Source organism: Shinella sp. GW821-FHT11G07 (assembly GCF_058808115.1).
Map to the genome: position 1 here is coordinate 1 of NZ_JBXARJ010000018.1, position 57,671 is coordinate 57,671.

Below are 57,671 nucleotides of genomic sequence, written 5' to 3' on the forward strand. Positions count from 1 at the left end.
GGTGGAGCAGCCCGGTAGCTCGTCAGGCTCATAACCTGAAGGCCGCAGGTTCAAATCCTGCCCCCGCAACCAAATCAAACACCCATATCAAAACCCCGGTACGCTAACGCGCCCGGGGCTTTTTGCGTTCGGGTGGGTGGAAAAGAGCCAGGGGTATCTTCAGGCGATGCTCGGGGACTGCTCCGCGTGCTCGCGCAGGCGATTGATCAGCCAGCGTCCGGCCGGACCGGGTGGCGTGTCACGTCGATGCAGGGCGTAAGCCGTCACCAGTCTGCCGCCCTGCCATATCGAGGGCTCCACATCCAGTTCAACGAGCTTTCCCGCGGTGATGTCCGCCTCGACCATCCAGGCCGGCATGCCGCCCCAACCGAGGCCTGCCTGGAGAAAGGCGTGTTTTGCGCCCAGATCGGCAAGCCGCCACGTCTTCTGTGCAATGACACCAAATTGTCGCCCCTGTGACAGGCTGGATCTGTCGGTAAGCACGAGCTGGACATAGCGGGAAAGCTGCTCGCGTCGAACCGGTGACTTCAGTTGCGCGAGCGGATGTGACGGGGCCACGACCATGACCAGGTTGAAGCGGTAGAGCCGCTCCGGCTTCAGTTCCTGCGAAAACAGCGGCGCGACGCCGGATATTGCGAGAGAGCAGCGTTTTTCGAGAACCGGTTCGATGACCGCGCCAAGGCCCTCGACATAGACACGAAGCTGCGTATCGGGAAAGGTCAGCTCGAAATCCATGACGGCGGATGTGAAGATCTGGATCGGGAACGTGACATCGATGGCGATGGCGAGTTCGGGTTCGATGCCGCTAGCGAGATCCCTGGCGCGAGCCTTGAACTGGCCGGCTTGCTGCAGCACGGCCCGCGCTTCCTGGGCGAGTGCGGCTCCTGCTGCGGTCGGCAAGGGATAGCGGCCGGCGCGTTCGAACAGTGTCACGTTCAGTTGTATTTCCAGACCCGCTATCGTTTGGCTCACGACGGACTGCGCGCGCCCGATCTTGCGCCCGGCAGCGGAAAAACTGCCCTCGTCCACCGCCGCCACGAGCGTGCGCAACTGATCGAGTGTGATTGATTCAATCATATTTTCGTCTCGAAAATCATTCGTTGCAGGGGTAGAGGGCGATTCATATATCGTAATAACCGATGAGTCGTATCGAGTAATATAGGCTATTTCGATGGGTAAAAGTGTTCCATGCAGTGGATGCAAACTCGGAGAACACGATGTCGAATGCCGCTGCCGTCTCTGTCCCTTCGCCGCGCGAAGTGGCTGAATTGTATCTTGCAAGGGTTGGTGCTTTCTGGGGCGCACCCGACGAACCGGAAAAGCGTGAGGCAATTGCCGATCTCTTTGCCGATGACGTGGATTGGCACGTCGCGGGCGATCCTGCTTTGGTGCCTTGGGCGGGCAGGCGTCGGACCCGTGAATCCGTGCGTGCCTTCTTCCCTGTCCTGGCCCAGGGCGTCGAGCCGCGCCGGTATGAGGTGAAGCGGATTCTGGCCGACGATACGATGGTGGTCATCGTCGGCGAGCTGATGTCTGCGATCCGGTCAACCGGCAAGCTTGTCGAGTCGCCCTTCGCCATCGAACTGACAGTTCTTGAGGGCAGGATCACGCGCTATCAACTGCATGAAGACAGCTACGCGGTGGCCCTCGGCACCAGCGCAGGGTAGAGAATAGGCAGCGCCGGGTTCCCTGCGCCGGCTTGCTGCCGAAAGTCATCATCGCAGCATCTCTGACCGGGGTGGGTACGTGATGGCACGAAACAGCCAAGCATGGGCCTCGAGGCCGGATAGGACCGCAAGCCAAGGCGGCTGCGGGCTTACCCAGCCAAAGATATCCACGTCCAAAACCCCGGCACGCATATGCGGTTGGGGTTTTTGCGTTCCAGGGGGAGGGAAGCATCGTCAGCTTCGCCTTCCGGCAGCCTCTTGCGCGATGGCCGTGTCACTGGCTATGAAAGTACCATGTCGCTCGAATCCGTCCGCACCTTCTTCTCCGAACACGCCCCCGATATCGCGGTGCTCGTCACCGAGCAGAGCTCGGCGACCGTGACGCTGGCTGCCGAGGCACATGGAGTGGCACCGGAGCAGATCGCCAAGACGATCTGCCTGCGGGTTGGCGAGGAAATCGTCCTGCTGGTCGCCGCCGGCACGGCACGGCTCTCAAATCGAAAATTCAAGGATCGTTTTGCCGCAAAGCCCCGTATGCTCGATGCGGAGCAGGTGCTGGCCGTAACCTCCCATCCGGTCGGCGGCGTGTGCCCGTTCGGCCTGCCTTCACCTGTACCGGTCTATTGCGATGTATCGCTTCGGCCTTTCGACGAGGTCGTCCCGGCCGCCGGTGCCACGAATGCGGCGGTGCGCATTGCGCCGGAGCGTCTGGTGGGGCTCGTTCAGGGTGCGTGGGTCGACGTCTGCGAGTAACGCAGACCCTCTGCGGATCCGGCAAATCGTGCGGCCGCTCGGGAGAATCGTGAAAGAGTTTCGCTAAAATTCGGGGAAATGCCCGGCTGGCAAAATTCCGCTCAAACACGCATTATGACGAAACTGTGATCAACCGCGGCCGGCTTCCGGCGGACAGCGGCGCGCGGACGCGGGAAGCCGCGGGCAGGCGGTTCGCAGTGCGAAGCGTCGGCTAGGTTCCGGGTTGCTGGAGGAGCATTTGGCCCGGAGGTTTTGCACGGCGCAGCCGCTGGCGCGCCAGGGGGAGAAAACATGTTTGAACGGCTTTTCAAGCTGAGTGAGCACGGTACGACCGTGCGCACAGAGGTGATCGCGGGTCTCACGACCTTCCTCACCATGTCCTATATCATCTTCGTAAACCCTGACATCCTGTCGACGACGGGCATGGACCGGGATGCCGTCTTCGTCGCGACCTGTCTTGCGGCGGCCCTCGGCTCGCTGGTCATGGCGCTCGTCGCCAACTGGCCGATCGGGATGGCGCCCGGCATGGGCCTCAACGCCTTCTTCGCCTTCACCGTCGTCGCAGCCCTCGGCTTCACCTGGCAGCAGGCGCTGGGCGCGGTCTTCATTTCCGGCCTCATCTTCGTCATCCTGACGGTGACCGGGGTGCGCAGCTGGCTGATCGAAGGCATTCCGCATTCGCTGCGCAGTGCCATCGCTTCCGGTATCGGCCTCTTCCTCGGCATCATCGCGCTGAAGAATGCCGGCATCGTCGTCGACAACCCGGCAACGCTTGTCGGCCTCGGCAGCCTCAAGGAAACCGGCCCGCTGCTGGCCATCCTCGGCTTCTTCATCATCGCCGTGCTCGATGCGCTGCGGGTCAAGGGTGCGATCCTGATCGGTATTCTCGCCGTGACGATCCTCTCCTGGATCACCGGCGTCAGCCAGTTCCAGGGCGTCGTCTCCGCACCGCCGTCGATCATGCCGACCTTCCTGCAGCTCGACATCATGGGTGCGCTGCATGGCGGCCTGCTGCATGTCATCCTGGTCTTCGTGCTCGTCGAAGTGTTTGATGCCACCGGCACGCTGATCGGCGTCGCCAAGCGCGCCAATCTCATCCAGGAAGGCAAGAAGAGCCGTCTCGGCCGCGCGCTTCTCGCCGACAGCACGGCGATCGTCGCCGGCTCGCTGATCGGTACGAGCAGCACCACGGCTTACGTCGAAAGCGCATCCGGCGTACAGGCCGGCGGCCGCACGGGCCTCACCGCCTTCACCGTCGCCATCCTGTTCCTCGCCGCCCTCTTCATCTCGCCGCTTGCCGGCTCCGTGCCGACCTATGCAACGGCACCGGCGCTGCTCTACGTGGCCGGCCTGATGATGCGGGAACTGACGGAAGTCGAATGGGAAGACCTGACGGAAGCGGCCCCGGCGGCGCTCACTGCGCTCGCCATGCCCTTCACCTATTCGATCGCCAATGGTCTTGCCTTCGGCTTCATCAGCTATGTCGTGCTGAAGCTGTTCACCGGCAAGTGGAAGCAGATCCATCCGGCGACGGCAATCGTCGCGGTTCTCTTCATCATCCGCTTCGCTTTCTTCGCGGAATAACCGGGCAATCACTCAAAAGAACGGGCCGCGTGATGAGCGCGGCCCGTTTTCGTTTCAGGACCTGGCAATGCCGTCGAGCCAGGCCTGCCATGTTGGTTCGGCCGCCGCCGCGGTGTCGCCGGCCTTCGGTCCGTAGAAGAAGCGGCAGACGCTGAGCCGGACCGTTTCTCCCATGCGGTAGATGCCGAACAGGCCGACGCCCGGCACGTCGCCGGAAATGTGCATCAGCACATAGCGCTGCTCCGCCTCCTGCCGCACGCGGGTGACCTCACCATAAAATGTTTCGCCGGCTTCGACGGTCCAGTTTTCGCCGGCATCGGCCGTTTCGTGGCCAAGACCGTCGAGCAGCTTGCGCCAGACCACCAGGTCCTCGCCCTGCGCATTGGCGCTGATCTGGAAGGACGCGGCATTTTCACCCGCATGATGGGAGAGGTAGAGCCGCAGCACCTCGATGAAGCCGGGCCAGCCCGATTCGAAGCCTTCCATCTGGTCGTCCCAGTCATCCGTGGCGCTGAACAGCGAATGCACCATGCGCACGAGGCACTCGTCGCCCGAGCGGGCGACAATGCTGATTTCGGTGGCGATCGGCGGGGCGTTCTCGGCCCAGCCCACCTCGACATAGCCGAAGCGGTGCGGTGGCTCCCAGCCGGTGACCGTACCGCTGGACGTAACACCCGGCATGAAATAGAAGGTCAGTTGGCCGCCGATCTTTTCCTCGATCTCGGCGCGGGTGAACCAGGCCGCGTTGCCGGGCCCGGTCGCCATGGCCTGCCAGACCTGATCTGGCGTACCGGGCGCGAGAAATTCCATTTCCACCCAGCGCTTGCCGCTGGCGTCAAATTTCGTCGGCATCGTGTTTCCTTTCGGTTTCTGGAGGGGCGGGATAGGCGGCAACCACCAGCCTGTGCGGCCGGCCGCCTGGGGTCGTGTCGTCATGGTAGCGAGCTGCAAGGGTTGTGACCGCGTGGGTCAGATCGGCGGTGAAGGCCGCACGGGCGGCGGGCGATGCAAAGCGGATGGTCGTGTCGATGGAGAGGGTGGCCAGCCGCTTGTCCGTCGCCCGCGCACCGTGCCAGAGCGCGCCCACTTCGCGCACGATGCGGGCGGCGAGCGCAAGGAGATAGCTGGCAGAGAGCCGGTCGCCATGGATGGCAGGATCGGCGTCGAGCGGGCCAAGCGCTGCGGGCGAGACCACATAGGCGCGCGCCGTCGCCACCATCAGGCGCTCGGTGATGCCGCCCCATTGCCGCTCCTCGGCCTGTTGCACCAGCTTCTGCTCTTCCAGCGCCTTCAGGTGATAGTTGACCTTCTGGCGCGTCAGGCCGACCCGGCCGGCAAGGGCGGCCGCGGAGGCGGGAACCGAAAGCTCGGCAAGCAGGCGCGCCTTGATCGGATCAAGGGCGAGCATCGCGGCGGCCGGTGTGTCGATGATGTCGAGGTCGAGCATGCCGCAGGATTCCATTGACAAGAAAATTTGTCAAGGAAGGCAAGAAAGTGCCGGCCCGTGGAGGCGGGCCGGCGGATCCGCATCCCCGGTGGATGGATCAGCGGATCAGGAAGGTTTCGTCGTAAAAATGCTCTTCGAGGTTCACGCCCTCGCCGGCGCGGTCGACCACGGCAAAGTCGGACACCGTCTCGAGCGGCGTGAGGATGCCGTGCCAGATGTTGCGGCCGATATTGACGCCCTGTCCCGGTGCGGTGCGGAAGGCGATCGGCTCGGCCGGGCCGTTTTCCGTTTCCTCGGCGACGACGACGAGGAAGGGGCTTTCGCCGAGCGGAATGAAGGCCTGGCTGCCGAGCGGGTGACGCTCGACCATCTTCAGTTCCAGCGGCAGCGGATAGGGTTCGCCGCGCAGCAGGCTGATCATCGGACGGGCCTTCTCACCGGTCGTCTCGATATTGGCAAGGTCATGGTAGCGCGTGCATTTGCCCGCATTGATCGGGAAATTGTGCGCGCCGTCCTGCTCGATGACCTGGCCGAAAGGCGCGAAGGCCTCGCGGGTCAACGGTTTGATCTCGATGGTCTTCATGTCTTTCCTCCCTCGGCCAGATGGCCAAAAACGCGCAGACGGCTGATGCCGCCGTCCGGATGAATGTTCAGGCGGACATGGGTTAGGGCACCCGCCCGCTTCACGAGATGGCCGTCGAACGTGTGGATACGGTCGGCGGCCAGTTTCTGCTCGGGCAGGATTTCCTGCCAGAACATCGACGCGGCGGTGACAAGGGTGGGGAGGTCCCCCGTCGTGCCCGTCAGGTCGGCGGCCTGCATGGAGCAGGCATCCGGGTAATTGCCCTTGAAATGGGCGGTGTCGACGACGATGCTTGTCACCGTCGCTCGTGCGGCAAGCTTGACCACGATCCATTCGTGGCCCGGCTCGCGGCGGCGGCTGGTCTCCCAGCCGTCACCCATATTGACGCCACGACCGGGCGCGAGCAAGCGCTGATGACCGTAGTGTCCGTTGGAAAGCGCGATCACCTGCCCGCCGCAAAGCGCAGACGCGAGATCGATCGGTCCTTCGGCCGGGTCGAGCGCCGGCGTCCCATAGACGCGCAGCCGCGCCACCCCGCCATCGGGATAGATTCTCAGCCGCACATGGCTGTAGAGCCCCGCCGAGGCGCAGTCGAAGAAATGCTGGGCGCTCGGTCCGAGCGGGCTTGGTGCCAGCAGTTCCACCCACGTCGTTTCGTCGTCCGGGCCTCCCGGTGCATGACAGCCCTCGATGGCGCAGGCCGTCGGGTAGTTGCCCGTGAAAAAGGCCGTGTCGACGTCGAAGCCGCGGATACGGCCGGGTTTTGCCAGCGCGATGACGGCATGGTCGTGGCCCGGCCCGCGCCGCCGGCGTGTTTCCCAGCCGTCCATCCACTTGCCGTTTTCGTCGTAGCGGCCGGGATGGTAGACGGCGGGTTCGTCGGCCAGCATGCGCGACAGCGGCCCGAAGAACTCGTCCGTCGCGAAGAGGCCGCTTGCCCCGAGACCTGCCGAGGCAAGATTGATCGTTCCGCGCGCGAAGGCGGGCAGGGCGGCGCTCGACATGGCCCGTCGCTCAGGCCGGCAGCAGCGCTTTGAGCCGCAGCAGCCCGATCCGCTCGACCTGCTTGCAGGCGGTGGCGAATTCCGTGTCGCGGTCATTGGCGATGCGTTTTTCGAAGGCGGCGAGGATGCTGGCTTTCGTGTTGTCGCGCACGGCGATGATGAACGGGAAACCGAATTTTTTCACGTAGTCGGTGTTGAGTTCGGTGAAGCGCGCGCGCTCCTCGTCGGTCAGCGCGTCGAGGCCGGCAGAGGCCTGCTCGTCGGTCGAGCTTGCCGTCAGGCGCTTGGCCTGCGCCAGCTTGCCGGCAAGGTCCGGATGGGCGACGAGCACGCCGAGGCGCTGTTCTTCGCTCGCCGCACGGAACTGGAAGGTGAGCGCTGCGGCAAGGCCGATGGCGGTGTCGTTCGCCGGCGAAAGTTCGCCCGCCCAGGCGCGCCGCGCAACCCAGGGGGAATGCTCGAAAATATCGCCAAAGCGCGTTACGAACGCCTCTTCGGCCATCTGCGAGGGGCGTTCGGCCTGCGGCCGCGGCGGATGGGTTTTCGCCCAGTGCTCGGCGATATCGACGCGCCGCGGGATCCAGACCTTTTCGTGACCCTGGATGTAGTCGATGAAGCGGGCAAGCGCCATGACGCGGCCGGGGCGGCCGATCAGGCGGCAATGCAGGCCGATGCTCATCATCTTCGGGTTGCCCGCCTTGCCTTCCGCATAGAGCGCGTCGAAGGAATCCTTCAGGTAGCTGAAGAACTGGTCGCCGCTGTTGAAACCCTGCGGGGTGGCGAAACGCATGTCGTTGGCGTCGAGCGTGTAGGGGATGATGAGCTGCTGCTTGCCATCATGCTCGTACCAATAGGGCAGGTCGTCGGCATAGGTGTCGGAGACGTAGTCGAAGCCGCCCTCTTCGGCGACAAGATCGACCGTGTTCACCGAACAGCGGCCGGTATACCAGCCGCGCGGCCGTTCGCCGGTGACGAGCGTGTGCAGGCGGACCGCCTCGGCGATCGCCGCGCGCTCCTCCTCGGCCGGCATGTCCTTGTGCTCGACCCATTTCAGGCCGTGCGAGGCGATCTCCCAGCCGGCGTCGAGCATGGCGGCGACCTGGGCGGGCGAGCGTTGCAGAGCGGTGGCGACGCCGTAGACCGTGACGGGCACGTTCTTTTCCGTCAGCAGCCGGTGCAGGCGCCAGAAGCCGGCGCGGGCGCCATATTCGTAGATCGATTCCATGTTCCAGTGGCGCTGGCCCGGCCATTGCGCCGCACCGACGATTTCGGAGAGGAACGCTTCGGAGGCGGCATCGCCATGCAGCACGCAGTTTTCGCCGCCTTCCTCGTAGTTCAGCACGAATTGCACGGCGACGCGCGCTTCGCCCGGCCACTGGGCCGCAGGCGGGGTCTCTCCGTATCCGTGCATGTCACGGCAATATCGCATGGGAACGCTCCTCCAAACGTAGTTGATGGCAAATGTCTAACCCAAGAATCGTGTGCGCCATTCCCCCGTAAATTTTGAAAGTCTCGAACGATCATCCTGCTTTTCAGTGGGTTGGGCTTGACGGATAGTGGCAGGAGGAGTGCTGTGTTCGGGAGGAAAAACCATGCAATCTCATTCGCAAGGATCTGGTCGGCTGACGACCCACGTACTGGATACCGCGCTCGGCAAACCCGCCGAGGGCCTGCGTATTGAGCTTTTCCGTGTCGAGGGCGATGCGTTCCATCTCCTGAAGGCCACCGAGACGAACGATGACGGCCGCTGCGATGCGCCGCTTCTGTCGGGCGAGACGATGAAGGCCGGCATCTACGAGCTGCGCTTCCACGCCGGCGACTATCTCGGCCGCACGGCGGATGGCCCGCTGTTCCTCGATATCATTCCCATCCGCTTCGGGCTTGCCGATGAAGGCGCGCATTACCATGTGCCGCTGCTCGTCTCGCCGTTCAGCTATTCCACCTACCGCGGGAGTTAATCCATGGCCGTCGAAATCCGCTCCGAGCTGCGCTTCATCCTGAACGGCAAGGACGTGGCCCTTCGCGATGTCGCACCGGACCACACGCTGCTCGACTGGCTGCGCCTCTCCCGCCTGCTGACGGGGACCAAGGAAGGTTGCGCCGAGGGCGACTGCGGCGCCTGCACCGTTCTGGTCGGCCGCCTGACACCCGAGGGCGGTCTCGTCTACGAGGGCGTCAACGCCTGCATCCGCTTCATGGGCTCGCTCGACGGCTGTCATGTGGTGACGGTCGAGCATGTCGCCGCCCGCGACGGCCACCTGCACCCGGTGCAGCAGGCGATGGTGGATTTTCACGGCTCGCAATGCGGCTTCTGCACGCCGGGCTTCGTCATGTCGCTCTATGCGCTGTGGATGCAGACACCCCATCCGAGCGACCAGCAGATCGAGACGGCGCTCCAGGGCAATCTCTGTCGCTGCACCGGCTACGAGCCGATCCTGCGCGCGGCGCGGGCCATCTCCAGCTATGGCGGGACGGAGAAGGATCCGCTTTTGACTGAACGCGCAACGATGATCGCGCGCCTCAAGGCGCTGCGTGACGGTGCGCGCGTCGAGATCGCCGACGGCAAACACCGGCTGGTCGTACCGGCCAGCCTCGACGATTTTGCTGGCGTGCTGGAGGCAACGCCGACCGCGACCGTAGTCGCCGGCTCCACCGATGTCGGCCTCTGGGTCACCAAGCACATGCGGGATATCTCGCCGGTGGTCTTCATCGCCGGGCTCGACGAACTGAAGTCGATCACGGTCAAGGACGGCACGGTCTCGATTGGCGCCGGCGTCACCTATTCCGAGGCGATCGACACGCTGTCCCAGCATATTCCGGCGCTCGGCCCCCTGATCAACCGCATCGGCGGCCAGCAGGTGCGCAATATGGGCACGATCGGCGGCAACATCGCCAACGGCTCGCCGATCGGCGACACGCCGCCGGCGCTGATTGCGCTCGCCAGCACGCTCACCTTGCGCAAGGGGTCGGTTCGGCGCACCATTCGCCTGGAAGACTACTTCATCGCCTATGGCAAGCAGGATCGCCAGCCCGGCGAATTCGTCGAATCCGTGCATGTACCGGCACCCGCCGCGGCGGAAAAGTTCGCCGTCTACAAGGTGACCAAGCGGCGCGACGAGGACATCACGGCGACGCTCGGCGCCTTCCGCCTGGCACTTGCCGCCGATGGCACGGTGGCCGAAATCTGTATCGCCTATGGCGGCATGGCGGCGACGCCGAAGCGGGCCTTCGCCGTTGAAAAGGCACTTGTCGGCCAGCCCTGGACCGAGGCCACGGTGGAAGCGGCAATGGAAAAGTACGCGGAAGACTATGCGCCGCTGACCGACATGCGTGCCACCGCCGAATACCGCGCGCTGGTGGCGAAAAACCTGCTTCTGCGGTTCTTTATGGAAACGACATCCAGCGATGCACCCGCACAGGTGTCCAGATACGAGGCTGCGTGAGCCATGAACAAGCACACTCCTGATCTCAAGGCAGAAAAGATCGAAGGCGGCGTCCATGCGAGCATCCGCCACGATTCCGCGCACAAACATGTCGCCGGTTCGGCTGTCTATATCGACGACATCACCGAACCCGCCGGCACGCTGCATGCCGGCTTCGGATTGTCGACCGTCGCGCACGGCATTCTGAAGTCCGTCGATCTTTCCGCGGTGCGCGCTGCACCCGGCGTCGTCGACGTGCTGACGCATGAAGACGTGCCCGGCGTCAACGACATCTCGCCCTCCTACATGAACGACGACCCGGTGCTCGCCAATGGCAAGGTCGAGTTCCACGGCCAGCCGATCTTCTGCGTGATCGCGGAAACCCGCGAACAGGCCCGCCGCGCCGCGCGGCTCGCCAAGATCGAATACGAGGAACTGCCGGCCGACATCGACATCTGGGACCTCGACGTCAAGACACACCGGCAGGTCGTCACGCCGCTGACGCTGAAGCGCGGTGACGCGGCGGCAGCGCTTGAAAGCGCGCCGCGCCGCGTGACGGGCCGCATGCGGCTTGGCGGCCAGGACCATTTCTATCTCGAAGGTCAGGTCTCGCTTGCCGTTCCCGGCGAGGACGACGAAGTGCTCGTCTACTGCTCGACACAGGGCCCGAGCGAGACGCAGCACATGATCGCGCATGCGCTCGGCGTGCCGAGCAATGCGGTGACGGTGGAAGTGCGCCGCATGGGCGGCGGCTTCGGCGGCAAGGAAACCCAGGCGAACCAGTGCGCGGCGCTTGCCGCCATCGCGGCCAAGAAGCTCAACCGCGCCGTCAAGGTGCGGCTCGACCGCGACGAGGACATGGTCGCGACCGGCAAACGGCACGATTTCGCCATCGACTACGATGTCGGCTTCGACGACGAGGGCCGCATCCTCGGCATCGACTATACGTTTGCATTGCGGGCTGGCTTTTCCGCCGACCTGTCCGGTCCGGTCGGCGACCGGGCGCTGTTCCACTGCGACAACGCCTATTTCTTCCCGCATGTGCATGCCAAGTCGGCGCCGCTCTACACCAACACCGTGTCCAACACGGCGTTCCGCGGTTTCGGTGGCCCGCAGGGCATGGTTGGCGCGGAACGCGTCATCGACGAGGTGGCCTTCGCCGTCGGCAAGGACCCGCTCGAAATCCGCAAGCTGAATTTCTACGACGCAATGGGCGTCGAAGGAGACCGCAACCTCACCCCCTACCACCAGAAGGTCGAGGACTGCATCATCCAGCGCATCGTCGCGGAGCTGGAAGAAAGCGCGGATTACGCCGGGCGCCGCAAGGCGATCGCCGAATTCAACGCGAAGAGCCGCATCGTCAAGCGCGGGCTTGCGCTGACGCCGGTGAAATTCGGCATCTCCTTCACCAAGACGGAATCCAACCAGGCCGGTGCGCTGGTGCATGTCTACACGGACGGCTCCGTGCACATGAACCATGGCGGCACCGAAATGGGCCAGGGCCTGCACCTGAAGGTGGCGCAGGTGGTGGCGGAAGAGTTCCAGATCGATCTCGACCGGGTGAAGATCACCGCCACGACGACCGCCAAGGTGCCGAACACCTCGCCGACCGCCGCCTCCTCGGGCGCCGACCTCAACGGCATGGCGGCGCAGGATGCCGCGCGCCAGATCAAGGACCGGCTTATCGATTTCGCGGCGGAAAGCCATCAGGTGCCGCGCGATCAGGTGGTGTTCCTGCCGAACCGGGTGCGCATCGGTAACGCGGAAATCTCCTTCAACGAACTGGTCAAGAAGGCCTATATGGCCCGCGTCCAGCTCTCGGCGGCCGGCTTCTACAAGACGCCGAAGATCCACTGGGATCGCTCGAAGGGCCGCGGCCATGCCTTCTACTACTATGCCTATGGCGCGGCCTGCTCGGAGGTGTCCGTCGACACGCTGACCGGCGAATATATCGTCGAGCGCACCGACATCCTGCACGACACCGGCCGTTCGTTGAACAAGATCATCGATATCGGCCAGATCGAGGGCGGCTTCATCCAGGGCATGGGCTGGCTGACGACGGAGGAACTGTGGTGGGACGGCAAGGGGCGGCTTCGCACCCATGCGCCCTCCACCTACAAGATCCCGCTCGCTTCGGATCGCCCAAAAATCTTCAACGTCGCGCTGACCGACTGGTCGGAGGCCTATGAGCCGACGATCCACCGCTCCAAGGCGGTCGGCGAGCCGCCGCTGCCGCTCGGCCTTGCCGTGCTGCATGCGCTGTCGGATGCGGTAGCGAGCGTGGCGGACCACAAGATCTGCCCACGCCTCGATGCGCCAGCTACGCCCGAATGCGTGCTGATGGCGATCGAGCGGCTGAAAGCTGCCCGAGCAAATCCAGGAAAAGTGTGATGCGGTTTTCCGTCCGGAATTGCGATCAAGAAAAGCAGGGGTGATGTCATGCCGGCCGCTCGCGAAGACATCCGGGATTTCCTGCGCCGCGAGCCGGGAGCGATCCTGGTCGAAGTGACGGGTGCCGCGGGCTCCACGCCGCGCGACACCGATGCCTGGATGCTGGTGTCGGAGCGGGCGATCTTCGCGACGATCGGTGGCGGGCAGCTGGAATATATGGCGATCGACCAGGCGCGCCGGGCGTTGCGCTCCGGGTCGGCCGCCGAGCCGATGAACGTGCCGCTCGGACCGGAAATCGGCCAATGCTGCGGCGGCCGGGTCGGGCTGTCCTTCACCGCCCTCAATCCGGCCCTCGCGAAAGACCTGATCGACCGCAGCGACCGGGAAATGGCGTCGCGGCCGCATGTCTATGTCTTCGGCGCGGGCCATGTCGGCGATGCGCTGGCCATGGCGCTGTCGCTTGCGCCACTGCGCGTCGTGCTGGTGGATACGCGCGAGGATGAACTCGTCGCCTGCACGGTGCCGCGCATCGAAACCTGCCTGACGGCGATGCCGGAGGCCGTGGTGCGCGATGCACCGGCCGGCAGCAGCTTCGTCATCCTCACCCACGACCATGCGCTCGATTTCCTCATCACCGCCGAGGCATTGCGGCGGGAGGATGCGGCCTATGTCGGCATGATCGGCTCCAAGACCAAGCGCACGACCTTCCGCAACTGGCTGGCGCGCGAAATCGACCGGCCAGAACTGTTTTCCAATCTCGTCTGCCCGATCGGCGGCACGGCGGTGAAGGACAAGCGGCCGGCGGTCATCGCAACACTTGCAGCGGCCGAGATCATGACGGCGGCGCTGAGCTGGGTTGCCGCCAAGACGGAGCGCCGGGTGGCGGTCAGTCGCTAGACGCTTCGGCGGCCGGCTCGTCTGCGAGCAGCTTGCCGATCAGCCGCTGACATCGCTCGGCCATGAAATCGATCATCAGGCGCAGTTTCGGATCCTGGAAGCGCTTGTGCGGATAGATCGCGGCGAGCTGCACGGCGGCGGGCGGTGCGTCCTTCAGGATTTCGACCAGACGGCCTTCCTTCAGATGCGCCTTCACCTCGAACAGCGGCTTGTTGATGATGCCGCGATCCTCCAGCGCCCATTGGGTCAGGACGTCGCCGTCGTCGCTGTCATAGGGGCCGGCGACCTCGAACTTGCGCGGGCCTTCGGCCGTCACCAGCGTCCAGTAATATTCCTTCGAGCCGGGATAACGCAGCAGCAGACAGTCGTGTTTGTCGGCGATCAGCGCATCGGCGTTGGCAGGCGTGCCGCGGCGGGCGAGATAGGTCGGGGACGCACAGAGCACGCGTTCGCAATTGAGGATGCCGCGCATGCGCAGGTTCGAATCCTCGAGCACGCCGAGCTTGAAGGCAACGTCGACGCCTTCGGCGAGAATATCGACATTGTGGTCCGACAGGCGCACGCGCACTTCGATATCCGGGTATTTATCGTGGAATTCCGGGATGCCCGAGGCGATGAGCCGCCGGCCAATGCCGAGCGGCGCGGTGATCCTGAGCGAGCCCTTCGGGTTGCGCGAGAGATCGGCGATCGCCGCTTCCGCCTCGTTGACCGCCTCGATGATCTTCACGGCGCCATCGTAGAACACCCGGCCATGCTCGGTCGGCGAGAGCTTTCGCGTCGTGCGGTTGAACAGCCGCACGCCGAGATGGCGTTCCAGTTCCTTGATGCGATTGCTGGCGACTGCGGGGGTGACGCGCTGGTCGCGCCCTGCTGCCGAAAGGGTACCGAGTTCGACCACACGAACGAAGACGCGCACATTATCGAGATAGGACATGGTTCTTTCTACCACATTGGCGTGCAGATCAAAGTGGGCGTGATCTTATAGATTTTTTTGAAAGTGTTGAGGATTCACCGGGATTTCCGCGAAAATCACTTGATGGCAAACAGGTGCATGGAAAATGGGTGGAGGCCCCTATGTACGAATATGCCATTGCCTGGGACTGGCTCATGTTTGCCGTCCGCTGGCTGCACGTCATCACGGCGATTGCCTGGATCGGCTCGTCCTTTTATTTCGTCGCGCTCGACCTGGGCCTGAAGAAACATCCCGACCTGCCGCCGGGTGCGCATGGCGAGGAGTGGCAGGTCCACGGCGGCGGTTTCTACCACATCCAGAAATACCTGGTCGCGCCGGCCGCGATGCCCGAGCACCTCGTCTGGTTCAAGTGGGAAAGCTACGCCACCTGGCTCTCCGGTTTCGGCATGCTCTGTCTGGTCTATTATGCCGGGGCGGATCTCTACCTGATCGACCCGAACGTGCTCGACGTCTCGAAGCCGGTGGCAATCGCCATCTCGCTCGCGTCACTGGGCTTCGGCTGGATCATCTATGACCTGATCTGCAAGTCGCCCTTCGGCAACGACAACACGCGGCTGATGGTGGCGCTGTATTTCATCCTGGTCGCGGTGGCCTGGGGTTACACGCAGCTCTTCACGGGCCGCGCCGCCTTCCTGCATCTCGGTGCCTTCACGGCGACGATCATGTCGGCGAACGTGTTCTTCATCATCATGCCGAACCAGCGCGTCGTCGTTGCCGACCTCATCGCCGGTCGCACGCCCGATCCGAAATACGGCAAGATCGCCAAGCAGCGCTCCACGCACAACAACTACCTGACGTTGCCCGTGCTGTTCCTGATGCTGTCGAACCACTATCCGCTGGCCTTCGGCACGGAGTTCAACTGGATCATCGCCTCGCTGGTCTTCCTGATGGGCGTCACGATCCGCCACTATTTCAACACCACATCCGCCAATGCCGGCAATCCGACCTGGACCTGGCTGGCAACGGCCCTGCTCTTCGTGCTCATCATGTGGCTCTCGACGGTGCCGAAGGTTCTGACGGGCGAGACGGCCGATGCCAAGGTCTCGGCTATCCAGCAGCCGTTCATCACGGCGGAAGCCTTCCCGAAGGTGCGTGACACGGTGCTTGGCCGCTGTGCCATGTGCCACGCCAAGGAACCCGGCTGGGAAGGCATGGTTGTGCCGCCGAAGGGCGTCGTGCTGGAGACGGATGGCGACATCGCCAACCATGCGCGCGAAATCTATCTGCAGGCCGGCCGGTCGCACGCCATGCCGCCGGCCAATGTCACCCAGGTTTCGGACGAGGAGCGCAAGCTCTTCGTCGCCTGGTACGAAAGCGCTGTGAGCGGGGAGAAAACCCAATGAGCGAACTGCTGATCCGTGGCCGTGTCCTGACCTTCGTCAATGAGCCGCAGGGCATCGACGATACTGCCTCCTATCGCTACTTCGAGGACGGAGCGGTGTTCGTGCGGGGCGGCAAGGTCGTCGAGGCCGGCGATTATGCGGATGTCAGCAAGCGTGCCGGTGCCGAGGTCGAGATTGCGGACCACCGTCCGAACCTCATCCTGCCCGGCCTGATCGACACGCATCTGCATTTCCCGCAGACCCAGGCGATCGCCTCCTATGGCGCCCAGCTGCTCGAATGGCTGAACACCTACATCTTTGTCGAGGAGCAGAAGTTTTCACGCCCCGCCCATGCGGCGGCCGTGGCGGATCGCTTCATGGACGAGCTTTTGTCGAACGGCACGACGACCGCGGTCGCCTATTGCTCGGTGCATCCGGAAAGCGTCGAGGCCTATTTCTCGGCAGCCGAAGCGCGCGGTATGCGCATGATCGGCGGCAAGGTGATGATGGACCGCAACGCGCCGGACGCACTGCGCGATACGCCGCAGCAGGGCTATGACGAGACGAAGCGGCTCATCGAAAAATGGCACGGCCGCGGCCGCGCGCATTATGCGATCAGCCCGCGTTTTGCCATCACGTCGACGCCGGAGCAGATGGAGATGAGCCAAGCGCTCGTTGCCGAACATCCGGAATGCTACGTCCAGACCCATCTTTCGGAAAACCGCGACGAGATCGCTTTTGCGACCTCGCTCTATCCGGCGGCCAAGGATTATACGGATATCTATGCCCGTTACGGCCTGCTGAACGACCGCATGCTGCTCGGCCATTGCATCTATCTGAGCGACCGCGAGATTTCGGCTCTCGCCGAGAGCGGTGCCGTCGGTGTTTTCTGCCCAACCTCGAACCTCTTCCTCGGCTCGGGCTTGTTTGACCGCGACCGCTTCGACAAGCTCGGCGCCCGCTGGTCGGTTGCGACCGATGTCGGCGGCGGCACGAGTTTCTCCATGCTGGAAACCATGGACGAGGCCTACAAGGTGCTGCACCTGCAGGGCCAGCGGCTGACGCCGTTTGCTTCCTTCTACCGCATGACGCTCGGCAACGCCCGCGCGCTCGGCCTCGACAACCACATCGGCTCGCTGCATCCGGGCGCGGATGCGGATATCGTCGTGCTCGATTCCAGCGGCAAGTCGGCGATGGAATACCGCATGCAGACGGCCACGTCGCTCGCCGAAGAACTCTTCATCCTTCAGACCATGGGTGATGACCGCTGCGTGGCGGAAGTCTATGTCGCCGGCAAGCCCATGAAGGGCAAGGCGGCCAAGCGTGCGGCTGCGGCAAGCCGCCTGTTCGAAAGCGCCTGACTATTTGAGGGTGCAGACACCGTTCGCGCCGCCGTGTCCGGTATAGGAAACGGCGGGCGAACCATCCGGGTTGATCGAGAGCGAAATCGTCACCCCGTGGCCCTTGGCCTCGTAATAGTTGTCGTTGAAGACGTGCAGCTTGGCTTCCGTGCCATTGATATAGATCGGCCCGCCCTCGTCGGCATGAACTTCGATATTGCCGGGACAGGTGGCGTTGACGAGCGGGATCTTGGCAACAGCGGGACTTGCTGCAAGAAGTGCGAAGGCGGCGATGGCAAAACGGGCTTTGGCTATCATCGGCAAATCCTCTCGTGACTACGCCGCGTAGACTGGCCGATAAGGCTTTAAAGTCAAGCGCGCTTCGCCCGCCCGCCCATCGCCTTGGTCAGCCCTTCCGCCGCCGCGCGAACGACCGGCCCGAAGGCGTCGACCTTGCTGTCGGGCAGCCGCACCGCCGGACCCGACACCGAAATGCCGGCGACCGCCTCGCCATATTCGTCGAAGATCGGGGCGGCCACGCAGCGCATGCCGAGCGTGTGCTCCTCGTCATCGATCGACCAGCCGCGGATGCGGATCCTTGCAATATCCTCTAAGAGCGTCGGCACGGAATCGCGCGTCTTGTCGGTGAAATGCTGCAAGGTGCGGCCGGCGAGCAGCGCCTCGATGCGGGCGTCGGGCCAGGTCGAGAGGATCGCCTTGCCGATGCCCGAGGCATGGATCGGCCCGCGCCGGCCGGGGCGGAAGAAGGCGCGCATCGGCGCATGGCTCTCCACCTGCGAGATGAAGACCACGTCGCCGTCGTCCTCGATGGCGATATTGGCGGTTTCGCCGCAGCCTTCCATCAACTGCTTGAGGAACGGCCGGCTGATCGTGCCGAGCTTGCGGAAACGAAGATAGGCGGTGCCGATCTCGAAGGCCTTGACGCCGATCGTCCAGGCGCCCGTCTCGCCGTCATGGGTGACCATGCCGTGCTGGGCAAGCGAGGTCAGCAACCGGTGCACCGTGGAGGGCGCCATGCCGGACTGGTCGGCAAGGTCGGTCAGGGCAGCGCCATCCGCCTGTGCCACCAGCTCCAAGAGCCTGAGGCTGCGATCCAGCACCTGCACGGAGGAGGCCACCGCATTTTCCGCCGGTTTGCGCCCCGGCCTGCCCCGCGTCTTTTCCTGATGCTCTGCCATGTCATTTCTCCTGTCCGCCGCAGTCATGACATAGCCGGCCCGCGTCGATTGTTCCAGTTTCGTTGAAAATGTTTATTTCCATCTGATGGGATTGATTTCCATTTTGTGATTGCGCCGGGTCATAAATGCGTTACCTTCCATCCCAAGAGACGGAGGAAATCCCATGGCTAAAATGCGTGCTGTCGATGCTGCGGTACTGGTTCTGGAAAAGGAAGGTATCGATTGTGCCTTCGGTGTTCCGGGTGCAGCGATCAATCCCTTCTATTCGGCGCTGAGGGCGCGCGGCACGGTTCGCCACGTTCTCGCCCGTCACGTCGAAGGCGCAAGCCATATGGCGGAAGGTTACACCCGTGCCCGCGCCGGCAATATCGGCCTGTGCATCGGCACCTCGGGTCCGGCCGGCACCGACATGATCACCGGCCTTTATTCGGCAGCAGCCGATTCGATCCCGATCCTCTGCATCACGGGCCAGGCGCCGCGCGCCCGCCTCGACAAGGAGGATTTCCAGGCGGTCGATATTGCGAAGATCGCAGCGCCCGTCACCAAGTGGGCAGTCACCGTCATGGAGCCGGGCCTGGTTCCCTATGTCTTCCAGAAGGCGTTCCACACCATGCGTTCGGGCCGCCCCGGTCCGGTCCTGGTCGACCTGCCGATCGACGTCCAGCTCGCCGAAATCGAATTCGATATCGATGCCTATGAGCCGCTTGAGCCCTACAAGCCGGCTGCGACGCGGGTCCAGGCTGAAAAGGCGCTCGCCATGCTGAACGCGGCAGAACGCCCGCTGATCGTTGCCGGTGGCGGCATCATCAATGCGGATGCCTCGGACCTGCTGGTCGAATTCGCTGAAATCACCGGCGTTCCGGTCATCCCGACGCTGATGGGCTGGGGCACGATCCCCGACGACCATCCGCTGATGGCCGGCATGTGCGGCCTGCAGACCTCGCATCGCTACGGTAACGCGACGATGCTCGCCTCCGACTTCGTTCTCGGCGTCGGCAACCGCTGGGCCAACCGCCACACCGGCAATGTCTCGACCTACACGGAAGGCCGTACCTTCGTTCACGTCGACATCGAGCCGACCCAGATCGGCCGCGTCTTCACGCCTGATTTCGGCATCGTCTCGGATGCTGGTGCAGCACTCAAAGTCTTCCTCGACGTTGCGACGGAGTGGAAGGTTGCCGGCAAGCTGCGCGACTGGTCCGGCTGGGCCGAGGAATGCCGCGAGCGCAAGCGCACCATGCTGCGCAAGACCCATTTCGACCAGGTGCCGCTGAAGCCCCAGCGCGTCTACGAAGAGATGAACAAGGCCTTCGATCGCGACACCTGCTACGTTTCGACCATCGGTCTGTCCCAGATCGCCGGCGCGCAGTTCCTGCACGTCTACAAGCCGCGCAACTGGATCAATTGCGGTCAGGCCGGCCCGCTCGGCTGGACGCTGCCGGCAGCGCTCGGTGTTCGTGCCGCCGACCCGGATCGTCCGATCGTCGCTCTGTCGGGTGACTACGATTTCCAGTTCATGATCGAGGAACTGGCCGTCGGCGCCCAGCACAAGCTGCCCTACCTGCATGTCGTCGTGAACAATTCGTATCTCGGCCTCATCCGCCAGGCCCAGCGCGGCTTCAACATGGACTTCGAAGTCTCGCTCGCCTTCGACAACATCAATGCGACCGCGGATTCGGAAGCCGGCTACGGTGTCGACCACGTCGCGGTTGCCGAAGGTCTCGGCTGCAAGGCCATTCGGGTGCGCAGTGCCAACGAGTTCCAGGAAGCCTTCGCCACGGCGCAGGCGCTGATGAAGGAGCACCAGGTTCCTGTTGTCATCGAGTTCATCCTCGAGCGCGTCACCAACATCGCCATGGGCGCCGATATCAACGCCGTCGTCGAGTTCGAGGAGCTTGCCGAACGCGGCGAAGACGCCCCGACCGCCACGTTCGCCCTGCTGGATTGAGGAGAGATAATATGCCGAAATTTGCGGCCAACCTGACCATGCTCTTCAACGAGGCGCCCTTCATGGAGCGCTTCGGCCTAGCCGCCAAGGCCGGCTTCGAAGGGGTCGAGTATCTCTTCCCCTATGATTTCGACAAGGATGCGATCCGCGCCGAACTGGACAAAAACGGCCTGACCCAGGTGCTGCACAACTTGCCGGCCGGCAACTGGGCCGGCGGCGAACGCGGCATCGCGGTCCTGCCGGACCGTGTCGATGAGTTCCGCCAGGGCGTGGCCAAGGCCATCGACTATGCGACGGCGCTCGGCTGCAAGCAGGTCAACTGCCTGTCGGGCATTGCGCCTGCCGGCGTGCCGGACAGCGTGCTGCGCTCGACCTTCGTCGCCAACCTGAAGCTTGCGGCGAACGAGCTCGGCAAACACGGCATCAAGCTATTGATCGAGCCGATCAACCGCTTCGACATTCCGGGTTTCTACCTGAACACGCCGGACCAGGCGGCCTCGATCATCGCCGAAGTCGGCAGCGACAACCTGTTCATCCAGTACGACCTCTACCACCAGCAGCGCACCGAGGGCGAACTGATCGGCACGTTCAAGAAGCACCAGGCCAGGATCACCCACGTGCAGCTCGCCGACAATCCGGGCCGCAACGAACCGGGCACCGGTGAGATCGCCTATCCCTTCGTGTTCAAGACGCTCGATGCGCTCGGCTACGACGGCTGGATCGGCTGCGAATACAAGCCGCGCGCCACCACGCAGGAAGGCCTCGGCTGGCTGGCCGAAGTCGGCCGCTGAGCACAGCAATTCCAGCGGTTTTGCGTCCGGAATTGCGCAAAACAAGCAAATAGTTTCAAGATTGGGAGTTTAGATCATGGCAAATATCGGTTTCATCGGCCTCGGCATCATGGGCACCCCCATGGCGCGCCACCTGCAGAACGCCGGCCACACGGTCGTCACCTCGAAGTTCTTCATTCCGCCGCACAAGGACCTGGTCGATAACGGCCTGCAGATCGTCGACAGCCCGAAGGCGCTGGCCGAGACCGTCGACACGATCATCCTCATGCTGCCCGACACCCCGGAAGTGCAGGACGTGCTGTTCGGCGAAAACGGCGTCTCCTACGGCCTTTCGGCCGGCAAGCTCGTCATCGACATGAGCTCGATCTCGCCGATCGAGACCAAGGAATTCGCCAAGAAGGTCCGCGCGACCGGCGCCGAATATGTCGATGGCCCGGTCTCGGGCGGCGAAGTCGGCGCCAAGAACGCCTCGCTCTCCATCATGGCCGGCGGTTCGCAGGAGAGCTTTGACCGTGCGCTGCCGCTCTTCGAGCTGATGGGCAAGAACATCACGCTCGTCGGCGATTGCGGTGACGGTCAGGTGACCAAGGTCGCCAACCAGATCATCGTGGCGCTGACCATCGAAGCGGTTGCCGAAGCCCTCGTCTTCGCCTCGAAGGCTGGCGCCGATCCGGCCCGCGTTCGCGCAGCACTGATGGGCGGCTTTGCCTCCTCGCGCATTCTCGAAGTTCATGGTGACCGCATGGTCAAGCGTACATTCGATCCTGGCTTCCGCATCTCGCTGCACCAGAAGGACCTCAACCTGGCCCTCCAGGGCGCCAAGGCACTGGGCGTTTCGCTGCCCAACACCGCCTCGACGCAGGAACTTTTCAACCAGTGCGCCGCCCACGGCGATGCGGGCCTCGATCACTCAGGTCTCGTCACGGCGCTGGAGCGCATGGCGAACCACGCCGTCGCATGACGACGGCCTGACCGGGCGGGGAGGGGAGCCCCGCCCGGTCACCCTTTCCTGGAGGAGGAAGACAGCCTCTCATCCCGCCATGCCATCTTCCGATTTGGAGGATGGCACTGGCTTGCGGATGAGGGGCTGTGTTTAATACGACCGCCCGCATGACCCGGAGGAACCGCATGCCCCCAATCGCCGACCCGCGCGCCTTTCTCGAAACCCTCTTTTCCGTCGCGGTCGCTGCCGCCGACCCGGAAAAGGTGCTGGCCGCCAACCTGCCGGAAAAGCCGAAGGGCCGCACGGTGGTGATCGGCGCCGGCAAGGGTGCCGCGCAGATGGCGCGTGCCTTCGAGCGGCTGTGGGATGCGCCGCTCACCGGCGTCATCGTCACGCGCTATGGATATGCCGTGGCCTGCGAGCGCATCGACGTTCTCGAAGCCGCCCATCCGGTGCCGGACGATAGCGGCCTGCTCGCCTCCGGCCGGTTGATGGCCGCCGTGCGGGGACTTACGGCAGACGATCTGGTCGTCGCACTCGTCTGCGGTGGCGGTTCCGCGCTTTTGCCCGCACCGGCCGGTGATTTGACGCTGGCCGACGAAATCGCCGTCAACAAGGCGTTGCTCGCCTCCGGCGCGCCGATCAGCGCGATGAACGCCGTGCGCAAGCAGGTCTCGCGCATCAAGGGAGGACGGCTTGCAGCACTTGCCCATCCCGCCCGCGTGGTGTCCCTCGTCGTCTCCGACATTCCCGGCGACAACCCCGCCCTCGTCGCCTCCGGCCCGACCATCGCCGATGGCACGACGCGCGCCGACGCGCTTCGTCTCATCGAGCGCTATCGCCTCGACCTGCCCGACGCCGTGATGCGCCATATCCGCGACGGCAAGGACGAGCCGCCGCTGCCGTCCGATGCCTGTTTTGCCCGCAACGAGGTCAGGCTCGTCGCCTCCGCTGCCGTTTCGCTGGAGGCTGCCGCCGAGGCCGCGCGGAAGGCCGGCGTCGAAGCCGTCATCCTTTCCGATGCGATCGAGGGGGAGGCGGCGGAAGTCGGCCGTGTTCACGCGGCCATCGCCGCCGAGGTGGTGCGTCGCGACCGGCCTTTCCGGAAGCCGGTTGTCATCCTCTCGGGGGGAGAGACGACCGTGACGATCAAGGGTAAGGGCAAAGGCGGCCGCAACGGCGAATTCCTGCTGTCCTTCGCCTGCGCCACGGATGGTCTCGACGGCCTTTCCGCGCTTGCCGCCGACACGGACGGTATCGACGGTTCGGAAGACAATGCCGGCGCCTTCGCCGATGGGGGCACCGTCGCGCGCCTCACGGACCAGGGCAAGGATGCTGCGGAATTCCTGTCGCGCAATGACAGTTGGACCGCCTTCGACGCGCTCGGCGACCTCTTCGTACCCGGCCCGACCGGCACCAATGTCAACGATTTCCGGGCGATCCTCATCCAGTAGCGTGGCATGAAGACAGCCCGGTAAACCGGGGCCGGGCATTTTTTGATAACGGTGGCTCAGGCCGCCTCCGCGTGCCCCGTCTGGATGTTCCACAGGTTGCGGTAGAGACCGGGGCATTCCACGAGCCTGTCATGCGAGCCGGACTGGATGATGCGGCCCCCGTCCATCACGTGAATGGCGTCCGCATGAACCACGGTGCTCAGCCGGTGCGCGACGAGGATCACGGTGCGCTTGCCCTTCATCTTGGCGAGCGAGCGCTGGATCGCCGCTTCCGTCTCGTTGTCGACGGCGCTTGTCGCCTCGTCGAGGATGAGGATGGCCGGATCGATCAGCAGCGCGCGGGCGAGTGCGATGCGCTGGCGCTGGCCGCCGGAAAGTTTCTGGCCGTATTCGCCGATCTGGCTTTCGTAGCCGTCCGGCAGGTCGCGGATGAAGCCATCGGCTTCCGCCATTCGCGCGGCCGCCTCGACCTCCTCGCGGCTCGCGGCCGGCTTGCCATAGGCGATATTGTCGGCGATCGAGCCGGCAAACAGCGTTACCTCCTGCGGCACCCACGCCATGCTCTTGCGCAGCCGCTCGCCCGACCAGTCGGCAAGCGGCACGCCATCAAGAGTAATGCAGCCCTTCTGCGGGCGGATGAACAGGCCGAGCAGCTTGATCAGCGTCGACTTGCCGCTGCCCGTCGGGCCGACCAGCGCCACCGTCTCGCCCGCCCGGATGGCGAGGTTGATATCGGTCACGCCGCCGGGACCGGTCGTATAGCGGAAACTTGCGTGGTCGATCTCGAAGCGGCCGGAGACCTTTGCGTCATGCTCGCCATGCGGTTCGCCGCGGGGTTCGTCGAGCAGGCGCAGGATGCGGCGCGTCGAAGCCATGGCGCGTTCATAGAGGTCGGCGATCTCGGCAAGCCCCGTCATCGGCCAGAGTAGGCGCTGGGTCAGGAAGACGAGCAGGCCATAGGCGCCGACCTGCATCTGCCCCGTCAGCGTCAGCCAGCCGCCGATCAGGAAGGTGGCGAGGAAGCCGGACAGGATCGCCATGCGGATGATCGGGATGAACGCCGAGGAGACGCGGATCGCGGCACGGTTCGCCTCGACATAACCGAGGCTTTCCTTCGTCAGCGCTGCCGTCTCGCGCACTTCCGCGCCAAAGGCGCGGATGGTCTGGAGGCCCTGCAGGTTGGTGGTGAGCCGTGCGCCGAGGCCGCCGGCGCGTGCGCGCACCGCGTCGTAACGCGCCTGTGCGCGGCGCTGGAACCAGAAGGCCCCGGCAATGATCGCCGGCACCGGTGTGAAGGCGATGACCGCGATCAGCGGGCTGACGATGAAGAAGACCGCGCCGACGAGAATGACGGCGGCAAAGGTCTGGATCAGCTCGTTGGCGCCGCGATCGAGGAACCGTTCGAGCTGGTTGATGTCGTCGTTCAGCACCGCGACGAGATCGCCGGAGCGGTTTTCTTCGTAAAAACTCGTCGGCAGGTGCTGGGCGTGGTCATAACAGAGGATACGCAGGCGGTGCTGCACGTCCTGCGCCAGGCCGCGCCAGAGGACCTGGTAAAAATATTCGAAGAGTGATTCGCCAAACCAGATCAGAAAGGTCGCGATACCGAGCAGGGTGAGCTGCTGCACAGGATCTGTGATGCCGATCTGCGCCACGAAGGAATCCTTGCCGCGCACCACCACGTCGAGCGCGGTGCCGATCAGGATTTCCGGCATGACGTCGAAGATCTTGTTGATGACCGACGAGGCGACCGCTCGCGCCACGCGGCCCTTTTCCTCGCTGACGAGCGACAGCAACACCCGGAGCGGATGGCGTTGGCCGGAGGAGAGCGGGGCAGAAACTGGCGAGGCAGTCATGGGATCGGAACCTGTTTTTGGGGGGGGGCGTAGCGCGCCCGAACGCCAGAGCTGGCGACGTTCACGCCTCTAGCCGGGAGAACCGGCGCTTGCAATCTCTTAATCCTGTTCGCCAAAGAAGCGCCGCCCAAAGCCTGCCTTAACGTCACCTTAAGGTTGGCCGCGCCTTGATCGGCGCGAAAGGGCGGATGACGCCGCCCGGCATCGCCCGAACCATGTGCGGGTGCAGCGTTTCAGCCCTTTGCGACGGATGACCGGAATGAGCCCAGCAACCATCACCTCCTCCGCCAATGCCTCGGCCCCGCTCGCCGTGCAGGTGGTGCGCCAGTACATCCCGAACCGCGGCGGGCTGGAGGATGTCGTCGCACAGCTTTCCCGCCAGCTTTTGTCGCGCGGCTTTCGCGTGCGGGTCGTCACGCTCGACCGGCTGTTTTCCGCCCCGGACAAGACCCTGCCCGCCCGCGAGATGATCGACGGCGTCGAGGTGGTGCGCATTCCCTTCTCCGGCAGCACGCGGTATCCGATCGCACCAAAAGTCTTCCGCCATCTCGCTGACGCCGACCTCGTGCATGTGCATGCGATCGACTTCTTCTATGATGCGCTGGCCTGGGGCTGGCTCCTGCATCGCAAGCCGCTCGTCGCCACCACCCATGGCGGCTTCTTCCACACGGCGAAGTTCTCCGGCCTCAAGACGCTGTGGTTCAACACGACGACGCGTTTTTCCTCCTTCGCCTATCGCCGGATCATCGGGTGCAGCGCGCAGGATACCCGCACGTTCCAGCGCATCGCCGGGCGCCGCGTCACCCGCATCGACAACGGTGCCGACACGCAGAAATTCGCCGATGCGGGCGCGCGCGAACCGCGCCGCCGGCTGATCACGATCGGTCGCTTCTCCGTCAACAAGCGCCTCGACCGGTTGATGGACGCCATGGTGCCGCTGGTGGCTGATAATCCCGAATGGCATCTGGAGATCGCCGGCGTGCCGGGCGATCATTCCGGAGACGACCTTGCCGCCATGGTGCGCGCCCGCGGGCTCGAGAAGAATGTCGATGTGCATGTCGGCCTGTCGAACGGCGCCGTGCGCCATCTGATCGGCGATACCTCGCTGTTTGCCTCGGCCTCGGAATATGAAGGTTTTGGCCTTGTCGCCATTGAGGCGATGACGGCGGGACTGGTGCCGGTGCTGCACCCGAACGTCGCCTATACGGACCTTGCGGCCAGCCACCCCGAAATCCGGCTTTGCGATTTTGCCGATGCGCGGCTTGCCGCCGAAGGTCTTGGCGACGCCTATACGATGCTTTCGCGCGACCCGGCCGGTTATCGCCGCGCCGCAATCGACGCGGCTGCGGCCTATTCGTGGGACCGGGTGGCGGATCGCTATGTCGACGTCTATCGTGCCGCCCTTGGCGACGGCCGGCGCGAGGAACCACGTGGCTTGCTCACGGAGCGGACCGGCGCCTGAGCCGAACGGAGACAGGCATGCGATCCTCATCCCGGAGCGGAACACTCTTTCGACTGGTGGCAGCCATGGTGGCCTTTTCGGTTCCCTTCGAGGCGAGTGCGGGGTGCCTGCGCGGCATCAATCTCGCCGGCGCCGAGTTCGGCGAAGGGCGTGGCACCTACAACAAGGACTATGCCTACCCTTCGGAAAAGACGATCGCCTATTTCGCCGACAAGGGCTTCAATGCCGTGCGGCTGCCCTTCAAGTGGGAGCGGTTGCAACCGCGGCTCGGCCGCGGATTCGACAAGGCGGAACGCAAGCGGCTTGCCGAAACGGTCAAGGCGCTGCGCGGTGCCGGCATGACCGTCATCCTCGACCCGCACAACTACGCCTATTACGGCGACAAGCAGATCGGTTCGACCGAGGTGCCCAACAGCGCCTTTGCCGATTTCTGGAAGCGTCTTGCGGAGGACTACAAGGATGACGACGGCGTGCAGTTCGGCTTGATGAACGAACCGCACGACGTGCCGGCCGACCAATGGCTCGCCTCCGCCAATGCGGCCATCGCCGGAATTCGCGAAACGGGTGCCAAAAACCTCATCCTGATCCCTGGCACGATCTGGACTGGTGCGCACAGCTGGGAGGACGACCGGCCGGGCGGCGCGAACGGCACCGTCATGCTCGGTATCGAGGATCCGGCCGACAACAATGCCTATGAGGTGCACCAATATCTCGACAAGGATTTTTCCGGCACAACCGACACCTGCGAACGGGCGGACGACGCGGTCGGCGCCCTCCAGCACTTTACCGACTGGCTGAAGCGCAACGGCAAGCGCGGTTTTCTCGGCGAGTTCGGCGCATCGGCCAATCCGGCCTGCCTGGACGGGCTAACCCGCATGACGGCGCTGATCGGCAAGGAAGCGGATGTCTGGACCGGCTGGACCTATTGGGCGGCCGGTGACTGGTGGCCGGCGACGGAACCGCTCAACATCCAGCCGACCGCCGAGGGCGACCGGCCGCAGCTCGCAGCCCTCGTTTCAGGCGGCAACCTGCCGGCCCGGCCCGGCAGTTGCCTTGCGCTTCGCCGCTAGAAGCGCCGCCAGTTCCTTGCCATGGTCGAAGGCATTGGAACTGCCGAGGATGAACCACATCAATGCGGCCGTCTTGATCGAATAGAACGAATCGCTGATCAGCATCAGAAGCAGCATGTAGACGATGACCATCGAGTGGAATTTCCACGCCTTCGCATGGGCGATCGGTGCATGCACGAACAGGCTCCAGAGCATGATGAAGCCAAAGAGGCCGAACGCCACCAGCGAATAGGCAAGGCCTGAATCCGAGACGAACTGGCTGGTCGTTTCGATGCCGAGCACGACGCCGATCGTCAGCTGCGTCAGGATATGCGCCGTCACCGCAAAACGCCCGGCAAGATCGTTCGGCCCGCCACCCTCCACCGAGGTCACGCCATAGACCGCCAGCACCGCCAGAAGCAAGAAGGGCAGCACGCTCCAGACGATGCGCGGCAGGAGCTGATAGAACGGATAGAGCAGCGTGATGAGCACGCAGGTGTAGAGGCCGAAACGCGCATCCGCCAGCGCCACCACGGTGAAGGCGAGCAGGAAGGTGAGCCAGCGCCCCTTGAAGGCCCGGCCGCGAAACAGCGCCCAAGAATAGATGATCACCGCGAAATTGCCCATGGAAACCGGCTCCAGGAACACCGAGGAGACGCGGTGCTGGCCGAGGAAAGGCAGGATGGTGCGCGCTTCCGGGCGTTGGCCGGAGATGAACAGGCCCTTGGTCTGGCCGAAGGTCTGGTCGAGCGTCACGGAACCACGCGCGAGGTAGTAGCCGATCACGTTGAAATATTCGAGGAAGGTTTCGAGGAAGAGATATTCGAACAGGCCGAAGACGACGACGATGACGGCGCTTGCCACCACCAGCCGGTCGCAGAGTTTGAGGTCGGCGATGCGCCGGCCCATGAAATAGAAGACCAGCGGGATCAGGATGTCGCGGATCGGCTTCGGGTTCACCGCGCCGCCGCGCAGCATGAACAGGAAAACCATATAGGTGAAGAACACGGCGAGGAAGATGTAGAGGCCGGACTTGCGCGTCATCGCGGCGATGAAGGTGCAGCCGACGATCGCCAGTTCGGCGAGCATCACATGGCTGTCGGCCACGCCCATGATGCGCGTGTTGACGAAGGCGAGGAACGGGTTGAACACCAGCGCGCCGAGCACGGTGATGATCGCAAGAAACCGGTAGAGCCGCATGGCGAGCGGCATGCCGCCATCCGCCGCGTCGGGCGCCGGCACGGCATGGTGGACGAAACCGCCGGAGCCGGAATGTCCTGCATAGGCCTGCCGCGCCGCCATCTCGCTCTCCTCAGGCGGCCCGGTCGCCGATAAGGATGTTGCCGACCAGCTTGTCGCGCCACGGCGCGATTTCGGCGATCAGCGCCGACAGCGCCTCGCTGCCCGTTGCACCGATGGCGGAAACCACCAGGATGCCGTCGACATGGCGCAGCACGGCGGGAAGGATCGCCTCGGCCGGCGTGCCGCAGCAGTCGATGATCGTGAAATCGACAGCCTCGTCGCGGAAGGACGTGCTGACGCGGGCGGACGAGAGAGCTGCGACCTTGCGCAGCCCGCCGGAGCCGAGGCGGCGGAAATGCAGCATGTCTTCCAGCGTCTGGGCGTGACCGCGCGAATGCCGCTCGCCGGAGGGCCGTGCGAAATCGGTGCGGATCTTCACCGAGCCAGCGGCGCGCAGCGGGCTCTGCGCCACGCGGCGAAGCTCGCCGTCGGAAAACAGCACGTCCTGGCCGAGCACCTGCAATTCGCGGGCGATGCCGAGGGCGGCATTGTCGTAACCGGCATTGCCGGCGGAGAGCACGGCGATGGTGACCGGCACGCCCGGCTCGAACTGCGCGTCGAGCAGGTGCGCCGCGCGCGTCAGGCCGGAGACGCGCGGTGTCGCATCGTGCCGTGCCGCCTCGCGGCCGAACGGCACCACGCGGGCGAACTTGTCGCTCCAGCGGCTTTCACTGCGGCCGGCATTCTCGTTTTCGATGACGGCGATGACAGGTGCGCCGGTCTTCGTGACGAGGTCCTTTTCCGAACGCACGGTGCCGCCGAACAGCTCGCGCACCACGGCAAGCGCCGCACCGGCAGCCGTGCCGAAGAGAATGGCGGCGATGAGCACCAGCAGTTTCGGCGCCTGGATGGCCTTGCCGGATGGCGTGGCGGCCGAGATGATTCGCGAATTGCCGTTGCCGAGACCCTGCTGGCGGCTCAGTTCCTCGGCGCGCGTCAGGAACGACCGATAGACGGTGTCGATCGCGTCGGCCTCGCTGATGAGCTGCGCCAGGCGGTAACGGACGTTGCCATTGTCGCCCGTCGCCGTCGACTGTTCATCGAAGCGCCTCTGCACCGAGGCGAGGTTCGTCTGCGCCCGCTGATAGGTGTTGGCCGAGAGCTGGCGAATGCGCACGAGCTCTTTTTCGATCGCGCCACGGATGCTGGCGATCTGCGAGCGCACGGCCTTCATCTGCGGATGGCCGTTGCCGAGATTGGCTGAAAGCTCCGCCTGACGGTCGAGCATCTGCGAATAGCGGCTGCGCAGCCCCGTCAGCGCGGTGGATTGCAGCGCTTCCGGAATGGCGCCCGATTCGACGTCGGACATGTTGAGCTGTTGTGCCTGGTCATAGGCGGTCTTCTGCTGTTCGACCTGCTGGCGGGCGGCAATCAACTGCTGATTGAGCGCGGCAAGCTGCTGATCGGCGATGAGCCCCTGCTCGCCGGTCGTCAACAGGCCGTTCTCGCCCCGGAAGTTTTCCACCTTGGCGCGGGCATCGAGCACGCGCTGGCGCAGCTCTTCCGTCTGCTCCTCGATGGTCTTGGAGGTGCGCAGGTTGACGTCGAGGCGCGACGTGTCGGCGATGCGCAGGTAGCTTTCGGCGATGGCATTGGCGATCTTCGCGGCCATTTCGCTGTCGCGGTGCTTCATCTGGATGGTGAAAACGAAGGTGTCGCCGTTGCGGGCGACCAGCAGGTTTTCCAGGATGGCATCGACGGCACCGTCCGTCGCGTCACCCGTCGGCGGCTTGCGCCCGAGGATCTTCGAGACCAGGCCACCGCCCCCACCCGTGAGATACGGATCCTTCTCGAGGTCGAGGCGCTTGACGACGTCGCGCAGCACTTCACGCGACTGGAACAGGAAAAGCTGGCTGCCGATCAGCTGCTGCATGTTCATCGTGCCGCCGGTATCGGTACCGACGACGGGGCCGCGCTGGATATCGACGAAAACCTCCGCCGTGGAGCGATAGAACGGCTTCTGCGTCATCACGAAGCCGAGTGCGAGCACGGCACAGGCAAGCGCGCAGAGAATCACATAGTGAATTCTCTTCAGCACAATTCCCGGCAACTGAAAAATATCTATGTCCATGGAACGCCTGAACGGCCGCCTCTGGCAACCAGCCTGCTGCAATGATGCTCTGCCACGACGCAATGGCTACGCGATGGCTAGGTCGCACAGTCTCAGGATATGGTTAACAAAGCCTCAACTTTACCGGTGCGTATCAGCACGAGACAGCTGCAATCGCGCGCAACCCATTGAAAAACAAGCGCCGGTCAGACTTTCTTCAGCGCGCTGCGTAAAACAGCGTCCCGCACCCGGCCAGGTTGCCGAAGTGCTTCACCGAATCTTATCCATGTCCCTTCAGCCGATCTTATCAACCGTCGGTTATGTCTTGCAGGAAGAATACGACGACGGCCCGCTGTCCGGCCGTGAACGACAAACAAAGCGATGGAGAACAACATGAAGCAGAAGATCCGTGACATTCTGGGCAAACACGGCGGTCTCCCGGTGCCGGTCGAGACGTTGGCCGACGATGCCGATCTCTATGCGGCGGGCCTGTCGTCCTTCGCCTCCGTACAGGTGATGCTCGGCCTCGAGGAGGCCTTCGACGTCGAGTTTCCCGACAATCTCCTGAACCGCAAGTCCTTCCAGAGCATCGCCGCGATCACACGGGCGGTCGAAGGTCTGACCGGCAGCGCGGAGGCGGCCGAATGACCATGACCGTCGGTACGAGCTTCGCGGAACGCGCCCAGCGCGTGTCCGCCGTGGCCGCAGTGCATGCCGACGACGTGGACGCCAAAGGCCGTTTCCCCCGGGAAGCTGTCGATGCGATGATCGCCGAACGGCTGCTCTCCATCCAGATCCCCAAAAGCCTCGGTGGCGAGGATGCCTCGGTCTCCGAGATCGCGGAAGCCTGCTCGCTGCTCGGCCAGAGCTGCTCGGCCGCCGCCATGGTCTTCGCCATGCACCACATCAAGCTGTCGAGCCTCGTCTCGCACGGCGCGGGTGATGCCTGGCATTCGGCCTTCATGCGCCGGGTTTCCGACGAACAGCTGCTGCTTGCCTCTGCGACGACCGAAGGCGGCATCGGCGGCAACCTGCGCAACAGTATCTGCGCCATCGAGGTCGACGGCGACACCTGCCGCCTCACCAAGGACGCCACCGTCATCTCCTACGGCGCGCATGCCGACGCGATCCTTATCACGTCGCGCGCACACGCCGACGCCGCCTCGACCGACCAGGTCATGACCGTCTTCACCAAGGACCAGTACACGCTGGAGCAGACCCATGTCTGGGATACGCTCGGCATGCGCGGCACCTGCTCGGACGGCTGGCTGTTCAAGGGTGAAGCGCCGAAGGAGCAGATCCTTCCCAAGCCCTTCGCCGAGATCGCCGCCCAGTCGATGCTTGCCACCTCGCACCTGCTGTGGAGTGCGGTTTGGTACGGCATCGCCGTCAACGCGGTTTCCCGCGCCCAGGCCTTCGTTCGCGCCGCCGCCCGCAAGAGCCCCGGCGTGACGCCGCCCGGCGCACTGCGCCTCGCGGAAGCCTCGAACCTGCTGCAGCTCGTCAAGTCGAACACCATCGCCGGCCTTCGCGAATATGAGGCCGCCAAGGCGGATCCGGACAAGTTGTCCTCGATGGGCTTTGCGGTCGCGATGAACAACGTGAAGATCGCCTCTTCCGAGACGATCCTCGCCATCATCAACCAGGCAATGCTGATCGTCGGCATCATGGGCTACAAGAACGGCACGCCGTTCAGCATCGGCCGGCACCTGCGCGATGCCCATTCCGCCCAGCTGATGATCTCCAACGACCGCATCCTCGGCAACACGTCAAACCTCCTGCTTGTCCACAAGCAGGACACCAGCCTGATCGGGTGACACCATGGATATGCAGACCTCCCTTCTCGACAGGCTCTTCGATTCGGGCCTGCTCATTGATACCGGCGTCGAAGGTCTTTATGGCCGCAGCGGCGCCTTCGAGGATGTCATTGCCCGCTTCGAGCGGCTGATCGACGTCTATGGCGGCCCCGACGGTGCGGAAGCCATGCGCTTTCCGCCCGGCATGAACCGCGCGCATTTCGAGACCTCCGGCTACATGAAGAGCTTTCCGCAGCTCGCCGGCACCGTGCACGCCTTCTGCGGCGCCGATCTCGACCATATGAGCCTGCTGCAATGCATGGAAGTCGGTGGCGACTGGACGAAGGACCAGAAGGCGACCGACATCGTGCTGACGCCGGCCGCCTGCTATCCGCTCTATCCGACGATCGCCAAGCGCGGCCGCCTACCGGCCAAGGGTGGTCTCTACGACCTGCAATCCTACTGCTTCCGCCATGAGCCCTCCAACGACCCGGCCCGCCAGCAGCTTTTCCGCATGCGCGAATATGTCTGCATGGGCACGCAGGAGCATGTGACCGAGTTCCGCCAGACCTGGATGGACCGCGGCCTGGAGATGATGGCCAAGGTCGGCCTCGACGTGACGATGGACGTCGCCAACGACCCGTTCTTCGGCCGCGCCGGCCGCATGATGGCCAACAACCAGCGCGACCAGAACCTCAAGTTCGAACTGCTCATTCCGGTGACGTCTGCCGCCAAGCCGACGGCCTGCATGAGCTTCAACTACCATCAGGACGCCTTTGGCGCGAAGTGGGGGCTGAACCTCGAAAACGGCGACGTCGCGCACACCGCCTGCGTCGGCTTCGGCCTGGAGCGCATCGCGCTCGCGCTCTTTGCCCGCCACGGCATGGATATTGCGACCTGGCCGGCGGATGTCCGCAAGGTTCTGGGATATCAGGACTGAGCATGGCTGCCGTCTTCGCCGGGGCCAATCCCGAGACCTACCGGCCGCACGCGCTGCACGATGCGGAGCGCATGTGGCCGGAAACGAATTGTTACGTCGACCTCTGGATCGAGGTGCTGAATACGTTCGGCACGTCCCCGGAGGCGATGCTCGGCTTCTCGCTGACCCAGGACTTCGAGGGCGACCAGTTCACCTTCTTCAAGGTGCCGCTGGAAGACCTCGAAACGCTCTATGGTATCCGCGCGACGGAACTCGCCATCTTCGACAAGGTCGAGAGCCACGTCGCGACCCAGATCGCCCGCGGCCGCCTCTGCCTCGTCGAGATGGACAGCTTTTACATGCCGGACACCCGCGGCGTCGCCTACCGTCAGGAGCACGGCAAGACGACGGTCGCGATCAACCGGCTGGATCTCGAAAACAAGCAGCTCGACTATTTCCACAATGCCGGCTTCTTCCGGCTGGAAGGCGAGGATTTCGACGGCCTGTTCCAGTTGAACAACGGCCCGGACGATCTTCCCTTCCTGCCCTATACGGAATTCGCCAAGTTCCCGGAAAAGCGGGCCGACGAAGCGCATCTGCGCCGCGAGGCAAAACGCCTGCTCGCCTTCCATTTCGGCCGGCGTCCAACGGAAAACCCGGTTGCGGCCTTCGCGAAGGTGTTTCCAAAGCAGGTCGAGGCCGTGGCGGAGCGCCCCTTCGGCTTCTTCCACAAATACGCCTTCAACACATTGCGCCAGCTCGGCGCCAATTTCGAGTTGGCCGGCAGCCATCTCGACTGGCTGGGCCTTGATGGCGGCGATGCCGCGCGAAAAATTTCGGAGACGGCGAAGTCCGTGCAGTTCCAGCTCGCCCGCGCGGTAACGCGCCGGAAATTCGATCCGCTGGCGACGGCGCTCGACCCGGCGGTCGAGGCATGGGATACTTTGATGTCGAGCCTTGCCGCCCGCATCGACTGAAGGAAGACGGAATGTCCGAGATCGGAAAAGCGCTTTCCACCGGCTGGCGCATGGCCCTGACAGCGGCCAATGCCGCCGCTGACCCCGCCGCGCTGCAAGACCTTTCCGATGTCCTGGATGCCCCCGTGCCCGGCACGGTTGCCGGCGCCCTCGAACGCGCCGGCCGCTTCGATCGCACCGCGCCCGAACCGCTCGACCATCTCGACGCCTGGTACGTGCTCGACCTCTCGGGTGACGAGCCGGGTGACGCCGTGCTGCATTTCGATGGTCTCGCGACGATCACCGAGATCTGGTGGAACGGGACGCTTGTGCTTTCCTCCGACAGCATGTTCGTGGCCCATGCCTTGCCCGTGACGCTCACCGGCAACGACCGGCTCGCCCTCTGCTTCCGTGCACTGAAACCGCATCTCGAAAAACGCGGTCCCCGCGCCCGCTGGCGGCCGCAGATGATCACGCCGCAGGGCCTGCGCCTTGTGCGTACCACACTGCTTGGCCGCATGCCGGGCTGGTGCCCGGAGGTCCATGCCGCCGGTCCTTGGCGGCCGGTGCGCCTGTTGCGACCGACGCCGGCTGTTGCCTCCGATATCCGTCTCTCCGCGCGCCTTCACGAAAACGGCAAGGGCCAGTTGGAGATCGGCTTCACGCTCGATAGCGCCACAGCGCCCATGGTGGAATGCGCCGGCGTCGCCGTCGAAGCGATCGCGAACGGAGACCGCAGTTTCAGCGCCAGCCTCACCATCCCCGACGTCGAAGCCTGGTGGCCGCGCACGCATGGCACGCCGGCTTTGCACGATATCTCGCTCGTGGTGGATGGCGTGCGGCAAAAACTCGGCCGCACCGGTTTTCGCCGCATCGAGATTGACCGCGGCGCGGACGGTCGGGACTTTGCGCTGCGCGTCAACGGCACCAAAATCTTCTGCCGCGGTGCCGTCTGGACCACTGCCGATATCGTCGACCTGCCGGGCACGCGAGACCGCTACGCGCCGCTGCTGAAACTTGCTGCCGACGCCAACATGAACATGCTGCGCATCGGCGGCACGATGGCCTATGAGACGCCGGATTTCTTTGCGCTGTGCGACGAATTCGGCCTGATGGTCTGGCAGGATTTCCAGTTCGCCAATTTTGATTACCCGGCGAACGATCCGGCCTTTGTCGAAAACGTCCGCACCGAGGTCGCGCAGTTCCTCGACGCGACCGCCGCCTCGCCGTCGCTTGCCGTGCTCTGCGGCGGCAGTGAGATCGACCAGCAGGCGGCGATGCTCGGCCTGCCGGAAACGGCCTGGGCCGGGCCGCTGACGCTCGACATCCTGCCCGCCCTCGTCGCGGCGCATCGTCCGGACGTACCCTATGTCGAGAATTCACCGAGCGGCGGAGCGATGCCCTTCTCGCCCAATGTTGGCGTCACGCACTATTACGGCGTCGGCGCCTATTGCCGGCGGCTGGAGGATGCACGCCGCGCCGAGGTGCGCTTTGCCGCCGAAAGCCTCGCCTTTGCCAATGTGCCGGAACAGCAGACGCTCGATGCGCACCTGCCGGTACCCCCTGTGCATGATCCGCGCTGGAAGGCCCGCGTGCCGCGCGACCGCGGTGCCTCCTGGGACTTCGAGGATGTGCGCGACCACTATCTCGGCCTGCTTTACGGCCACGACCCGGCGCGTCTGCGCCGCGAGGACCCGACCCGCTATCTCGACCTTTCCCGCGCTGTCGTCGCCGAGGTGATGGAGGCCACCTTCGCCGAATGGCGCCGCGAAAAATCCACCTGCAACGGTGCGCTCGTCTGGACGTTTCAGGACCTGCTGCCCGGCGCCGGCTGGGGCATCGTGGATGCCACGGGCCTGCCGAAATCCGCCTGGCATGCGTTGCGCCGCGCCTTCCGGCCGGTGCAGGTCACGCTGTCCGACGAGGGCACCAACGGGCTCGACGTGCACGCGATCAACGACAGCGCACACGAACAATCCCTGACGCTCGAACTCGCCTGCCTGCGGCACGGCCGTCAGCCGGTCGTCAGCGGCCGGCGGGAGATCACGCTTGCCCCGCATTCGGCGCAGACCATGCCGACAACGGCACTGTTCGGCGCCTTCTTTGACACGACCTATGCCTTCCGTTTCGGCCCGCCCTCCCATGACGTGACGGTCGGCCGGCTGATCGATGCGGCAGGAACGGTCGTCGCGGATGCCTTCCATTTTCCGCGCGGCCGGGCGGAGGCGATGACTTCTCCGGCAATAACCGTGGCCCTGCATCAGGGTGCGGAAGGCTGGAGCCTCGAGCTTTCAACGGACCGTTTCGCCCAGTCCGTCGCAATCGAAGTCGACGGTTTTCTGCCGTCGGACAACTGGTTCCATCTGGCACCGGGCGGTGTGAAGACCATCCGGCTTGCGCCGCTCAACGGTGCCGATCCAACTAAAAAACCCTCCGGTACGATCGGCGGTGTCGGCGTCGAGGCCCTGCGTTCGTTCTGAAAGATCAGGCGATCTTGAGGGCGGCTTTCAAAAGAAGCGCGCGATAGGCAGCTTGGGCGTGCGGCGGCGAGAGATTGTGATCCGCATCGGGGATCATCTCGACCGCCACGTTGTGATAGCCATCCAGCCCGGTGCGGCCGAAATCGAGCTTCAGCCGCTCCAGCCCGACGTCACCCTCGCTATAGACCAGCAGCACCGGCACTTCGCGTTTCGCAAGCAGGCGGAAATCCGCCTGCGTATCGCCCCGCAACCGGCCGAAGCGGGAGAAACGACCGAGCGTGCGGGGTGCGATGACGGCAAGGCGGCGCGCGATCTGCACGCCGACATTGGCCGCCGCGCGGCGCAGGTCGATATCCCCGGAAATCAGACGCCGGAAGGTGGCGGGGTCGAAGGCGCGCTGGCGATAATCGTCGAGCGAGCGCGGATTGGCCCGCAGCGCCTCGTCGACGGACATGTCCGGATCCCAGCGGAAGGTGAAGGGATTGACCGACACGACGCCGGCCGCGCGTTCGTCCGTGACGGCGGCGCGGAAGGCAAGATAGGCGCCGCTGCACCGGCCGGAAAGAAGGACTGGCGCGAGGTGACGCGACACGAGGAAATCCATCGCCGCCCGGACATCGGCAAGCTGCGTCTCGCTGTACTGTACCTGTTCGGGCGCGTTTGGTGCTGGCGGGCTGTCGGCGACATTCGCGGCATCGAAGCGCAGCGATACGATGCCGTGCTGCGCGAGATAGCGGGCGGTCTCCGTCGTGCCCCGTGCCCAGCCGGCCTGCCGGTCGTACGCGGTGCCGAGCAGCAGCACGGTCGCGCCATGGCGCTGCCCCCGCGGGCCGCAAAGCGTTCCAAACAGCCGGTTGTTCTCGCCGAAACGCAACGGCTCTTCGACGAAGCCATCGTCTGTCAGCGGCGCCGAAGCGACGTGGTCCGTCGCGGCCCGCGCGCGTCCGCCCGTCTTGGCCACGCCGGCGATCCAATGGACGACGCCATCGATGACCGCCTGCGGTTGATGCGCCAAGGTGGGGTTGGAGACGAGATCGTCGTAGCCGGCGTAGTCCATGCTGGCGACGTCGGTGCCGAGGCTCGAAAGATGGGCGGCAAGGGCCGCGTCCTTTTCGCGGGCTGGTCGCGCGATCACCAGGGCTTTTGCAAACGGCAGCGCATCCAGCCGGTCGATGCTGAGGCTCTTGACGGCTTCGGCGACCTGTTCCGGCATGACCAGCCCGGCGACGGCGACACGGCCGGCAATGCGCTGCTCCGATCGCAGGCCGAGGCCCTCGTCCACCATCTTCGACCAGGCGGACAGTTCGCGCAGATAGAAGCGGCCGCTGACCACCGGGGCCATCAGCACGGCCGCCTCAGTATCGAGCGCCTTGCCGAGCTTTGCCGCAAAGGTCGCGCCAAGGCCGTGACCGACCAGCATCAGGCGAGCGGCACCGGAAAGCCGGCGCAGCTTGCGCGCGGCCGCCAGAATGGCCTGCGACCAGGTCTCGAGGCTCTGCTCGTCAGAGGTATCGAGCGCGTCGCCCGTGCCGGGATAATCGAAGCGCAGGCTGGCGACGCCGTGGGCGGCGATGCGCTCGGCGATGAGACGCCAGAGTTTTCGCGTGCACATTTCCTCAAAACCCCAGGGGCTGAGAAACAGCACGGCGACATCCGCGGGCGTTGTGGAGGCGGCAGCGGGCGTGTAGAGGCCGACCGTGCCCTCGAAGGTCACGGGAAGGGCTGCCTCCCCGGCGCGCCAGCGGGGCGCGGCGTCATGCTGCTCGATATCGTCTTGCCTGGTCTCCCCGCGCAGCATGGTGTCTCACTCTCCGACCGGCTGGGACAACGGCGGCGGCACCACGAGGGCGAGCAGCCGGCGCGCGATCCGGCCGGGTTTCATCGGCAGGCGCTCCAGCATCTTGTCGATGACGGCCCCATCCTCCGGCGGCACTGCCTTCAGCAGGCGCAGCAGAACTCCGTAGGCGACAGCCCCCGCAAGGATACCGATGATAACGCCGGTAAATCCGCCGATTTTTTCGGCAATCGGCCAGGCCGCAAGGCCACAGCCGGCGGCGGCAACGCCCACCTTCAGCACGATGACCGACAGGCCGGCCGACATCGCGCCGCGGCCGACGCCCGTCAGCAGCAGCACGACCATGATGGCGAAGACGACGCCGCGCACCGCCGCGGCCCCCGCTCCACCGGCAACCGGCACAACGAAAAACAGGCCGATGACCATCAGGGCCGCGCCGACGCCGCTTGCCACCAGGCGGATTTTTACCCGGTCCATGGAATAGAGATATTGCGTGACAAGCTGGCCGAAGACATAGGCCGGCGAGCCGGCGGCGAGGATCGCAACGATCAACCCGGCCTCGGCGAAGGGTGCGCCGTAGACGGCGGTCACCAGCGGATGGGCAATGGCCGCGAGCCCGAAGCAGAGCGGGAAGGTGATATAGGCGAAACTGCGCACCACGCCGTCGAAGATGCTGGCATGCACGCTGCCGCCCGATGCCTCCCGTCGCTCCGCATAGAACGGCAGCAGGCTTCCGGTCAGCTGCACGGGAAGCTGGAGGGCAAGATTGGCGAGCGACAGGGCGACGGCGTAGTAGCCGACCTCGCCGAGCGTCTGGAAATGCTGCAGGAAGAAAAGTTCCGGCCGATTGAGGAAGACTGCGCTGACGGCGAATTCGAAGAACAGCACGGCGGAATTGGCCAGCAGATACCGCCGGCGATAGCCGGCATTGTCGCGGCGGACCCCGAACAGGCCGAGCGTGTAGACGAACTGCACACATTGTCCGGCAATGTAGCCGACGAGTGCGCCGGCGATGCCGTAACCGATGGCGCCTGCGACGACGAAGACGAACTGGAGGAGCGAGGACAGCGCGGTGATGCGGAAGAAGGTGCCGAGGCGCTGTTCGCCGATCAGGAAATTCTTCGAGAAGGAACCGACCGACTGGATGAACAGCAGCACCGCCGTCAGGACGATGATGCCGGTGGTCACATCGGTGCCGTAGAGCAGCTCGGTCTTGAAGGAAACGCCGAAATAGAGCGCCACGAGAATGATAGTGGAGGCGATGACCGGCAACGCCAGATAGGCGGCAAAACCACGGCGCCCCGCATCGTCGACGCCGCGTGCCTTCAATTGCGGCAGGAGGCGCAGCAGCAGCACGCCGGTGCCGAGCTCGGCGACGAGCGAACCGGTCGCGCCGATCCACAGGGCAAAGGCGATGGTGCCGTTGGCTTCCGGCCCGAGCAGGCGCGCGACAAGGATCGAGCAGGCGAATCCGGTCACCAGCAGCAGCATGCCTGCTGCCGCATTCATGATCGAATTGGACATGATGCCCTTGCTCATCGGCCGTTCCATTCACCGTACGCGGCCGACGATTTTTCGCGGCCATACAGCGGGCACCCTAGGACGAAACCCTTAAGATATCGTCGTTCCGGCAGGGGCGGCGCGCCAGCCGGACCAGCGGCCGGCCAGGATTTCCCGCGAGCGGCGGGCAAGTGCGGGACGCCCCGTCAGCGTGTAGACGGCAATGCCGGCAAGCGGGCGCAGAAGATGCGGAAGATAGTCGGTGAAACGATAGCCGTGTTTGCGCATGACATAGCCAAGGCCGGCGCCGTAGACGCGCATCTTGCGCGCGCCGTCGGGCGTTGCCGCCTGGAGGCGATCATCCGGGTGGTGGCCGGTGAGCGCCGGGTCGTAGTGACCGCGGGCACCTGATGACAGCAGGTTCAAGGCGAGGTCCTGCACCTCGTAGGCCCCCCAGGGCGTACCGGAGCCGGGGCCGATGCGATCATCGAAGCCGCCGGCCTTCTCGAAGGCGGAGCGGCGCACGAACAGCATCCATTCGATCAGCGTGGTCCAGATGTTTTCGCGCTCGATCGGGCTTGGCGAGAGTTCGAAGCGGCCCATGATGGTTTCGCCTTCGGCATTGACCGCCCGTCCGCAATAGAAATCGGCCGGCACCGTCTGCGATATCGCCTCGAAACGCTGGAGCAGATCGGCCGGATACCAGCAGTCGTCATCCGGAAAGAGCAGCCACGTGCCCGTGGCCTTGGACGCCCCGAGATTGCGCGCCCGGCAGACACCCGCGCGGTCGGTCCTGACATGCTGGATGTGGAGGCGGTCCTGCCATTGCGAGACGATCGGCGCAAGGCGCTCGTCGGCATTCTGATCGACGAGGATAACTTCGAAATCACGGCGACCGAGCGCGGCAAGCGATGCAAAAAGCAGCTCGAGCTCGCTTGAACGGCCGAGCGTGGCGACAACCATCGATATCAGGAAAACCGGATCATCCGGAAACATGGAGAAGGCCTTGCAACAATCGATGGCGGCGACGACCCTTCGGTCTTCTGCTCGTTCCTGCAATTTGTCTACGAAACCTTAATGCAGGATGAATGCCCCCAAGAAAGCCGTCCCATCGTGCAAATCCGCGTGGCCTATCCACGAATGCCTACAGGAAATCATCGACGATTTCCTGTAGGCGCAGCAAGCGCCTGGGTCAGAAGAAGACGTGAAGCGGCCACTGAACGGGGCGCCGCGAAGAGGAGAGGCGGCTGCCTTCGAGCGGCAGGCGGTCTTCCGTCACGGTACCTGCGACCCTGTCGTCGCGTTGCGCCTGCTCATCCTTCGGCTGAAAGCCGACCGGATAGAGGTTGAAGTAACCAAGCGTCACGCCACCGAGATAGATCATGCGTTGCTCCCATTCCGTTTAACGTCCCGGCAAACATCATGGCGAAATCGTGGCCGCTGTCAATAGTCTATAGAATTAGTGCTCTATTCGCCGCTTGATGCACCGGGCGTGAAAGGGATACGAGACGGGTTCACGCCAATGGAAACCGCCCCTTGTACACGCTGGACCGCACCGAGATTTTCGAGCAGGACATCCGCAAGAGCCGTTTTCTTGCGACCGCCTGCCCGCTCGACAGCGAGGCGGACGCGAAGGCGCTGCTGGCAGACCTGTCCGACCCCTCGGCGAACCACAATTGCTGGGCCTGGCGCGTCGGCCAGGCCTACCGGTTCAGCGACGACGGCGAGCCGAGCGGCACGGCGGGAAAGCCCATTCTCCAGGCAATCGACGGTCAGGCGCTCGACCGCACGCTCGTCGTGGTCACGCGCTGGTTCGGCGGCATTCTCCTGGGCAGCGGAGGGCTCATGCGCGCCTATGGCGGCACCGCGGCCGCGTGCCTGCGCGCCGCGGCGAAGACGGAATATGTGGAACGGGCAGCACTGTCCGTCTCGCTCGGCTTTTCCGATTTGGCGCTGGTCAAGGCGCGGCTTGGCGCTTTTGCCGGGCTGGTGCTGGACGACGAGACCTATCACGAGACGGGGGCCAGGCTGTCCTTTCGCGTGCCTGCGGAGAAGGCGGAGGAGATCGGCCGGATGATCGTCGACCTCACCAGCGGGCGCGCCGAAATCGGCAATTGACGCGCAAGCTGCCCGCCTGACGAAAAGAAAATCACCTTCCACTGCGCGGCGACTTCGGAGAACGGTTTGGCGCAGGCGCAGCGAACCGCCGAACGCCTTCGTCCAACCGGCGGTAAAAGCGCAAAGATGCGCTCGTCCCTGACCCGGCAGCGACGGCGTGCCGCTATAGGCAAGCCAAATTTTTCGGTCTATCTACCGCCCGGATATATTCTCGCGGGCTTTTCGCCTGCGACCCCGCACGAGAGAGGACGAGACCCATGAGCCTGCGCATCAACGACATCGCTCCGGACTTCACCGCCGAAACCACCGCCGGCACGATCGGCTTCCATGACTGGATCGGCGATGGCTGGGCCGTGCTCTTCTCGCACCCGAAGAACTTTACCCCGGTCTGCACCACCGAGCTCGGCGCGATGGCCGGCCTCGAAGGTGAATTCCGCAAGCGCGGCGTCAAGATCATCGGCATCTCGGTTGACCCGGTCGAAAGCCACGCCAAGTGGAAGAACGACATTCGCACCGCCACCGGTTTCGACGTCGAGTATCCGCTGATCGGCGATAAGGACCTCGCCGTCGCAAAGCTCTATGACATGCTGCCGGCCGGCGCGGGCGAGACGTCGGAAGGCCGCACACCCGCCGACAACGCCACCGTGCGTTCCGTCTTCGTCATCGGCCCGGACAAGAAGATCAAGCTGATCCTCACCTACCCGATGACCACGGGCCGCAATTTCGCGGAGATCCTGCGCTCGATCGATTCGATCCAGCTCACCAGCAAGCACCAGGTGGCAACGCCCGCCAACTGGCAGCAGGGTGAGGACGTCATCATCACCGCCGCCGTTTCCAACGAAGACGCCATCGCCCGCTTCGGCGCCTTCGATACGGTGCTGCCATACCTGCGCAAGACCAAGCAGCCGGCCGCCTGATCACGACCAGCGGGTGACGGGCAGGGTTTGAAGCCTTGCCCGTCATTCATCCGGTACCATCTTCTCTCCATGGAGAAAGATGCCGATAGGCGGGGAGGGGCCTTGTTTCCCCTCAGTGCGCCTCGTCCCAATTGCGCGCGGCCCGCGCATCCACCTTCAGCGGGACCTTCATCGACAATGCGGGCATGGAAGCATTCTCCATGGTGTCGACGATGATCGGGATCGCCTTTTCGACTTCGCCATCCTCGACCTCGAAGATCAGTTCGTCGTGCACCTGAAGCAGCATGCGGGCGGACAGGCCGGCGGCGGCGAGCGCCGGCTCCATCTTGATCATGGCACGGCGGATGATGTCTGCCGCAGATCCCTGGATCGGGGCGTTGATCGAGGCGCGTTCATTGAAGGCGCGTACCGACGGGTTGGATGACTTGATTTCCGGGTAATGCGCGCGCCGGCCGAAGATCGTCTCGACATAGCCGTTCTCGCGGGCGAAGGCCTTGGTCGAATCCATGTAGTCCTTGATGCCGGGAAACCGCTCGAAATACTTCTTGATGTAGTCGCCCGCTTCCGACCGCTCGATCGACAGCTGGTTGGCGAGGCCGAAGGCCGAGATGCCGTAGATGATGCCGAAGTTGATCGCCTTGGCGCGGCGGCGCACTTCGGACGGCATGCCCTCGACCGGTACGCCGAACATTTCCGACGCCGTCATCGCATGAATATCGATGCCGTCGGCAAAGGCCTGCTTCAGTTGCGGAATGTCCGCCACATGGGCCAGCACGCGCAGCTCGATCTGGCTGTAGTCGGCCGAGACCAGCTTGTTGCCGGGCGTCGAGATGAAAGCCGTGCGGATCTTCCGGCCTTCCGCGGTGCGCACCGGAATGTTCTGCAGGTTCGGGTCGGAAGAGGAGAGGCGGCCGGTCGTCGTCGAGGCGAGCGCGTAGGACGTGTGCACCCGCTTGGTTTCGGGATGCACGAAGCCCGGCAGCGCGTCGGTATAGGTGGATTTCAGCTTGGTGAGCTGGCGCCAGTCGACGATCTTGCGCGGCAGCGGAATGCCCTGCGCGGCCAGGTCTTCCAGCACCTGCGCGGAGGTTGACCACTGGCCGGTCTTGGTCTTCGAGGCGCCGGAAAGGCCCATCTTGCCGAACAGGATGTCGCCGAGCTGTTTTGGTGAGCCGATATTGAAGCGCTCGCCGGCAAGCTCGTAGATTTCCTCTTCGAACCGGGCCGCTCCCTGCGCCAGTTCGCCGGAAAGGCGCGACAGCACCTGCCGGTCGATGGTGATGCCGCGCTCTTCCATGCGCGCGAGCACGGGTACGAGCGGGCGTTCCAGCCGCTCGTAGACGGTGGTCATGCGCTCGGCGGCCAGGCGCGGCTTCAGCACGTGCCAGAGGCGCAGCGTCACATCGGCATCTTCCGCCGCATAGGCCGTGGCGCGGGAAATATCGACCATGTCGAAGGTCTGCGCACCCTTGCCGGAGCCGGCGACGTCCTTGTAGGCGATCGGCTTGTGGCCGAGCCAGCGTTCCGACAGGGTGTCCATGCCATGCGTGCCGGCGCCCGCGTCGAGCGCGTAGGACATCAGCATCGTGTCGTCGAAACCCTCGACGGTGATGCCGTGGCGGCGCATGACGAGGTAATCGTATTTGAGGTTCTGCGCGACCTTCAGGACCGACGGGTCCTCCAGCAGGCCTTTCAGCCGCTCGAGCGCTGCGCGGATGGGGATCTGCCCCTCGGCAATCCCGCCGCCCAGGAGATCGCCGACGCCGGTCTTGTGGTTGAGCGGAACATAACAGGCGCGGATCGTCGTGCCCGTCGGGTCCTTGGCATTGTCGGCAATCGCCAGCGAGAAGCCGCAAAGCTCGGCCTGCATGGCATCAAGCGAGGTGGTTTCCGTGTCGAAGCCGACAAGGCCGGTTTCGCGCGCGGCGGCGATCCAGCGGTCGAGCGCCTCGAGGTCGCGCACCGTCTCATAGGTGGAATGGTCGATCGGGGCGGCGGAAAAACGCTCCGCACGTGCCCTGGCAAGCGCCGAAGGCGTCGCATCGCCGGTGCCGGCAGAGGGCAGTAGCGTTGCGGCGGCCTCTGCCGCCGTCTCATTGCCGTCCAGCACCGGCGCGGGGCCGGCCACGTCGCCCTTGTCGAGGTCCGGGCCGCGCGCTTCCGCGCCCCATTCGACCGGCACGACCGCCGGTTCGATGGCGCTGGCGTCGCAGGCGCAATCCTCCGCGACACGACGTGTCAGCGTGGTGAACTCCATGGTCTTGAGGAAGGCGATCAGCTTCGGGCCGTCCTGCGGATGCAGCACCAGCTCGTCCAGCGTCGTGTCGAGCGGCGTATCGGTCTTCAGCGTGACGAGCTGGCGGGACAGCAGCACGAGCTCGCGGTTCGCCACTATGTTCTCGCGGCGTTTCACCTGCTTGATCTCCTCGGCACGGGCGAGCAGCGTGTCGAGATCGCCATACTCTTCGAGGAGCTGGGCTGCGGTCTTCGGGCCGATGCCGGGAACGCCCGGCACGTTGTCGGTCGAATCGCCCGTCAGCGACTGGAGATCGATCATCTTCTCCGGCGGCACGCCCCATTTCTCGATGACCTCGGGAATGGAGATCTGCTTGTCCTTCATGCTGTCATACATCGAGACGTTTTGCGTCACGAGCTGCATGAGGTCCTTGTCGGAGGAGACGATGGTGACGCCGGCGCCATCGGATTCGGCGAGGCGCGCATAGGTGGCGATCAGGTCGTCGGCCTCGAACCCTTCCTTCTCGATGCAGGGAAGGTTGAAGGCGCGGGTCGCGTGGCGGATCAGGCCGAACTGCGGGATCAGGTCTTCCGGCGGCGCGGTGCGGTTCGCCTTGTACTGGTCGTAAAGCGCGTTGCGGAAGGTTTTCGACGAATAGTCGAAGATGACGGCGAAATGGGTCGGCGTCACGCCCACGTCGGTGTTGCGCGCATCCTTCAAGAGCTTCCACAACATGTTGCAGAAGCCCGAGACGGCATTGACCGGCAGCCCGTCCGATTTGCGGTTGAGCGGCGGGATGGCGTGGAAGGCGCGGAAGATGAAACCGGAGCCGTCGACGAGGAAGAGATGATCACCTTTTTTCATGGGGGAATGGATAGCGCGGGCGGCTTTCCGCGTCCATCTCTCATTGAGGGTTTGCCACCCGATCAAGCGGCCGGAAAGCCTCACACGAACGTTACCAATTTGTAATTTCCGCGCGTTCGAATCCCTTGAAAAGCCACATTCGAACCCACAAATATTCATCAACGGCACCTGATCAAGCCGTTGTCTGGCATCCCGGCCTGTCCCCCGCCGCGCCAGACAAGGACAAAGGCCTCATCCCCCTCTCCGGGCCTTTGTCCATCATTCGAAGAAGCCGCCGCGACAAGCCTCCTGTCGTCGGCGGCTTCTCGCATTTGGGCGATTGCATCGTCTGCGATCCATTGTCTTCGGTTGCAAACCGGCATAGCTTCTCCGCCATGGACTTTGACCGGAAGGAGTCGGCCGCATACCTCGCCAATCTCCTGGCGAAGGGGGCCTCCCGCGCGTTGCAGGCGCGGGCGGACGGGGCCGGCTTTGCGCCCGGCCAGTTCCCGGTTCTGGTGGAACTGTGGAGCGGCGACGGCCTCACCCAGCGCGAACTTCTCGACCGGCTCGATATCGAACAGGCGACGATGGCCAACACGCTTGCCCGCATGCAGCGCGACGGCCTGATCTCGCGCCGCCGCCACCCGAAGGACAAGCGGGCGCAGCTGGTTTTCCTCACGGTGCGCGGCAAGGCGCTGCGCGAGGCCGCACTTGCTGCGGCGTCTGCGACCGAAGACGCTCTCTTCCAGGGTTTCCGGCAGTTCGAGCGGGAGCTGTTGCTCGAATATATGCGCATGGCGCTGACCAATCTCGGCCGCGATCCGCGCGTGTGATCGTCGCGGAACCGTCATACGATTTGCCCTTCCCGACGCGATCGGTCTAATGTCGCGCCGAAATTTTGATTTGCCGCATGTCGTCATCGCAAAACCGCTGACACAGCTTGGCGCAGCCTGCTTCAGGGATTCGACCATGACCAATATTCTGCCCGTCCTCGATCACGTCAGCGCCGGTATCCCGGCAAGCCTTGAGCGCCTGTTCGAGCTGGTGCGCATCAAGTCCATCTCCACCGATCCGGCCTTCAAGGCGGAATGCCGCCGCGCGGCCGAATGGCTGGTGACGGAACTGCGTTCACTCGGCTTCGACGCGACGGTGCGCGATACGCCCGGCCATCCCATGGTCGTCGCGCATCATGACGGCGCCAAGCCCGATGCGCCGCACGTGCTGTTCTACGGCCATTATGACGTGCAGCCGGTCGATCCGCTGAATCTCTGGGATCACGATCCCTTCGAGCCGGCCGTGCGTAACACTGGCGACGGCCGCCGTATCATTACCGGTCGCGGCACTTCGGACGACAAGGGCCAGCTCCTGACCTTCGTCGAGGCCTGCCGCTCCTACAAGGAAACGGCGGGCTCGCTGCCCTGCCGCGTGACCATCCTCTTCGAAGGCGAGGAGGAATCCGGTTCGCCGTCGCTGAAACCCTTCCTGGAGGCCAATGCCGCCGAACTGACGGCCGACTTCGCCCTCGTCTGCGATACCAGCATGTGGGACGCCGACACGCCGGCGATCTCGGCGGGCCTGCGCGGCCTCGTCGGCGAGGAGGTCGTCATCAAGGCGGCCGATCGCGACCTGCATTCCGGCTATTTCGGCGGTGCGGCGGCAAACCCGATCCACATTCTGTCGCGCATTCTCGCCGGCCTGCATGACGAGACCGGCCGCGTGACGCTCGACGGCTTCTACGAGGGCGTCGAGGAAACCCCGACGCAGATCAAGGCGGCCTGGGAAAAGCTCGGCAGCTCGTCCGAAAGCTTCTTGGGCGAAATCGGCCTGTCGATCCCGTCCGGCGAAAAGGGCCGCTCGGTGCTGGAATTGACCTGGGCGCGGCCGACGGCGGAAGTGAACGGCATCACCGGCGGCTACACCGGCGAAGGCTTCAAGACGGTGATTGCCGCCGAAGCCTCGGCAAAGGTCTCCTTCCGCCTCGTCGGCAAGCAGGACCCGGCCAAGATCCGCGACGCCTTCCGCGCCTATGTGCGGTCCAAGATCCCGGCCGACTGCTCGGTGGCGTTTCACGCCCATGGCGGTTCGCCGGCCATCCAGCTTCCTTACGATTCGGAACTGCTCGGCAAGGCGAAGAACGCGCTTTCCGACGAATGGCCGAAGCCGGCCGTGGTCATCGGCATGGGCGGCTCCATCCCCATCGTTGGCGATTTCCAGAAGATGCTTGGCATGGAATCCTTGCTGGTCGGCTTTGCGCTGTCGGATGACCGCATCCATTCGCCGAACGAGAAATACGAGCTGCGCTCCTTCGAGAAGGGCATCCGTTCCTGGGTGCGCATTCTTTCCGCGCTCGCGGCGCGCTGACGCAGATGTGATGACAAAGTTGGTTGGCTTTAACCGAAGGGAACGGAAAAGCTGACCAACTGAATGACAAGGGCCGCATCGCGGACAGGCGATGACAGGCCCGCACGATGGGGAAGGGTTGGGATGGCATCAGGAAAGATTGCGAGACACCCTCGCAGCTCAGGCGATCGCGCGCCGGGCGCAGGGGGCAAGGCAGGATGAAGCGGCTGAAAAAATTCTTCTGGCCGCTCGTCAGCACCGCCGCGATCATTCTATCGGTCTACATCCTCTACAAGGAGCTGCGCGGCCTGTCGCTCGCCGAGTTCATGGCGAGCATCCATGCCATTCCGGTCTCCGGCTGGATCCTTGCCTGCATAGCCACGCTCGTCGCTTACGCAGCCCTCGCGGCCTACGACCATCTGGCGCTCGAACATCTCGGCCACCGCATCTCGCTGTGGTTCATCACCATCACCTCCTTCACCACCTATGCGCTGTCGCACACGATCGGCGCGTCGGTGTTTTCCGGTGCGCTGGTGCGTTACCGCGCCTATACGTCGAAGGGACTGACCGGATCGGAGGTGGGCGTCCTCGTCGCCTTCTGCTCGTTCACCTTCGCGCTCGGCACCTTCATGCTGTTCGGCCTGGTTCTGGTGCTGGAGCCAACGATCATCGAGCGTTTTGCCGGCTTCCTACCGATCGAGGCGGCGCTGTCGACCGGCTGGCTCATTCTCGCGCTCGTGGCGCTCTACGTGGTCGGCAGCCTCGTCGGCTTCCGGCCGATCAATACGCGCTGGCTGAAGCTCGAATATCCAAAACCCTCGCTGGTCTTCCGCCAGCTGTTCATTGCGCCGATCGAGCTTATCGCGGCGGCGGCGATCATCTATTTCGTGCTGCCGGCAGAGGGCAATCCGGGTTTCTTCGTGGTGCTCGGCATCTTCCTCGCCTCCTTTTCGGTGGCGCTGCTGTCGCATGCGCCGGGCGGCATCGGCGTTCTGGAACTGGTCTTCATCGCCGGCCTGCCGGACATGGACCCGGCAACCGTGCTTGCGGCCCTTGCCGTCTTCCGGCTGTTCTACCTGATCATCCCGTTCATCATGGCGCTGGTGGTCATTCTGATCTTCGAACGGCAGCGTTTTCTTGCCCGTCCGGGCCATGGCGAAGATTGAAGGGCGGCTCGTTTTGGTTCATCTCGGGTTCAGCCGAATTCTTTCATGGTATGATCCGTCTTGATCACTGTGCAACAGTGACAATCCAAGGGAGACCGACATGAAGACAACGTTCAAGGGCGGCATTGCCGCGGCCATGGCCGTCGCCATGTTTGCCACGACATTCGTCCCGGCAGAGGCCTTCGCCATGCCGATGCCGAAGGTCGGCGCTTCTCAGTCCAGCGATGTCCAGCAGGTGCAATGGCGCGAACGTCGCGAACGTCGCGGCTGGCATGGCGGGCATCGCGGCTATCGTTATGAGCGCCACGGCTATCGCCGTCATTCGGATGGCTGGTGGTATCCGCTGGCAGCCTTCGGCGCCGGTGCGATCATCGGCGGCGCGATCGCCAATGACAGCTATTCCCGGCCGCGTTACGAAGGCATCAATCCGCGCCACACCGATTGGTGCTATGCGCGCTACCGGTCGTACCGGGACTACGACAACACGTTCCAGCCCAATTATGGCGGTCGCCGTCAGTGCTACTCGCCTTACTACTGACGCAAACCATCGGGCGGCCCAAAAGGCCGCCCGAAGTCTTTGAGGCCACCAGCGTACGTCGAGCGCCTCACGACTTGTCGCGGAAGTGATTGAGAAATTGGAGCTTTCCGTTTCCGGTTTCTTAACCACCCCTTAAATCGCCGCATTTAAGGTTCAACCGACGGCGACATTCACGAGGGCATATCCGACCGCTTATGGCAGGCAACCGCAAATCCGAGCGTATTGAACCGTCCTTCCAGGGATCGAGAGGGCGCGACGACGACGATTTTCACGTCGGCGCGGCTGATCGCGTGGTGGGCGGCGGTGGTCGCAAGGGGCGTGGCAAGCCGCCGAAGGCCGAGAGGCCGCAGCGTGGCTCCAGGGCGCGCCGGCAATCGTCCGGCGGTGGCGTCTTCGGTTTCTTCCGCAGGCTCGTCTACTGGTGCTTCGTGCTCGGCCTGTGGGGCGCCATCGGCGTCGGCGGGTTGGTGCTCTATTACGGCGCGCGCATGCCGAGCGCCACGAGCTGGTCGATCCCCGACCGGCCGCCGAACGTCAAGATCCTGGCCGTCAGCGGCGAGGCGATCGCCAATCGCGGCCTGACCGGCGGCGAGGCGCTGAACCTCGAAAACATGTCGCCCTATATCCCGCAGGCCGTCATTGCCATCGAGGATCGCCGCTTCTATTCGCATTTCGGTGTCGATCCGCTCGGCCTTGCCCGCGCGATGCTCACCAACATCACGACCGGTCGCATGGTGCAGGGCGGCTCGACGCTGACCCAGCAGCTCGCTAAAAACATGTTCCTGTCGCCGGAGCGCACGCTGGAGCGCAAGGTGCAGGAAGTGCTGCTCGCCTTCTGGCTCGAGCACAAATATTCCAAGGACCAGATCCTTGCGATGTATCTCAACCGCGTGTTCTTCGGCTCCAACTCCTATGGTGTCGAAGCCGCCTCTCGGCGTTACTTCAACAAGTCGGCGCGGGACGTGAACCTCGGCGAGGCAGCCCTTCTCGCCGGCCTGCTGAAGGCGCCGTCGCGCCTGTCGCCGGCGCGTGATCCGGAAGCGGCGGAAGCCCGCGCCCAGGTCGTGCTCGGTGCGATGCGGGAAGAAGGTTTCGTCACCGACACCGAAATCACCACCGCGATGTCGCAGACGCCGGCGCGCGCAAAAAGCTACTGGTCCGGCGCGCAGCATTATGCCGCTGACATGGTGATGGCGCAGCTTCCCGGCATGATCGGCGACGTTACCGAAGACCTCATCATCGACACGACGATCGACCTCGACCTCGAAAAGAAGGCCGACGAGACGATCTCCGCGATCATCGACAAGGAAGGCGCCAAGTCGAACGCCTCGCAGGCCGCCCTCGTCTCGATCGACGGCACGGGCGCCATCCGCGCACTGGTCGGCGGTCGCGACTATGCGGAAAGCCAGTTCGACCGCGCCTCCAAGGCGAAGCGCCAGCCGGGCTCCGCCTTCAAGCCCTTCGTCTATGCCGCAGCGCTCGAAGCCGGCCGCTCGCCGCTTTCGGTGCGCAACGATGCGCCGGTGAAGATCGGCAAGTGGACGCCTGAGAATTACGACCAGAAATACCGCGGCGAGGTCACGCTCTCCTCCGCGCTTGCCAATTCGCTGAACACCATCGCCGCCCAGCTCGTCATGGAAGTGGGGCCAGACGAGGTGGTCAAGCTTGCGCGCCGGCTCGGCATCGAATCGGAAATGCAGTCGAATGCCTCGATCGCGCTCGGCACGTCCGAGGTGACGCTGGTCGAGCTGACGGCCGCCTATGCGCCCTTCATGAATGGCGGCTACAAGGCGACGCCGCACATCATCCGCCGCATTTCGACGGCCGAGGGCCGGGTGCTCTACGAAAACACCTACGATAATCCGCCCCGCGTGCTGGAGCCGAACATCGTTTCCATGATGAACGGCATGATGATGCGCGTCATCACCGATGGCACCGGCAAGAACGCCCGCATTCCCGGCTGGCCGGCGGCGGGGAAATCCGGCACGACGCAATCCTTCCGCGACGCACTCTTCGTCGGTTTCACCAGCAACCTGACGACCGGCGTGTGGTTCGGCAATGACGACGGCAAGTCGATGAAGAAGGTGACGGGCGGCGGGCTTCCCGCAAAGGCCTGGAGCCAGTTCATGATCGCTGCCCATGCCGGCCTCAACCCGTCGCCGCTGTTCGGCACGGCCGGCGGCGACCAGCCGGTGGTGGAGGGAACGCAGCCGGTGCCGGAAGAGGGCGGCGACCAGCTGTTCGACATCATCTCCCGCACGCTCGGCACCGATGGTGGCAACACCCGCGATGGTCAGGCCGTCGCTGCCGAACAGACGGGCGCGGTGCCGCTCGACGACGGTCTCGTTCCGCCCGCCGACGTGGGCGAGCAGCGGCAGACCGGCACGCGGCGCACGACCTTGCTGGATGTGCTTCTGGGGGGCTGAGGATGTCGGCGCGATGTCATCGTTCGTCATGGGCGGCGGGCAACCCTGTTCGAGCCGCCTCTATCCGCAAGCGATAACCACGTTCGACGGCTCGATCGGATGATCCACCCACCGTCGGGATTGCCGGCGGGGACGCGCGGTTGATCGGCGCGAAAGCCGGCCTTCGATTGGACGGAAAGAGCCAGCGCACGGGTTTCGACGACGATCGCTGCATGTCGGTAGCTCAACCGTAGAAAAGCCAGGGTCAGTCGGGTGCGTCGAAATCATTGCCACACAGTCCGCGTTTGATTAGCGGACGATTGCGCACGCGGTTATGGTGACGGGGACAATTGGCGTTAGAAAACTGGATGGGCCTGTTGTAAGCCGTTGAATACACGAATTTGTTCGATCTGTTTTCGCGCCGCGGCATTCTCGTTCATACCGGAATGCAGAGCGGAGGCTCGATATTTTTCGGGTGGGCTCGCCTTCGCCGGATCAGCCGCTCTGCGCCCAAGCACGTGCCGGGGCCGCAAGAATACCCGTGCAATGACGCTGCCTGATCGCACTGTTCGGCTTGACGCCCGTCGGGAACCTCACCACATTGCGCCTGCTAGACGGTTCACCCTTCTCATAGCGCTGATTTTGCGAGCTTTGCGGCCGCACGATGTCTTGCAGTCGCATAGAGTGCTCCTTATATACGCCGCAAGGCTTCGGCTCACGCTCAAGCTTTCGAGAAGACCATACCATTAGGGGCTGCCAACAGAATGCCTGAATGGGTTCCGGCAGTTCGCTTCAAGGAGAGAATGACATGGCTAAAGTAATCGGTATCGACCTCGGGACGACCAATTCCTGCGTATCCGTCATGGACGGCAAGGACGCGAAGGTCATTGAGAATGCCGAAGGCGCGCGCACGACCCCGTCGATCGTCGCCTTCAACGATGATGGCGAGCGCCTGACCGGCCAGCCGGCGAAGCGCCAGGCCGTCACCAACCCGGAAAACACCCTGTTCGCAGTGAAGCGCCTCATCGGCCGCCGCTACGACGACAAGCTCGTCGAGAAGGACAAGGGTCTCGTTCCCTACAAGATCGTCAAGGGCGACAACGGCGACGCCTGGGTCGAAGCCCACGGCACGGGTTATTCCCCGTCGCAGGTCTCCGCGATGATCCTTCAGAAGATGAAGGAAACCGCCGAATCCTATCTCGGTGAGAAGGTCACGCAGGCCGTCATCACGGTTCCCGCCTACTTCAACGACGCGCAGCGCCAGGCGACCAAGGATGCCGGCAGGATCGCAGGTCTTGAAGTTCTGCGCATCATCAACGAGCCGACGGCTGCGGCCCTCGCTTACGGCCTCGACAAGAAGGACGGCAAGACCATCGCCGTCTACGACCTTGGCGGCGGCACGTTCGACATCTCGGTGCTCGAAATCGGCGACGGCGTCTTCGAAGTGAAGTCGACCAACGGCGACACCTTCCTCGGCGGTGAAGATTTTGACATGCGCCTGGTCGAGTACCTGGCGGCCGAGTTCAAGAAGGACCAGGGCATCGACCTGAAGAACGACAAGCTCGCCCTTCAGCGCCTCAAGGAAGCTGCCGAAAAGGCCAAGATCGAACTCTCGTCCTCGCAGCAGACCGAAATCAACCTGCCGTTCATCACGGCGGACGCTTCCGGTCCGAAGCACCTGACGATGAAGCTGACCCGCGCCAAGTTCGAAGCGCTGGTCGACGACCTCATCCAGCGCACCGTCGCTCCGTGCAAGGCAGCCCTCAAGGATGCCGGCGTCACGGCGGCAGAGATCGACGAAGTCGTTCTGGTCGGCGGCATGAGCCGCATGCCGAAGGTGCAGGAAGTCGTCAAGCAGCTGTTCGGCAAGGAGCCGCACAAGGGCGTCAACCCGGATGAAGTGGTCGCCATGGGCGCCGCCATCCAGGCCGGCGTTCTGCAGGGCGACGTCAAGGACGTTCTGCTTCTCGACGTGACCCCGCTGTCGCTCGGCATCGAAACGCTGGGTGGCGTCTTCACCCGTCTGATCGAGCGCAACACGACGATCCCGACGAAGAAGAGCCAGACCTTCTCGACCGCCGAAGACAACCAGTCGGCCGTGACGATCCGCGTTTCGCAGGGCGAGCGCGAAATGGCGGCAGACAACAAGCTGCTCGGCCAGTTCGACCTCGTCGGCATTCCGCCGGCACCGCGCGGCATGCCGCAGATCGAAGTCACCTTCGACATCGACGCCAACGGCATCGTGCAGGTTTCGGCCAAGGACAAGGGCACCGGCAAGGAACACCAGATCCGCATCCAGGCCTCTGGTGGCCTCTCCGACGCCGACATCGAGAAGATGGTGAAGGACGCCGAAGCCAACGCCGAGAACGACAAGAAGCGCCGTGAGGGCGTCGAGGCGAAGAACCAGGCCGAAAGCCTCGTGCATTCGTCGGAAAAGTCGCTCAAGGAATATGGCGACAAGGTCACGGAAGACGACCGCAAGTCCATCGAGGACGCGATTGCCGCCCTCAAGACCGCGATCGAAGCTTCCGAGCCGGACGCAGACGACATCAAGGCCAAGACCAACACGCTCATGGAAGTGTCCATGAAGCTCGGTCAGGCGATCTATGAGGCCCAGCAGGCCGAAGAGGCTGCCTCCTCGGGTGACGCCGGCGACAACGTCGTCGATGCCGACTACGAGGAAGTCAAGGACGAGGACGACCGTAAGAAGTCGGCCTAAGCCTCTGGAATGCCGGCCGCCACAAGCGGCCGGCGCAACGGATAGCAAAAGGGCGGAAGTCAGCGCGAAGGGAACAAGGCCAAGATGATCACGCCCGTTCTAAGCGGTGACGATGTCCTGGCCTTTCCTTCGCCCCGGCTTCCGCCCTTTTGCGTGTGCGCTTTTCAAGCGCAGGCCAAGGCAAGCTTGCTCATCCATAACGACAAGACCAGTCCATGAAACGGACCTGACCGAATGGCAAAAGCTGATTTTTACGAGACGCTGGGTGTCTCCAAGACCGCCGACGAGAAGGAGCTGAAGAGCGCCTTCCGCAAGATGGCGATGAAGTATCACCCGGACAAGAATCCGGGCGATGCCACGGCCGAGCAGACGTTCAAGAACGTCAACGAGGCATACGAAACGCTGAAGGACCCGCAGAAACGCGCGGCCTACGACCGTTATGGCCACGCTGCCTTCGAGCAGGGCGGCATGGGCGGCGGTGGCGGCGGCTTCCAGGGCGGCGGCTTCTCCGACATTTTCGAAGATATCTTCGGCGAAATGATGGGCGGCGGGCGCCAGCGGCGCTCCTCCGGCGGGCGCGAGCGCGGTGGCGATCTGCGCTACAACATGGAAATCTCGCTGGAAGAGGCCTATGCCGGCAAGACCGCGCAGATCCGCGTGCCGACGTCGATCACCTGCGACGTCTGTACCGGAACCGGCGCCAAGCCCGGCACGAGCCCGAAAACCTGCGCCACCTGCCAGGGTTCCGGCCGCGTGCGGGCAGCCCAGGGCTTCTTCTCGATCGAACGCACCTGCCCGACCTGCCACGGCCGCGGCCAGACCATCAGCGACCCCTGCACGAAGTGCCACGGCCATGGCCGCGTCACGGAAGAGCGCTCGCTGTCGGTCAACATCCCGGCCGGCATCGAGGACGGCACGCGCATCCGGCTCTCCGGCGAAGGCGAGGCGGGCGCACGCGGTGGTCCTGCGGGCGATCTCTACATCTTCCTGTCGGTGAAGCCGCACGAGTTCTTCCAGCGTGACGGGGCGGATCTTTACTGCACCGTGCCGATCTCGATGACGACGGCAGCTCTTGGCGGCACGTTCGATGTGGCGACGCTCGACAGCACGAAGTCCCGTGTTACCGTGCCGGAAGGCACGCAGGCCGGAAAGCAGTTCCGGCTGAAGGGCAAGGGCATGCCGGTTCTGCGTTCCGCGCAGGTCGGTGATCTGTATATCCAGATCCAGATCGAGACGCCGCAGAAGCTGACCAAGCGCCAGCGCGAGCTGCTCAAGGAATTCGAGGAGATTTCCTCGAAGGACAACAACCCGGAATCCGCCGGTTTCTTCGCGCGGATGAAGGAGTTCTTCGAAGGCTGATCGTCTTTCGAGCATTCAAACAAAAGCCGGGGTGGAAGCACCCCGGCTTTTTTCATGCGGCGCGCAGGATGAAATTCGAAAAGCGCTTCTGCACGAAGGGCGAGACGACGAAGACCATGGCGAACACCATGATCGGCGCGATGA

At 64.2% G+C, this 57,671-nt stretch carries 47 protein-coding genes (1 of these 47 running past the window's edge); 29 read left to right on the forward strand and 18 right to left on the reverse strand.

The features are described 5' to 3' along the window. Window positions 1-159: 159 nt before the first annotated feature. Window positions 160-1,077: a LysR family transcriptional regulator gene (locus AC1RT2_RS27010; RefSeq protein ID WP_493106961.1), complete on the reverse strand. Its 918-nt coding sequence runs from the start codon at window positions 1,075-1,077 to the stop codon at window positions 160-162. Window positions 1,078-1,217: 140 nt separating this feature from the next. Between AC1RT2_RS27010 and AC1RT2_RS27015 the strand changes: the two genes are divergently transcribed. From AC1RT2_RS27015 to AC1RT2_RS27025, 3 genes are all read left to right on the forward strand, one after another. Further along, window positions 1,218-1,667 (forward strand): nuclear transport factor 2 family protein, encoded by a 450-nt coding sequence (locus AC1RT2_RS27015; protein ID WP_493106962.1) that lies wholly within the window; start codon window positions 1,218-1,220, stop codon window positions 1,665-1,667. A 294-nt stretch (window positions 1,668-1,961) separates the two neighbouring features. Continuing rightward, window positions 1,962-2,420 carry a YbaK/EbsC family protein gene (locus AC1RT2_RS27020; RefSeq protein WP_444800190.1) on the forward strand — a complete coding sequence of 153 codons (459 nt, stop codon included), beginning with the start codon at window positions 1,962-1,964 and terminating at the stop codon, window positions 2,418-2,420. 291 nt (window positions 2,421-2,711) lie between these two features. Then, window positions 2,712-4,004: an NCS2 family permease gene (locus AC1RT2_RS27025; RefSeq protein WP_069060475.1), complete on the forward strand. Its 1,293-nt coding sequence runs from the start codon at window positions 2,712-2,714 to the stop codon at window positions 4,002-4,004. A gap of 54 nt (window positions 4,005-4,058) precedes the next feature. Here the strand turns inward: AC1RT2_RS27025 and AC1RT2_RS27030 are convergent, their stop codons facing one another. The 5 genes from AC1RT2_RS27030 to puuE form a co-directional block, all read right to left on the reverse strand. Then, complete coding sequence (locus AC1RT2_RS27030; RefSeq protein ID WP_493106965.1) at window positions 4,059-4,856, reverse strand: SRPBCC family protein; 798 nt, start codon at window positions 4,854-4,856, stop codon at window positions 4,059-4,061. Then, window positions 4,840-5,451: a winged helix-turn-helix domain-containing protein gene (locus AC1RT2_RS27035; protein WP_493106967.1), complete on the reverse strand. Its 612-nt coding sequence runs from the start codon at window positions 5,449-5,451 to the stop codon at window positions 4,840-4,842. The genes AC1RT2_RS27030 and AC1RT2_RS27035 overlap by 17 nt, the downstream gene beginning before the upstream one ends. A 97-nt stretch (window positions 5,452-5,548) precedes the next feature. Further along, window positions 5,549-6,034, reverse strand: coding sequence for an ureidoglycolate lyase (locus AC1RT2_RS27040; RefSeq protein WP_069060473.1), 486 nt, complete (start codon window positions 6,032-6,034; stop codon window positions 5,549-5,551). Next, the gene (gene alc / locus AC1RT2_RS27045) at window positions 6,031-7,038 is read right to left on the reverse strand and encodes an allantoicase (protein WP_493106969.1); all 1,008 of its coding nucleotides are present in this window, start codon (window positions 7,036-7,038) and stop codon (window positions 6,031-6,033) included. The genes AC1RT2_RS27040 and alc overlap by 4 nt, the downstream gene beginning before the upstream one ends. 10 nt (window positions 7,039-7,048) lie before the next feature. Then, window positions 7,049-8,467 (reverse strand): allantoinase PuuE, encoded by a 1,419-nt coding sequence (gene puuE, locus AC1RT2_RS27050; RefSeq protein ID WP_493106971.1) that lies wholly within the window; start codon window positions 8,465-8,467, stop codon window positions 7,049-7,051. A gap of 163 nt (window positions 8,468-8,630) precedes the next feature. Here puuE and uraH point away from each other — a divergent pair, with 163 nt between their 5' ends. The 4 genes from uraH to xdhC are packed head-to-tail and all read left to right on the forward strand — an operon-like array spanning window position 8,631 to window position 13,748. After that, window positions 8,631-8,996 carry a hydroxyisourate hydrolase gene (gene uraH / locus AC1RT2_RS27055; protein WP_493106973.1) on the forward strand — a complete coding sequence of 122 codons (366 nt, stop codon included), beginning with the start codon at window positions 8,631-8,633 and terminating at the stop codon, window positions 8,994-8,996. Window positions 8,997-8,999: 3 nt separating this feature from the next. Then, window positions 9,000-10,481 carry a xanthine dehydrogenase small subunit gene (gene xdhA, locus AC1RT2_RS27060; protein WP_493106975.1) on the forward strand — a complete coding sequence of 494 codons (1,482 nt, stop codon included), beginning with the start codon at window positions 9,000-9,002 and terminating at the stop codon, window positions 10,479-10,481. A gap of 3 nt (window positions 10,482-10,484) precedes the next feature. Then, window positions 10,485-12,851, forward strand: coding sequence for a xanthine dehydrogenase molybdopterin binding subunit (gene xdhB, locus AC1RT2_RS27065; RefSeq protein ID WP_493106976.1), 2,367 nt, complete (start codon window positions 10,485-10,487; stop codon window positions 12,849-12,851). Between the two features lie 48 nt (window positions 12,852-12,899). After that, the gene (gene xdhC / locus AC1RT2_RS27070) at window positions 12,900-13,748 is read left to right on the forward strand and encodes a xanthine dehydrogenase accessory protein XdhC (protein WP_257949299.1); all 849 of its coding nucleotides are present in this window, start codon (window positions 12,900-12,902) and stop codon (window positions 13,746-13,748) included. On the opposite strand, the gene AC1RT2_RS27075 is transcribed toward xdhC, so the two are convergent. Continuing rightward, window positions 13,738-14,682, reverse strand: coding sequence for a LysR family transcriptional regulator (locus AC1RT2_RS27075; RefSeq protein ID WP_493106978.1), 945 nt, complete (start codon window positions 14,680-14,682; stop codon window positions 13,738-13,740). The genes xdhC and AC1RT2_RS27075 overlap by 11 nt on opposite strands. A gap of 140 nt (window positions 14,683-14,822) precedes the next feature. Between AC1RT2_RS27075 and AC1RT2_RS27080 the strand changes: the two genes are divergently transcribed. Together AC1RT2_RS27080 and guaD are read left to right on the forward strand one after the other, a co-directional pair. Next, window positions 14,823-16,064, forward strand: coding sequence for a urate hydroxylase PuuD (locus AC1RT2_RS27080; RefSeq protein ID WP_257949301.1), 1,242 nt, complete (start codon window positions 14,823-14,825; stop codon window positions 16,062-16,064). Next, entirely contained in the window at window positions 16,061-17,404 is a 1,344-nt protein-coding gene (guaD, locus tag AC1RT2_RS27085; RefSeq protein ID WP_493106980.1) for a guanine deaminase, read from the forward strand. Before AC1RT2_RS27080 ends, guaD begins: the two co-directional genes overlap by 4 nt. Here the strand turns inward: guaD and AC1RT2_RS27090 are convergent, their stop codons facing one another. Both AC1RT2_RS27090 and bhcR read right to left on the reverse strand, forming a co-directional pair. Further along, window positions 17,405-17,701 carry a hypothetical protein gene (locus AC1RT2_RS27090; RefSeq protein WP_069060463.1) on the reverse strand — a complete coding sequence of 99 codons (297 nt, stop codon included), beginning with the start codon at window positions 17,699-17,701 and terminating at the stop codon, window positions 17,405-17,407. 53 nt (window positions 17,702-17,754) lie between these two features. After that, the gene (gene bhcR / locus AC1RT2_RS27095) at window positions 17,755-18,582 is read right to left on the reverse strand and encodes an HTH-type transcriptional regulator BhcR (protein ID WP_493106982.1); all 828 of its coding nucleotides are present in this window, start codon (window positions 18,580-18,582) and stop codon (window positions 17,755-17,757) included. A gap of 163 nt (window positions 18,583-18,745) precedes the next feature. Between bhcR and gcl the strand changes: the two genes are divergently transcribed. From gcl to AC1RT2_RS27115, 4 genes are all read left to right on the forward strand, one after another. Continuing rightward, a complete protein-coding gene (gene gcl / locus AC1RT2_RS27100; RefSeq protein ID WP_069060461.1) occupies window positions 18,746-20,530 on the forward strand; it encodes a glyoxylate carboligase in 1,785 nt (594 codons plus the stop codon). A gap of 11 nt (window positions 20,531-20,541) precedes the next feature. Further along, complete coding sequence (gene hyi / locus AC1RT2_RS27105; protein ID WP_493106984.1) at window positions 20,542-21,321, forward strand: hydroxypyruvate isomerase; 780 nt, start codon at window positions 20,542-20,544, stop codon at window positions 21,319-21,321. A gap of 76 nt (window positions 21,322-21,397) precedes the next feature. Then, window positions 21,398-22,282, forward strand: a complete 885-nt coding sequence (locus AC1RT2_RS27110) for a 2-hydroxy-3-oxopropionate reductase (protein ID WP_493106986.1) — start codon at window positions 21,398-21,400, stop codon at window positions 22,280-22,282. A gap of 167 nt (window positions 22,283-22,449) precedes the next feature. Further along, on the forward strand, window positions 22,450-23,718 hold the full coding sequence (locus tag AC1RT2_RS27115) for a glycerate kinase type-2 family protein (protein WP_493106988.1): 1,269 nt from the start codon (window positions 22,450-22,452) through the stop codon (window positions 23,716-23,718). Window positions 23,719-23,774: 56 nt separating this feature from the next. Here AC1RT2_RS27115 and AC1RT2_RS27120 read toward each other — a convergent pair whose 3' ends face one another. Further along, entirely contained in the window at window positions 23,775-25,574 is a 1,800-nt protein-coding gene (locus AC1RT2_RS27120) for an ABC transporter ATP-binding protein (RefSeq protein ID WP_493106990.1), read from the reverse strand. A gap of 259 nt (window positions 25,575-25,833) precedes the next feature. Between AC1RT2_RS27120 and AC1RT2_RS27125 the strand changes: the two genes are divergently transcribed. Next, window positions 25,834-27,036, forward strand: a complete 1,203-nt coding sequence (locus AC1RT2_RS27125; RefSeq protein WP_493106992.1) for a glycosyltransferase family 4 protein — start codon at window positions 25,834-25,836, stop codon at window positions 27,034-27,036. Between the two features lie 17 nt (window positions 27,037-27,053). After that, window positions 27,054-28,106, forward strand: coding sequence for a glycoside hydrolase family 5 protein (locus tag AC1RT2_RS27130; protein ID WP_493106994.1), 1,053 nt, complete (start codon window positions 27,054-27,056; stop codon window positions 28,104-28,106). Here the strand turns inward: AC1RT2_RS27130 and AC1RT2_RS27135 are convergent. Together AC1RT2_RS27135 and AC1RT2_RS27140 are read right to left on the reverse strand one after the other, a co-directional pair. Continuing rightward, window positions 28,053-29,387, reverse strand: coding sequence for a UDP-phosphate alpha N-acetylglucosaminyltransferase (locus AC1RT2_RS27135; RefSeq protein WP_493106996.1), 1,335 nt, complete (start codon window positions 29,385-29,387; stop codon window positions 28,053-28,055). The genes AC1RT2_RS27130 and AC1RT2_RS27135 overlap by 54 nt on opposite strands. A gap of 10 nt (window positions 29,388-29,397) precedes the next feature. Then, on the reverse strand, window positions 29,398-31,458 hold the full coding sequence (locus AC1RT2_RS27140) for a GumC family protein (protein WP_493106998.1): 2,061 nt from the start codon (window positions 31,456-31,458) through the stop codon (window positions 29,398-29,400). Window positions 31,459-31,830: 372 nt separating this feature from the next. On the opposite strand from AC1RT2_RS27140, the gene AC1RT2_RS27145 reads away from it, so the two are divergent. Genes AC1RT2_RS27145 through AC1RT2_RS27165 form a run of 5 tightly spaced genes read left to right on the forward strand, consistent with a single transcriptional unit; the run spans window position 31,831 to window position 37,588 of the window. Further along, window positions 31,831-32,085 carry an acyl carrier protein gene (locus AC1RT2_RS27145; protein ID WP_069060452.1) on the forward strand — a complete coding sequence of 85 codons (255 nt, stop codon included), beginning with the start codon at window positions 31,831-31,833 and terminating at the stop codon, window positions 32,083-32,085. Next, a complete protein-coding gene (locus AC1RT2_RS27150; RefSeq protein ID WP_493107000.1) occupies window positions 32,082-33,254 on the forward strand; it encodes an acyl-CoA dehydrogenase family protein in 1,173 nt (390 codons plus the stop codon). Before AC1RT2_RS27145 ends, AC1RT2_RS27150 begins: the two co-directional genes overlap by 4 nt. A 4-nt stretch (window positions 33,255-33,258) precedes the next feature. Continuing rightward, complete coding sequence (locus tag AC1RT2_RS27155; RefSeq protein ID WP_257949314.1) at window positions 33,259-34,173, forward strand: amino acid--[acyl-carrier-protein] ligase; 915 nt, start codon at window positions 33,259-33,261, stop codon at window positions 34,171-34,173. A 2-nt stretch (window positions 34,174-34,175) separates the two neighbouring features. Beyond that, window positions 34,176-35,129, forward strand: coding sequence for a DUF1839 family protein (locus tag AC1RT2_RS27160; RefSeq protein WP_493107002.1), 954 nt, complete (start codon window positions 34,176-34,178; stop codon window positions 35,127-35,129). Window positions 35,130-35,140: 11 nt separating this feature from the next. Then, a complete protein-coding gene (locus AC1RT2_RS27165) occupies window positions 35,141-37,588 on the forward strand; it encodes a beta-mannosidase (RefSeq protein ID WP_493107004.1) in 2,448 nt (815 codons plus the stop codon). 4 nt (window positions 37,589-37,592) lie between these two features. On the opposite strand, the gene AC1RT2_RS27170 is transcribed toward AC1RT2_RS27165, so the two are convergent. From AC1RT2_RS27170 to AC1RT2_RS27185, 4 genes are all read right to left on the reverse strand, one after another. Further along, window positions 37,593-39,386: an alpha/beta hydrolase gene (locus AC1RT2_RS27170; RefSeq protein WP_493107006.1), complete on the reverse strand. Its 1,794-nt coding sequence runs from the start codon at window positions 39,384-39,386 to the stop codon at window positions 37,593-37,595. A 6-nt stretch (window positions 39,387-39,392) separates the two neighbouring features. Further along, complete coding sequence (locus tag AC1RT2_RS27175; protein WP_493107008.1) at window positions 39,393-40,922, reverse strand: lipopolysaccharide biosynthesis protein; 1,530 nt, start codon at window positions 40,920-40,922, stop codon at window positions 39,393-39,395. Between the two features lie 72 nt (window positions 40,923-40,994). After that, on the reverse strand, window positions 40,995-41,942 hold the full coding sequence (locus AC1RT2_RS27180) for a glycosyltransferase family 2 protein (RefSeq protein WP_493107010.1): 948 nt from the start codon (window positions 41,940-41,942) through the stop codon (window positions 40,995-40,997). Between the two features lie 133 nt (window positions 41,943-42,075). After that, window positions 42,076-42,267 carry a hypothetical protein gene (locus AC1RT2_RS27185; RefSeq protein ID WP_444800157.1) on the reverse strand — a complete coding sequence of 64 codons (192 nt, stop codon included), beginning with the start codon at window positions 42,265-42,267 and terminating at the stop codon, window positions 42,076-42,078. Window positions 42,268-42,419: 152 nt separating this feature from the next. On the opposite strand from AC1RT2_RS27185, the gene AC1RT2_RS27190 reads away from it, so the two are divergent. Further along, window positions 42,420-43,001 carry an IMPACT family protein gene (locus AC1RT2_RS27190; RefSeq protein WP_493107012.1) on the forward strand — a complete coding sequence of 194 codons (582 nt, stop codon included), beginning with the start codon at window positions 42,420-42,422 and terminating at the stop codon, window positions 42,999-43,001. A gap of 257 nt (window positions 43,002-43,258) precedes the next feature. Beyond that, a complete protein-coding gene (locus tag AC1RT2_RS27195) occupies window positions 43,259-43,918 on the forward strand; it encodes a peroxiredoxin (RefSeq protein ID WP_261003934.1) in 660 nt (219 codons plus the stop codon). Window positions 43,919-44,030: 112 nt separating this feature from the next. On the opposite strand, the gene polA is transcribed toward AC1RT2_RS27195, so the two are convergent. Next, complete coding sequence (polA, locus tag AC1RT2_RS27200; protein WP_493107015.1) at window positions 44,031-47,018, reverse strand: DNA polymerase I; 2,988 nt, start codon at window positions 47,016-47,018, stop codon at window positions 44,031-44,033. A 374-nt stretch (window positions 47,019-47,392) separates the two neighbouring features. On the opposite strand from polA, the gene AC1RT2_RS27205 reads away from it, so the two are divergent. The 7 genes from AC1RT2_RS27205 to dnaJ all read left to right on the forward strand — a co-directional run bounded on the left by AC1RT2_RS27205 (window position 47,393) and on the right by dnaJ (window position 57,527). Beyond that, window positions 47,393-47,833, forward strand: coding sequence for a MarR family winged helix-turn-helix transcriptional regulator (locus AC1RT2_RS27205; protein ID WP_069060441.1), 441 nt, complete (start codon window positions 47,393-47,395; stop codon window positions 47,831-47,833). Window positions 47,834-47,969: 136 nt separating this feature from the next. Next, window positions 47,970-49,361, forward strand: a complete 1,392-nt coding sequence (locus AC1RT2_RS27210; RefSeq protein ID WP_069061564.1) for a M20/M25/M40 family metallo-hydrolase — start codon at window positions 47,970-47,972, stop codon at window positions 49,359-49,361. Window positions 49,362-49,558: 197 nt separating this feature from the next. Next, a complete protein-coding gene (locus tag AC1RT2_RS27215) occupies window positions 49,559-50,506 on the forward strand; it encodes a lysylphosphatidylglycerol synthase domain-containing protein (RefSeq protein ID WP_069060440.1) in 948 nt (315 codons plus the stop codon). A gap of 100 nt (window positions 50,507-50,606) precedes the next feature. After that, window positions 50,607-51,044: a BA14K family protein gene (locus tag AC1RT2_RS27220; protein ID WP_493107018.1), complete on the forward strand. Its 438-nt coding sequence runs from the start codon at window positions 50,607-50,609 to the stop codon at window positions 51,042-51,044. Between the two features lie 194 nt (window positions 51,045-51,238). After that, entirely contained in the window at window positions 51,239-53,470 is a 2,232-nt protein-coding gene (locus tag AC1RT2_RS27225) for a transglycosylase domain-containing protein (RefSeq protein WP_493107020.1), read from the forward strand. 787 nt (window positions 53,471-54,257) lie between these two features. Continuing rightward, window positions 54,258-56,168 carry a molecular chaperone DnaK gene (gene dnaK / locus AC1RT2_RS27230; protein ID WP_493107022.1) on the forward strand — a complete coding sequence of 637 codons (1,911 nt, stop codon included), beginning with the start codon at window positions 54,258-54,260 and terminating at the stop codon, window positions 56,166-56,168. A gap of 234 nt (window positions 56,169-56,402) precedes the next feature. Beyond that, window positions 56,403-57,527 carry a molecular chaperone DnaJ gene (gene dnaJ / locus AC1RT2_RS27235; RefSeq protein WP_493107024.1) on the forward strand — a complete coding sequence of 375 codons (1,125 nt, stop codon included), beginning with the start codon at window positions 56,403-56,405 and terminating at the stop codon, window positions 57,525-57,527. Window positions 57,528-57,579: 52 nt separating this feature from the next. Here dnaJ and AC1RT2_RS27240 read toward each other — a convergent pair whose 3' ends face one another. Further along, on the reverse strand, window positions 57,580-57,671 hold the end of the coding sequence (locus AC1RT2_RS27240) for a hypothetical protein (RefSeq protein WP_493107026.1). Its footprint extends 145 nt past the window's final position; only the last 92 of its 237 coding nucleotides appear in the window; its start codon lies off the right edge, out of view — the gene reads right to left on this strand; its stop codon occupies window positions 57,580-57,582.

Excerpts from the sequence above, each read along its gene's own strand:
- AC1RT2_RS27025 (WP_069060475.1), top strand. The coding sequence starts at position 2,712 with ATGTTTGAACGGCTTTTCAAGCTGAGTGAGCACGGTACGACCGTGCGC.
- AC1RT2_RS27125 (WP_493106992.1), top strand. The coding sequence starts at position 25,834 with ATGAGCCCAGCAACCATCACCTCCTCCGCCAATGCCTCGGCCCCGCTC.
- AC1RT2_RS27110 (WP_493106986.1), top strand. The coding sequence starts at position 21,398 with ATGGCAAATATCGGTTTCATCGGCCTCGGCATCATGGGCACCCCCATG.
- AC1RT2_RS27040 (WP_069060473.1), bottom strand. The coding sequence starts at position 6,034 with ATGAAGACCATCGAGATCAAACCGTTGACCCGCGAGGCCTTCGCGCCT.
- AC1RT2_RS27225 (WP_493107020.1), top strand. The coding sequence starts at position 51,239 with ATGGCAGGCAACCGCAAATCCGAGCGTATTGAACCGTCCTTCCAGGGA.
- xdhA (WP_493106975.1), top strand. The coding sequence starts at position 9,000 with ATGGCCGTCGAAATCCGCTCCGAGCTGCGCTTCATCCTGAACGGCAAG.
- AC1RT2_RS27210 (WP_069061564.1), top strand. The coding sequence starts at position 47,970 with ATGACCAATATTCTGCCCGTCCTCGATCACGTCAGCGCCGGTATCCCG.
- bhcR (WP_493106982.1), bottom strand. The coding sequence starts at position 18,582 with ATGGCAGAGCATCAGGAAAAGACGCGGGGCAGGCCGGGGCGCAAACCG.
- hyi (WP_493106984.1), top strand. The coding sequence starts at position 20,542 with ATGCCGAAATTTGCGGCCAACCTGACCATGCTCTTCAACGAGGCGCCC.
- AC1RT2_RS27135 (WP_493106996.1), bottom strand. The coding sequence starts at position 29,387 with ATGGCGGCGCGGCAGGCCTATGCAGGACATTCCGGCTCCGGCGGTTTC.
- AC1RT2_RS27175 (WP_493107008.1), bottom strand. The coding sequence starts at position 40,922 with ATGAGCAAGGGCATCATGTCCAATTCGATCATGAATGCGGCAGCAGGC.
- puuE (WP_493106971.1), bottom strand. The coding sequence starts at position 8,467 with ATGCGATATTGCCGTGACATGCACGGATACGGAGAGACCCCGCCTGCG.
- AC1RT2_RS27215 (WP_069060440.1), top strand. The coding sequence starts at position 49,559 with ATGAAGCGGCTGAAAAAATTCTTCTGGCCGCTCGTCAGCACCGCCGCG.
- AC1RT2_RS27080 (WP_257949301.1), top strand. The coding sequence starts at position 14,823 with ATGTACGAATATGCCATTGCCTGGGACTGGCTCATGTTTGCCGTCCGC.
- xdhC (WP_257949299.1), top strand. The coding sequence starts at position 12,900 with ATGCCGGCCGCTCGCGAAGACATCCGGGATTTCCTGCGCCGCGAGCCG.
- AC1RT2_RS27010 (WP_493106961.1), bottom strand. The coding sequence starts at position 1,077 with ATGATTGAATCAATCACACTCGATCAGTTGCGCACGCTCGTGGCGGCG.
- AC1RT2_RS27030 (WP_493106965.1), bottom strand. The coding sequence starts at position 4,856 with ATGCCGACGAAATTTGACGCCAGCGGCAAGCGCTGGGTGGAAATGGAA.
- AC1RT2_RS27145 (WP_069060452.1), top strand. The coding sequence starts at position 31,831 with ATGAAGCAGAAGATCCGTGACATTCTGGGCAAACACGGCGGTCTCCCG.
- AC1RT2_RS27115 (WP_493106988.1), top strand. The coding sequence starts at position 22,450 with ATGCCCCCAATCGCCGACCCGCGCGCCTTTCTCGAAACCCTCTTTTCC.
- AC1RT2_RS27150 (WP_493107000.1), top strand. The coding sequence starts at position 32,082 with ATGACCATGACCGTCGGTACGAGCTTCGCGGAACGCGCCCAGCGCGTG.
- dnaJ (WP_493107024.1), top strand. The coding sequence starts at position 56,403 with ATGGCAAAAGCTGATTTTTACGAGACGCTGGGTGTCTCCAAGACCGCC.
- AC1RT2_RS27170 (WP_493107006.1), bottom strand. The coding sequence starts at position 39,386 with ATGCTGCGCGGGGAGACCAGGCAAGACGATATCGAGCAGCATGACGCC.
- AC1RT2_RS27120 (WP_493106990.1), bottom strand. The coding sequence starts at position 25,574 with ATGACTGCCTCGCCAGTTTCTGCCCCGCTCTCCTCCGGCCAACGCCAT.
- guaD (WP_493106980.1), top strand. The coding sequence starts at position 16,061 with ATGAGCGAACTGCTGATCCGTGGCCGTGTCCTGACCTTCGTCAATGAG.
- AC1RT2_RS27090 (WP_069060463.1), bottom strand. The coding sequence starts at position 17,701 with ATGATAGCCAAAGCCCGTTTTGCCATCGCCGCCTTCGCACTTCTTGCA.
- AC1RT2_RS27130 (WP_493106994.1), top strand. The coding sequence starts at position 27,054 with ATGCGATCCTCATCCCGGAGCGGAACACTCTTTCGACTGGTGGCAGCC.
- gcl (WP_069060461.1), top strand. The coding sequence starts at position 18,746 with ATGGCTAAAATGCGTGCTGTCGATGCTGCGGTACTGGTTCTGGAAAAG.
- AC1RT2_RS27155 (WP_257949314.1), top strand. The coding sequence starts at position 33,259 with ATGGATATGCAGACCTCCCTTCTCGACAGGCTCTTCGATTCGGGCCTG.
- AC1RT2_RS27035 (WP_493106967.1), bottom strand. The coding sequence starts at position 5,451 with ATGCTCGACCTCGACATCATCGACACACCGGCCGCCGCGATGCTCGCC.
- xdhB (WP_493106976.1), top strand. The coding sequence starts at position 10,485 with ATGAACAAGCACACTCCTGATCTCAAGGCAGAAAAGATCGAAGGCGGC.
- polA (WP_493107015.1), bottom strand. The coding sequence starts at position 47,018 with ATGAAAAAAGGTGATCATCTCTTCCTCGTCGACGGCTCCGGTTTCATC.
- AC1RT2_RS27195 (WP_261003934.1), top strand. The coding sequence starts at position 43,259 with ATGAGCCTGCGCATCAACGACATCGCTCCGGACTTCACCGCCGAAACC.
- AC1RT2_RS27205 (WP_069060441.1), top strand. The coding sequence starts at position 47,393 with ATGGACTTTGACCGGAAGGAGTCGGCCGCATACCTCGCCAATCTCCTG.
- alc (WP_493106969.1), bottom strand. The coding sequence starts at position 7,038 with ATGTCGAGCGCCGCCCTGCCCGCCTTCGCGCGCGGAACGATCAATCTT.
- AC1RT2_RS27020 (WP_444800190.1), top strand. The coding sequence starts at position 1,962 with ATGTCGCTCGAATCCGTCCGCACCTTCTTCTCCGAACACGCCCCCGAT.
- AC1RT2_RS27140 (WP_493106998.1), bottom strand. The coding sequence starts at position 31,458 with ATGGACATAGATATTTTTCAGTTGCCGGGAATTGTGCTGAAGAGAATT.
- AC1RT2_RS27075 (WP_493106978.1), bottom strand. The coding sequence starts at position 14,682 with ATGTCCTATCTCGATAATGTGCGCGTCTTCGTTCGTGTGGTCGAACTC.
- AC1RT2_RS27165 (WP_493107004.1), top strand. The coding sequence starts at position 35,141 with ATGTCCGAGATCGGAAAAGCGCTTTCCACCGGCTGGCGCATGGCCCTG.
- AC1RT2_RS27185 (WP_444800157.1), bottom strand. The coding sequence starts at position 42,267 with ATGATCTATCTCGGTGGCGTGACGCTTGGTTACTTCAACCTCTATCCG.
- AC1RT2_RS27160 (WP_493107002.1), top strand. The coding sequence starts at position 34,176 with ATGGCTGCCGTCTTCGCCGGGGCCAATCCCGAGACCTACCGGCCGCAC.
- dnaK (WP_493107022.1), top strand. The coding sequence starts at position 54,258 with ATGGCTAAAGTAATCGGTATCGACCTCGGGACGACCAATTCCTGCGTA.
- AC1RT2_RS27220 (WP_493107018.1), top strand. The coding sequence starts at position 50,607 with ATGAAGACAACGTTCAAGGGCGGCATTGCCGCGGCCATGGCCGTCGCC.
- AC1RT2_RS27015 (WP_493106962.1), top strand. The coding sequence starts at position 1,218 with ATGTCGAATGCCGCTGCCGTCTCTGTCCCTTCGCCGCGCGAAGTGGCT.
- uraH (WP_493106973.1), top strand. The coding sequence starts at position 8,631 with ATGCAATCTCATTCGCAAGGATCTGGTCGGCTGACGACCCACGTACTG.